The following is a 50,641-nucleotide window of genomic DNA, read 5'->3' as shown; positions in this document are numbered from 1 at the left end:
GGCACCGGAGCTGTTCATGCCAGCCTTCTCCGCTTGGCCAGCTGCGCTCGCTCGACCAGCTCCGCCGGCCAAGCTTCCCGTGGCGGAGCGGCCAACCGTACACTAACTTTACCCTTGGACCACCTCGTGGGGGCCGATCAGATGCGATCTGCAGTTGTTTGACTGATTTCTCAGCGTAGTCCGATGAATATCTGCGCAATGAACATCGTCTTCATTGAAATCAGCATGAATCTGCAGCCTTCTATGATCATCGATGGAGTTCCGTCTGTGACCTTGGGAACGTTGAACTCATCCTTGCGATCGGACTTCCAACCCGTGTCGGACGACCTCGACGGGACGCGCCTCTGGCGCCGGCGTCTGTTCGAGGCGGAGGCCGGACTCACGCGGTTCGTCGCCGAGATGCGGGCCGGCACCCAGATGGAAGAACTTCTGCAGACCAAACGGGCCATATTCGAGCAGTTGCCCGAAGACGAGGACGAGGCCGAGTGGAAGGCGGCCTTCTTTCGCGGACAGGCGCTCATGGAGCGGTTCGTCGTCCGCAGCTTCGGGCTGGAGCAACTGGCGGCGTGGGCGGCTGCTAACAGCACGATCTACGCGGCCGTCGATGCCGAGCCGAAGCATGACGCGACCGTTCCGCTCCGACGCCTCGACGAGCAGGCGACGCTCTACGGGTCGGAGAGGGCGTGGGTCGAGTACGGCAGTGGGATATCGACACTGCGGATCCGTCACTGCGCGATCTGGGACTACCGCGAGCAGGCCCGCAGCCGCGGCGTCGAGCTGACCTTGAAGGCGCCTTGCGAATACTGCGTTCCCGCCACGACGGCGATGATCACCAACAAGGGACTTCACGCGACGCACGAGCTCACCGAGGCCGCTGACGGCCCGGGCTGCATCTGGACGGCCTCGCAGCTCCGGCCGTGCTGACGCGTCGGTGACATCCCGGACATCGTCGATCTCGAACAGGAAAACCGTATGACCCTTGGTCTCGCAACCACCGATCGCTATCGCGTCCGCTACGACGAGGTCTCGCCGCTGCGCCAAGCCCTCGACATCGAGCCCGTCCTGGCGATGGTGCCGTCGTCGGCACGCGATCTGCTCGATGTCGGCTGCGGAACCGGCGATCTCCTGGAGCGTGCCGCCGCGCGGCTCAGGGGTCTCAAGCGGCTGGTTGGCATCGATCTTTCCGACGAGCGCGTCGCCATCGCCCGGACGAAACTCGCCGCGAAGCCGGTCCGGTCCGAGTTCCATGCGGCCGATCTGAGGGTCGGCACGCCGCCCGTCGGAACGTTCGACTGCATCCTCATGACGTCGGTGCTGCACTGGCTCCATCCGGTGGAAGCCGAGGTGTTCCGCGCCATCGGCCGGCATGCCAAGCCCAAAGGGGTCTTCATTCTGTCGACCTATCATCCGCTGATCACGGACAGCGGGCTGGGCGGCACGGACGACGTCGTGCATGCCGCGCTGCTCCACCTGGGCTGGTCCCGCGACGAGGCCGCAGCGTTCTTCGACCGCCCCGACGCCCTGCCGATCTCGAAGCGAACGCGATCGAAACGCGAGATCAAGGATGCGCTATCGCCGAATTTCGAAATCGACTGCGTTGTCGATCGCAATGCGGCAATGTGCGTAAACAGCGCCGATCAATACTTGAAGTACCACAGTGCGACTTTCGGCGGATACTATTCGGGGCGGCTTGATGTCGACACCCGCGAAGCTTTTTTCGATGCGTTGGGGGAGGAGGCGATGACTCGCATGGCCGAGCGCGGCCATGTCACGGAAATGCCGGTCCGCATCTGGCGGACCGTCAACGCCCAGGACAAGCGGATCGACGTCGTATGACCTCCATCCGCCTTCGCGAAACCGTGCCGCTCCTGGGCAGGCTGCTTCCGTTCTACGGGGTCCTGTTCCTGTTCGGCACGGAGACCTTCGTCATCTCGCCAATCCTCCCGCAGATCTCCGGCGATCTCGGGTCGACGGTACCTGCGACGGCCGTGGCGGCCGCATCCTACGTGATCGTCTATGCCAGCCTGGCGCCGTTCCTCGCCTACTTCTCCGACTCGGTCAGCCGCAGCGCCACCCTGATTGGCGGGCTGGCGACCTTCGTCCTCGGCAATGCGCTGGCCGCCCACAGCCAGGGTATCGAGAGCTTCGTCGCGGCGCGTGCCGCGAACGGTCTCGGGGCGGCGCTCGCCGGGCCCGCCGTCTGGGCGTCGATCGTCACCCTGGCGCCGCCCGAGGCGCGCAGCCGGCTGATCGGCCTCGGCATGGCGGTGTTCTCGCTCGGCCAGGTCGCCGGAGTGCCGGCCGGCGGCCTGCTCACGTCCGGCTTCGGCTGGCGCGCGGTGTTCGTCGTCATAGCCTTCGCGACCGCTCTCGCCGCTGTGGCGATCGGCTGGGTGTCGAGACGTGGCGCATCCGCCGAACCGCCTCCCGCGGCCTCCGGCTTCCACGTCTTTTCACTCTGGCGCGATGAGCGGGCGTCGCGGGTCCTCCTGCTGAGTGTGTCCTTCCACGCGGCGAATCTCGGCGCCTATGCCTATGCCGGCGCGATTCTGGCCTCCCGATACGGGCTGGCCGTCGATCAGATCGGCGCGGTCGGCATCGCTGTCGGCTCGGGCAGCATCGCCGGTGCGCTTCTCGCCGGACGCTTGAGCGACCGGGCGCGGCAGAGTCACGGCTCCGCTGCAGGGCGCCTGCCGCTGTGGTGTGGGCTCCTCGCCCTGTCCCTTCTCGCCACGGGCCTCGCGCCGACCCTCCCGCTGGCTCTCGTCGCGATTGGCTTGTGGTTCGTGGCCAGCGGAGCCTACGTCACCGACAGCCAGGCGATCGTCACGAGCGTGTCGGATCGATCCCGCTCGCTGGCCAGTGCCTGGAATACGACAGCGATGCATGCCGGAACCGCGATCGGAGTGTTCGTTCTCGGTCATGTCCTGAGGGCAGGGATTGCGGTCTTCGTCGCCGCGGCGTTGCTGGCGACCGGCGCCCTGATGTTCAGCCTGACCCTCCTGGCGAGCCGCCGCAGGCGGACGGCGGCAGATCCCGAGGCCCACCGGCTGTGAGGCGGCGGCAGGACATACCGCCGGGCCATCCGATCCGGGCACGGCTTGGTTCGTGCGATGCATCGAGTTGGCGCTCGGGATATCGGCACGACAAAGGGAAGCATCCTACTCTCTGCTGACCCAACAGATAATAATCGTTTCTATCTTGAGTCAATTATTTAATTAATATAAAAATATTGATCTTACACATAATGGAACACTAGCGTCTCTAGTTATTTCTTATAACAAGCTCAATATTTCTTTTAGAGCAATTTATGTTTTGCTTAATATTCATGACAAATGAAACAGCAGCGAGATTTATTGCAAGAGGCGGCCGCATTGGTACGAAGATTTGGCATCTGTCGACAAAATAGTTGGATTCCGGCCAACAATCGCAAGAGGGGCATATCATGCAGACGGTCGGCAGGGCATCGCGCATCCAGGCGCGGGCAGACGGAACTCTCGCATCGCGGCTCGCTGTGAGATGCTCGGTCTTCGCAGTCGCATCGGCGGCCTTGACGTTCGCTACGAACCCGGCGCGAGCTCAGGCATCCGACATCAAGTCGGCCTTCGCGCCGGCGGTCGCAGCGGCTCAGGCTGCGAAGACCGCGTCGGGGACCGGTGCGGACGACGAGACTGCCAAGTTCAAGTACTTCGACAGCTTGGGCGAAAAGGGTTGGATCGTGCCTCGTCCCAGCACCGCTGAATCGGTCATCGCCGATACCGGCGGCGTCCGGAGCGCGCTGGCCGAATACGGAATTGGCTTCCTCGGCCTCGGCAGCTACTCCTTCTTCGTGGACACGCTGCAGCAGTCCGGCGGACGTCAGGTCTACAACGGCCAGCAGCCGACATTCGGCTCCTCGACGACCTTTGCCGCCAGTCTCAATCTCGATCTATACGGCGTTCCGAATGCTCAGATCACGGCGGCCGGCACACGTTTGACGACCACCTGGAGGCCGTTCGGGCCGCCGGCGTTCAGTCTGCAGCGACTGAATTACTACCAGTCTTTTTTCAACGGCAAGCTCGAATTAAAGGTCGGTTACACGACAAACAACTATGAATTCTTCGGCACGTCGGTCGGCGGAAACATCATCTCCGGCACGCTCGGCCCGAACGCGAACATCCTCTATCAGGCCGGCATGGCGCGCACGCCACTGACCGCGCCCGCGATCAACGTACGCTGGAATGGGCCCGACAACATCTACGTGAAATCCGGCGTTCAGCGCAGCATCAGCCCGGACGGCTCCGAAGCGGAGCACGACGCCAACCCCAGCGGGTTTCGTTTCCGGACACCGAAGGCGAGCGCGCTCTTCATCAACGAGGTCGGCTACAAGCGCCTGGCTTCCGGCGACGAGCTGTCGCTCTGGGTCCGCGGCGGCTTTCTATACAACGACAGCCCGTACACGATCTTCGGAACGACGCGGACATCCTCGAACGCTGCTTTCGCCCTCCTGGCGGATACACAACTGCTGAAGACCGATCCGGTGTACCCTGAGCGCGGCATCTACGGCGGCGTCAGCTTCCTGAAGGGCGACCCCAACGTTGACGGAACGGATCAATACTACGAAGGCCGCCTCTACGGCGTTGGTGTGATCCCGCAGCGGCCCAAGGACTTCATCAGCCTCGTCTACACGCACAACAAGTTCAGCGATCGGGTTTTTGCCATCACGCAGGCACGGGGATTTCCTGCCGTCGATCGGATCAACAATCTCACCGTCTCCTATTCGATCCATCTCGCTAGAGGCGTATTCCTCAACAACGGACTGACCTATGGCGATCACGCCGCGACATCGCCCATCACGCGACCGGTCCTAGTCTTCGCAAGCGCACTGGCCGTCGTGTTTTGACGTTTATCTGTAATTGTCCTTAGAGTGCTGGCCTGAACGAGTGCAGGCGGCTTTTACTCGCCAGTATTGTTCGCTGACACAAGAAACCTCGAGTTCCAGCTCGGAGCACGCGTGAAACGCCTTCGTATGACCGTGAAGAGTGCGAAGCCGTCGACTGTCTCTGCTACACGAAGGCTGCTTTCTTGAACTTAGGTGTGCAGTCCCGCGGTGTGGTGGCATCAGTTTAGCTGAGGGCCGGCATACATCGGGAGGCGTTATGGGACAGGTTCTTCACGGCTGCGCCACGACCACGCACGCGGTCAGAGCAGCGCTACAGCGATCGAAAGCTTCGCTCAAAGATCTTGCGGCACAGCATGGACTGAACCCCAAGACGGTCGCGACGTGGCGCAAGCGTGCCTTCGTGCATGACGCGGCGATGGGACCGAAAACGCCGCGCTCGACCGTGCTCACGACCGAAGAGGAGGCGATCATCGTTGCCCACCGCCGGCACACCCTCTTGCCGCTCGACGACTGCCTCTACGCGCTCCAGGCCACCATCCCCCACCTGACCCGCTCGTCGCTGCATCGCTGTCTGCAGCGGCATGGGATCAGCCGGTTACCTGAGGTCGGCGGCGACAAGCCCGGCAAACAAGCCTTCAAGGCCTATCCGATCGGCTTCTTCCACATCGACATCGCAGAGATTCGCACCGGCGAAGGCAAGCTGTACCTCTGGGTGGCCATCGACAGGACAAGCGCTACCACTACGACAGCCACGATCAGCTGAGGGAACACCTCGCCGCCTTCCTGGATGCCTACAACTTCGCTCGGCGGCTCAAGACCCTACGCGGCCTCACCCCATACGAAGCGACATGCCGAGCCTGGGCAGACGATCGAAGCCGCTTCAGATACGATCCAACCCATCTCACCTCGGGACTGAACACCTAGGGTAGATCGGCATCCAGGCTACTTTGGCGGGCGCGGAAGACGTGGCCGGTCAGACCCCGCAGCACGTACGCAGGAGCTTGGACCTGTGCCCAGTTGGCCGTGTTGCGTGGAGCTGGCTAGCACGGATCTCAGGGCGTCGTGACCCTTTGTAATTACTCGACTCGTGTTGCGGTTCGCCGCAAACCGACAAGCTTGATACTAGGCCATAAAGAAACCCGCCAAGTCGTTGACCCGGCGGGCAAAAACAGTGGTGAGCGCGCTGGGACTCGAACCCAGGACCTACAGATTAAAAGTCCGTTGCTCTACCAGCTGAGCTACGCGCTCGCTTGCTCTGAAGCGCCGGGCCCGACGGGGCGGTCCGGCCTGCTGTCGTGAGAAGCGTGGCTCGCAATAGGGGGTTGGGCGGAAGGGGTCAACCGGCCAGAGTCACGCTGGCACGCTCGGCCGCGGCGCGGGCCCAGGCCTCGCGGGTCTCGCCGGAGAAATCCGCGAGGCGGCCTGCGGCAATAGCTCCTCGCATTCCGGCCATCAGGTCCTGGTAGTAGGACAGGTTGTTCCAGGTCAGCAGCATCATGCCCAGAATCTCGTCGGTGCGGACGAGATGGTGGAGGTAGGCGCGGGAATAGTCGCGCGCCGCCGGGCAGGTGGAGGTCTCGTCGAGGGGACGGGTATCCTCGGCGAACCGGGCATTGCGCAGGTTGATCCGTCCGAAGCGGGTATAGGCGAGGCCGTGGCGGCCGGCGCGAGTCGGCATCACGCAGTCGAACATGTCGATGCCGCGCGCCACCGAGCGCATCAGGTCGTCGGGCGTGCCGACACCCATGAGGTACCGTGGCTTGTCCCTGGGGAGATGCGGCTCCACCGTCTCGATCATCGCCAGCATCACCGCCTGCGGCTCGCCCACGGCCAGGCCGCCGATGGCGTAGCCCTTGAGATCGAGATCGACGAGCCCCCTCGCACTCTCGACGCGCAGGTCCGGCAGGTCGCCACCCTGGACGATGCCGAACATCGCCTTGCCCGGCTGCTCGCCGAACTGGAGCCGGCAGCGCTCGGCCCAGCGCAGGGACAACCGCATGGCGCTCTCGATGGCCGGCCGCTCGGCGGGGAGCCGCACGCATTCATCGAGCTGCATCTGAATGTCCGAGCCGAGGAGCCCCTGGATCTCGATGGAGCGCTCCGGGCTCATGTGATGGGCCGAGCCGTCCACATGCGAGCGAAAGGTCACGCCCTGCTCGTCGAGTTTCCTCAAGGCGGAGAGAGACATCACCTGGAAACCACCGGAATCGGTGAGGATCGGATGCGGCCAGTTCATGAACTGGTGGAGGCCCCCCAGACGCTCCATGCGTTCGGGGCCGGGACGCAGCATCAGATGATAGGTGTTGCCGAGCACCACGTCGGCGCCGAGGTCCCGAACCTGGCCCGGATACATCGCCTTGACGGTGGCCGCCGTCCCCACCGGCATGAAGGCCGGCGTGCGGATCGTCCCGCGCGGCATCGAGATCGCCCCGGTGCGGGCCTGGCCGTCGGTGGCGTCGACGCGGAAAGTGAAGTCCGGCGTGGACAGGGAGCGGGGATCGGACATCGCTGGCGCGCCGTTCTTAAGGTCAGGGGTGGCCGGCCGGTGAGGCCGGATCGAGGGCCTGATACCCCCTGGCCTCGGCGATGACGAGCCGCATCAGGGCGAGGCCGGGGCCGATGCGATCAAGGGGAAGGCGAGTGACGGCGCCGGTCCGCGCCGATAGCGCATCCCGGATGACGGGGTGCCAGACCGGTTCCATCCGCGTCCGGGCCCAGATCCCGGGCTGGGATTTCGAGACGATCCGTCCCGTCTCCAGGGTGCAGGCGATGCGGCACACGCCGAGCACACCCCACGCCAGAGCCAAAGCATTGGCGTCAGTCCCCGCCGGCTTGGCGGCGAGATCCGCTTCGCATCGTGCGATCCGCGCGGTCCAATAGGTGTCGAGATTCTTGATTTGGGAGGCCCGCAGGAGGTCGGGATCGTCGGCGATGCCGAGCGCTGACGGAGGCGGCCCCGATACCGTCAGCCCGTTCCGGGCGAGGCAACGCCATGTGACAGGGCCAAACTCCTGACACGGCCTGTCCGCGACGAGCACGCCGTCGAGGCTGTAGGGTACGATGGCCGGCACGGCGGGTGGCGAGCGCAAGTGCTCAGGGCACAGATAGAGACCATCGACGGAGGGGCCGCCGGCCTGCTGCGCGAGGACGGCATGGATCTGCCTCAGCCGGGCGATAGCCTCCGGCTCCGGCGGCTGTGGAAGGAGCGCGACGACGTCGATGTCGCTGACTCCGTCGTGAAAGTCGCAGAGCGCCAGCGACCCCACGAGGTAGAGCCCTATCATTGGGACTGCCGGAGCCTCGCCAAGAAGCGTCCGATAGGTGTGCAGGCGGTGCTCGACCGCCGCCGGCAGCAACGCCGTCATGCTCGCGATGTCCACTGCCATGGCAACCTCGCGGTATCCCGTCCCGCAGCCGCCGGATCGGCGCGTCACGAAAGCGACATTCCGGAGAGTGCCCCTCGACCATCGCAACGATCGTCGACCCCCGCGCCAGTACCCGGAATGCCGTCTACGCGCGTGGGCCGACCTTACCGGAACACACTCCCTTGAGGAGGGGAAACAGGTCGCGGCATGCAGGCGCCATCGCAATGGCCGCGACGCTAATCACAGATCCCGGGACCGATAATATCACTTCGAAACGAGCAACCGCAAATTTATCGCTCGACCCGACGTAGCGATGGTCGAACGAAAACAGAAGGACAATGGATCCGAACGCCGAGACGGCGAGGATGACCAATGGGCATACGAGCCACTTCGTAGTTCAAACATTGGACGACGCCCCCCGCATTCCAATCTTCATGAAACGTCGCAACTCTCGCAGCCATGGTCCCGGTTCCAGGGTCACGCCATCGGGAAGGAGGGAGACGAGAAACGCTCCGCCTGTTCGGGGGCGCGTATCGGAAACCGGAATCCACAGGCTCCACGGATGAGCGGCTGGCGCGGCCCGAGATGCGCTCATTTCGGGTCATCGCCCGCTTCGCGTCATGCGTCCCGGACAGGGGTGACGCATCCGCGATTCAATCCAGCCGACGACAGCGAGCATCATCCTATCGTAGCTCGGTCGCGAACCCGTGTGATCGTTCACAGGGGCACTGGCCCGCACCGATCTCAGCGCGTATCGGCCATCCATCGGTCGCCCGGGAAATCGAGAAATCGATTGCCTCGACATGAGGCGACCCACGCGATCGAGAGGTCTATCGATGCTCCTGGGACTCTGGCTCGATCAGCCGATATGGCTGATGATCGTCATCCTCGCCTCCCTGTTTGCCACAGTCTCGATCGCCTTGGTCGTCCTGACGAACGTCCCCTACACCCGGACCCATCTGCTCAACAATGTCGGCGGCATCGTCGCGTCGTTCTTCAGCTCGATCGGCATCCTGCTCGCACTGCTGACCGGCTTCGTGGCAAACGATGCCTGGGAGCGCCAGGGGAAGGCGTCGCGCATCGTTCAGACCGAGCGGGCCAATCTGATCGCCGCCTACGATCTCAGCGAGGCCACGGTCTCGGACATGTCGGACATTCAGAAGGCGCTGCTCGCCTATGCGGATGCGGTAATCTCCGACGAGTTCCCGAAGATGGGAACCAAGACCCCCTATTCCAGCGAGGCGGGCGCCGCGCTCAGCAGGCTCATGAAGATGGTGGCCGACCCGGTTCAGACCAGCGCATCCGGTATCGTCGCTCATACCGCCCTGATGACCACGGTCATGAATCTGCGGGAGGCTCGCGGCGAGCGGCTGGCCCTGACCGCGAGCGAGAGCGACGATTCGAAATGGATGACCTTGCTGTTTCTCTGCACCCTGACGCTCATCTCCATCGGCATCGTTCATGTCGACAAGCCGCGGGCTCAGGTGATCACGCTCGTCATCTTCTCCACGGCGATGGTCGGAACGCTGTCTGTCATCGCGCTCCACGAGCGGCCCTTCGACGGCCCCTTCGCCCTCGGTCCCGGTGCCTTTGAGCGTGCCAAGAGCATGATGACGACCCATATGGAATGAGCCTCCGATCGGCGAGGGCGGGTCGCGACGGTGCGCTGCCGCCGCCGGCCTTCACGTCGGTGGCGCGGGAAACAGCAGGCTTGAATCCCCATACGAGTAGAATCGATAACCTTCCTCGACGGCATGCGCATAGGCCGCCCGCATCGTCTCCAGGCCCGAGAACGCCGAGACCAGCATGAACAGGGTCGAGCGCGGCAGGTGGAAGTTGGTCATCAGAGCATCCACGGCGCGGATCGGGGTGCCGGGCGTGATGAAGATGTCGGTGGGGCCGGCGAAGGCGCTGAGCCGGCCGTCCCCATCCGCCACGCTCTCGAGCAGGCGCAGGGCCGTGGTCCCGACCGCGACGATGCGGCCACCGTCGGCGCGCACGGCGTTGAGGGCCTCGGCCGTCGCCTGATCGAGGTAGCCGATCTCGGCATGCATCCGGTGGTCGTCGGTGTCGTCGGCCTTGACGGGGAGGAAGGTGCCCGCGCCCACATGCAGCGTCACGCTGTGCCGTGCGATCCCGGCAGCGTCGATCCGGGCGAGGAGGTCGTCGGAAAAGTGCAGGCCCGCGGTGGGGGCGGCCACGGCTCCGGCCTCGCGGGCGTAGATCGTCTGATAATCCACCACATCCCGCGCGTCGGTGCTGCGCTTGCCCGCGATGTAGGGCGGCAGCGGCAGTTCGCCGGCGAGCGCGATGGCCTCGTCGAGGGCGGGACCGGAGAGGTCGAAGCGCAGCACGATTTCGCCCCCCGCCCCCTTCTCCGCGATGGTGGCGTCGAGGAAGCCGAGGGCGCAGGCTTCGCTTTCGCCATCCCGCCCGAAACGGACCCTGTCGCCGACGGCGAGGCGCTTGCCCGGCCGGGCGAAGGCGCGCCAGCGTTCGGGCGCTTCGCGAAGGTGGAGCATCGCCTCCATGCGCAGGCCCGGTGAGCCAACGCGATGCCGGACGCCGCGGAGACGGGCCGGGATCACGCGGGTGTCGTTGAAGACGAGGGCATCGCCCGGTCTCAGCAGATCGGCGAGATCGCGCACGGCCCGGTCCTCCAGCGCCTCGCCGGGACGGACCACCAGCAGTCGCCCGGCATCGCGGGGCTGGGGGGGCCTGAGGGCGATGCTCGCTTCGGGCAGATCGAAATCGAAGAGGTCGACGCGCATCGCGCGCCAACAGCACGGTTCCTGGCTCGGGATCAATGGCCGATGACGGCCTCCAGCCCGATGCCGGGTCGGGGGGACGTCGTCGTGCAGGCGGAAACGGCATGACGGATAGCGGCCGACGATGCGTGGCTTGCATGGCTCGCGGTTCTTTACGTGCCTACAACCTTCACATGCATCGCATTGTTACAGATCACGTTGAAAACAACCTTGACCGCACCGAAGCGAAGCGGCGTGGTATCGAAACAATCGTGTCCAAACTCGGTTCGTGTGATGACTGAAAATTCCAAGACCGGCACGACCAATACCAAGGTTCCGCGCCGTCGGGTCACACTGGATTCGCAGTTGGTGTCCTATTGGGAGCGCGAAGCCCGGCGTCTCGACGCGATGGCGGCCAATGCCCGTTGGGGGTGGATGGCCCGGACCTATCTGCGCAAGGCCGAGCGGGCACGGGCCCAGGGGGCACGCAGCGCCGCACGCGAGGCGGAGCGTCGGACGGGCGCAGTGCCCGGACCGCAGGAGGGCGAGCCCGAGACATAGCCGCGACTAAACCCTTCACCGGTGGGTTCAACCTTTGCCGTGGCCTTCTCGACGGGGATGATCGTATGGGCGGGGCCGCCTAGCGCCACGCCCTGCTCCTTCACCCGGCGGGCTCGTCACGGATCGGCACCGGAAATGGACCGCACCCAGAAAGCCGCTCTCGCGAGCGCCGGAATCGGCGCCTTCGTGATGGCGCTCAAATTCGCCGCCTATTGGCTCACCGGCAGTCTCGCGCTCTATTCCGACGCGCTGGAGAGCATCATCAACGTGGCGGCGGCGGCCTTCGCCTTCGTCGCCCTCCGGGTGGCCGCGGCACCGGCCGACGACGACCACCCCTACGGCCATCACAAGGCCGAGTACTTTTCCGCGGTGATCGAGGGCGCCCTCATCATCGTGGCCGCGATCCTCATCCTGCGCGAATCGTTCTACGGCCTGCTCGATCCCAAGCCCCTCGATGCACCGATGCTGGGGCTCGCCGTGAACGGTCTTGCCACGGCCGTCAACGGGGTTTGGGCCGTGGCGCTGCTCGGTCGCGGCAAGGCGTGGCGGTCGCCCGCCCTCGTCGCCGATGCCCGTCACGTGATGGCGGACGTGGTCACCTCGGGCGGGGTGCTGATCGGCGTCGCCCTGGTGGCGGTCACCGGAACCCTGATCCTCGACCCGCTCATCGCCGGGCTCGTCGCCATGAACATCCTGTGGTCGGGCTGGACCATGGTGCGCGATTCCGTGAGCGGCCTCCTCGACAAGGCGGCGCCCGCCGAAATGGTGACCCAGATCCGCACGTTGATCTCGGATCACGGGGAGGGGGCGCTGGAGGCGCATGACGTCCGGACACGCCATGCCGGGCAGGCGACCTTCATCGACTTCCACCTCGTGGTGCCCGGCGAAATGACCGTGAAGGACTCCCACGACATCTGCGACCGCCTGGAGAATGCCATCGAGGGCGCCATCGAGGGGGCCGTCGTGGTCATCCACGTGGAGCCGGCCGAGCACGCCAAGGGACGCGGCGTGCCCGTGGTGTAGGGGCGATCCCCCCGGAATCCGGCAACAATCCACCGCCACGCGCACCGTCGTTCGAGCGTCATCCGACCCCCCTAATGTCCGCCACGCCCGGCGCATTGACGTCCGCTCGTCGGCGGACGCGTCCGGGCGGGGATGAGACCGCATGACCGCCTATTCCGTCGCGACCGGCATGACGCAGACCGCTCGCCTCGACCTCGCGGGCGGCGACAGCCTGCAGGTGGACGGAACCCTCTCGGTCTCCGACAAGAGCCAGTCCGTGCGCTTCCAGGCCGCCCCGGACGGGGCCGAGATCCACAATGACGGCCTCATCGAGAACACCGCCAGCGGCGGCCGCGCGATCCGCTTCGAGACCGCCATCGGACCGGATCTCACCGCGACCCTCGACAATGGCGGCGACATCCTCAGCATCGACGACGCCGTGCAGGTCCAGTCCGGCTCCGTCGCCGCCGGGACGCTCACCATCACCACGGCGATCGGCTCGACCCTCGTCTCCGCCGAAGGCCAGGCCCTCGACCTCGCCTCGACCTCGGGCACGTTCCTCGCCGAGATCGACAATGCGGGATCGCTGCTGGCGCTGGTCTCCGACGGCGTGCGGATCGGCGCGACCCTCGATCTCGTCAACAGCGGCACCCTCCAGGGCGGTTCGGCTGCGGGCTACGTCCAGGGCGCCGACGGGATCCAGTTCGAGGACGGGGCGAGCGGGACGGTGCGCAACGCGGCCGGCGGCGCCATCCTCGGCGACCGCCACGGCATCAACATGGGCGAGGACAGCCTCGTCAAGGTGACGAACGAGGCCGGTGCCCGCATCCTCGGCGGCAACGGCTCCGGCATCGGCTCGGACGGCACGGCCACCGTGATCAACCACGGCACCATCACGGGCTCCTTCGCCGATGCGGACGGTTCCGACGTCAACGGCGCGACGCCCGGTGCCGAGGACGGCGGCGGCCCGGACGGAATCCATGACGGCGACGGCGACGGGATCGACATCGATCTCCGGGCAACGATCGAGAACCACGGCACCATCCGCGGCCTCGGCGCCGGCGGCACCGGCTCCGACGGCCTGCCCAACACGGCGGAAGGCATCGCGGCGGGCGGCGGCGACATCGTCAACCTCGCCGGCGCGCGGATCTACGGCGCCGGCCTCGGAATCCTCATCGACGACTCGTCGCAGGGGGACGCGCCCTTCGTGACCCACATCGACAATGCGGGGCTGATCCAGGGCGGGTCGGGCATCGCCGTCAGAATCGTCAGCGCCCTCGACGATGTCGTCACCAACAGCGGCCGCATCCTCGGCACCGGCGGCACCGCGATCCAGTTCGGCTCCGGCGACAACACGCTGGCCATCGAGACGGGGTCGGCCATCCGGGGCGTGAGCCTGGGCGGCGACGGCACCGACACCCTCGACTATGCGGAGTTCGGCGCGTCGGCGCGGGTGCTGATCGACAGCGGCCGGGCCACGGGCACCGGCGGCGTCGCCGGCTTCGAGATCGTCAAAGGCTCGGCCTTCGCCGATTCGATGCGGGGCGATGACGGGGCCAACCGGTTCCTCGGAGGCGCGGGCGACGACCGCCTGTTCGGCGGCGGCGGCGACGACACCCTCACCGGCGGCGCGGGGACGGATGTCCTGCGCGGCGATGCCGGGGCCGACACCTTCGTGTTCGCTGTCGTGCCGGCGGCCGGCACGAAGGACCGGATCGTCGATTTCAGCCACGGCGAGGACAGGCTCGCCCTCGACGCGGGCGTCTTCACGGCCCTGACCGCCGGCCGGCTGCCGGACGAGGCCTTCGCCCTCGGCGCCGCGACCACGCAAGACCACCGCATCGTCTACGACGCGGCCAAGGGCCATCTCTTCTACGACGCCGACGGCTCCGGCAGCGCCCACGATGCGGTCCTCCTGGCGACGCTCCTCGGCAAGCCGGCGCTCACCGCCTCGGACGTGCTGGTGGTCTGACACCGGACCCGGGGGCAGGTTCGAGAGACCTTCCCCCTCGGAACCGGACGCGGCCCCCGGCCCGTCGGTCTCTGCCCCAGGTGCCGGCCTGCGGCTTCGCCGGCGGCAGGGTCGACCGGGCGTGGTCGAGCGTCCGAGGAGGGACGGCATCGCCGGTGCGCCGGGCATCGGCACGGGGCTCGACACGCCCCGGCTCCCGTCCTCGATCGATGCCGGCGCTTCAGCGCCCTGGCGAAGGCTCCGGTGCGGGGCCGGGTCGACCCGAGCGACGGGAAGACCGCGCTCCCCGGCCCGGATGGCGCCGCGCGACAGCTGTCATTCCCGATCGAGCTCCGTCGACACCGGCAGCATTCAGGGGATCGACCTCGCGGGCAAGGACCGAGACTCCGCAACGGCGCCAAGTTCATTGCTGGCTTCAGAAGACCGACTGATGCGGCACCCCAGGCAGAGCCGCTAGCCCGTGTCCAACCTCTGACCCTGGGTACCTACCCCGGAACGTCCGAGAGGGGTGGCAACCGGACCCTGGCCTTTCGTCCCAGAGCGGTCATTCCTCAACTGCACTGGCTATGGCAGCATGGGTTTATGACGCCGAGCCTTCGACCAGCCACCAGCGACGACCTCACCGCCGTCAAAGAGATCGTCCAGGCCGCCTACACCCACTACGTCGCCCGTATCGGTCGCGAACCCGGACCGATGCTTAACGACTATGCGGCGCTGATCAACGAGGGGCGGATGTGTGTCGCCGAGCGCGATGGCCGCGTGCAGGGCATCGTCGTTCTAATCCCGCAGGACGACGCGATGCTACTCGACAACGTAGCCGTCGCACCGATGGCGCAGGGCTCGGGCTTGGGCCACTTCTTGTTGGCGTTCGCGGAGCGTGCGGCGCTTCAGGCAGGTTACGGAGCGATCAAACTCTACACGAACGAGGCGATGACGGAGAACATCGCCCTCTACGCACGCATCGGATACGCGGAGACACACCGGGCTGAAGAGAATGGTCTACGGCGGGTCTACATGCGCAAGCCACTGAGCGAGGCATAATCGGCTGCAGTTCCGCCTCCCACCCAACCCGGTCGTACGCCGTGTCCCGCTAAGCAGCCTGAAAGCGGACCTTCCCAGAGCCCGCTAAGGGTCGATTCCGGAAGGGCTGCTGAGGGTGGAGGCAGTGTGAGAACGTATTTGCGGCCTGGAGAGATCTGACAGCGCATCGCGCAGAGGGTCAGGGCTTTCAGCCTCGGATGGCTGCGATGAGGGGGCCGGCACCGAGGATCGCGATCACCCGCTTCATGTTGTAGGCGAGAACCTGCAGGCTCATCTCACTGGCCACGTTCCTCAACCCCCGGGTCAGGAAGTGGGTCGCTCCCATCCAGGCTTTGAAGGTGCCGAAGACGTGCTCGACCGTCTGACGGCGATCACGCATGGCGTTCGGATTCTTGTCGAACCGACGCTGCACGGCTTCCAGCACGTGCTCGTGTTCCCAACGCGTGATGCGACGATGCTCGGCGGGCGTGCAAAGGTTCTTGATCGGGCAATTCGAACAGGCCGACGCCCAGTACCGCCGTAGGGTCATCCCGTTCTCGATGCTCTCGAAGCGATAGGTCAGCGTCTGGTCCCCCGGGCAGCGATAGGTGTCGTCGCTCGCCTGGTAGACAAGGTCCTGCTTGCCGAATCGGCCTTCGGCCTTCGCACCGGACGTCATCGGCTTTGGCAGGGTGACCGCGATCCCCGCCCGGTCGCAGGCCAGGATCTCCTCACCGGAGAAGTAGCCCCGATCCGCCAGGACCTGGATGGCTTCCTCGCCCGTGGCGGCCTGAGCTTGCCCCGCGATATTGGCGAGTTGGGTGCGGTCGTCGCCGACGTTGGTCACTTCATGGGCGACGACGAGGTGATGCTTCGTGTCCACCGCTGCCTGGACGTTGTAGCCGACGAGCCCGGTGCCCTTGCCGTTCGTCGCCATGGCCCGTGCATCGGGGTCGGTCAGCGAGATCTGTCGGTCCGGAGCGGCCTCGACGAGCGTCTCCATCGCCTGCAGCGCGCGCAGCCGATCCCGGAGTGCAGAGAGCCGCTCCTTCAGGCGCGGGGTCCGAAGCTCTGCCACCTCGGCCTCCTGACGGTCGGCGGTCTCGAGGGCCGCAAGGTAGCGCACGATGCTCGTCTCGACCTGCTCGATGCGCCTGCGGACCGCGGCCGGGGTGAAGTTCCGGTCGCGCGTGTTCACGGCCTTGAACCGGCTGCCGTCAACGGCCACGACGCCTCCGGCCAGGAGACCGACCTGTCGGCAGAGCATCACGAAGTGCCGGCAGGTCGCGCGAAGCGCATCCCCGTTCTCGCGCCGGAAGTCCGCGATCGTCTTGAAGTCGGGTGCGAGGCGGCCGATCAGCCACATCAGTTCGACATTGCGGCCGGCCTCCCGTTCCAAGCGTCGGCTGGAGGGGATCTGGTTCAAGTAGCCGTACAGGTAGAGCTTCAACAGCGTCGCGGGATGATAGCCCGGTCGACCGGTGGCGGCGGGCGTCACGCCGACAAAGCCGAGGGCCGTGAGATCGAGCTCGTCGACGAACACATCGACGACGCGGGTCGGGTTATCCTGGGCGACGTAATCGTCCAGACAGGTAGGAAGCAACGTGACCTGATCACGGTCTGCCGCTTGGACAAAGCGTGCCATCTTTCATCTCCCGCCTTGGGAGAAAGACTATCATAATGAGCACGAACCCTGAACACGAAGATCGCCCATGCACACCGTTCGCATCTACGACATGGCTGACAGCATGCTCGATTTTGACCTGCGTCATATTCTGGCAGCGCTCGGAACGCAGGCCATCGAATACTCATGGATGGTGAGCGGTGTCGCTGCATACGATGCGGCTTTCGATGCGACGGGCGAACAGGCCGGACGTCTCGACGAGCTTGCGACCTCCGGCAGGCGGATCAGGGGAGATCGGCTGCGAGACCTCGCCAACGGAACCCAGCAGGTCATCTGGGGCGAGTTTCAGGCTTACGCGGATGCGAGCGCTACGGTGCCCGTGTTGATCGTGCGTGCCATCGACAGCAGCTTCTACGAGGTCGCCACCAACGACTCGTATGTCCTGCAAAACCTCAGGGCAACCTTCCGCGATGTCAGGTCAGCCTGATCGCCAAGCGCTCTTTTCACACCGCCTCGGTGGGATGCGGAACCCGGTCATCGCCGCGTCTGCGAGCGAGGAGATGCCGTCGAAAACGATTGCGGTGGAGCCGGCCGCAAGGCCCACGGTGGCGACCACCGAGACGGGTAGGATCCGCTGTTCGTCGGTCACGGCTCCCACGACGTCTGCCCCCTCACACCGTCGCGCGCAGCCGTGCAAGACTTTCGCCGAGCACGACAAGACTGACGCCGAGGAGCGCCACGTCCTTTATGAGGAATGAGCCCAGCGCATTCAGCCAGGGGAAGCCACCCGATCCCTCCTCCCAGATCGGAAGCGCGAGGAGCGTCGAGGAGGTGACTGCGAAGGTCAGGGACCCGATCGCGCCGGCGACAGTGCCTGCGCGCGCCGACCAGGGCGACGCCACGAACAGCAACGCCGTCAGGATCTCGACGGTGCCGAGCAGGTAGGAGGCGCCCGGCTCGCCGAAGGCGGAGTACAGCCAAGCGAGCCATGGCGTGCCGCCGATGACGGGCTTGAGCGCCTCGACCTCGACCGCGGTGAACTTGAGGATACCGATCATGAAGAGCGGCAGGACGACCCCTGCCAGCGCGAGAACGCGGCCGATGCCGGTGACGGCGATCGCACGGTTCTGCGCTCGGCGCGTCAGGCTCTGAAGGGACGGCGTTTGCATCGTGGCACTCCAATGTATGCGCCGTGCATATAATCACTCTCTACCTTGATGTCTATGCGCGGAGCATATATTTTCGCGACATGGTCGATCGAAGCGACAACGTGATCGGCGCGCTGGCGCTGGGTCTCTCAGATGCGATGCTGCGCGAGGCGCAGGCACAGGCTCCGGAGCTTGGGCCCGCAGCAGCGGCGTTGGCCCTCCTGGGTCATGATCCCGGCATGACGATCGAGCGGCTGCGCCGGTCCCTCGGGCTGTCGCATCCGGGCACGGTCCGCTTGGTCGACCGGCTGGTTGACGACGGGCTCGTGATCCGAACCCCCTCCGTCAAAGATCGGCGGACCGTCGCGCTCCAACTGACCGCCGCCGGCCGAGTGACGTGTCGGGCCGTGATTGCCTCCAGAGATCATGCGGTGACACAGGCGCTGACAGTTCTGACCGTCGAGGAGCGGAAGACCTTCGGGATCTTGGCAGAGAAGGTTCTGCGGGGCTTCGTCACCGATCTCGATCACGCCTACGCGGTCTGCCGGCTATGTGATTACGAGGCCTGCATCGGCTGCCCGGTCGACGCCGAACTGACCTGTCGCGACGAAGAAGGCGCGCAGGGCCGTGAGCGCAGTGTTTGATCACCCTGTTCCAGGGCGGCGCGCAATGACTCGGGAATGCCCGTCTTCCAGCCAAACCGTGTCTGTGAGGGCCGGGCAGTGTGCCGGTCAGCGGATTTTCGGAATGCCTGCGTCGGGTGGAGATGCGACGAACCGCTTCCGCCCGGACACGCATGGAAGCGGACATTGTCGTGCCGCCTGTTTCCCCTCCCAAAGCAGAACGACATCACGCCCGTTTGGGTGATTCCTCATCGGTCACTCAGTAAATCAGAGGCGACAGCCAAAGCCTCCTCACGGCCGGAGGCGACAACGATGGGGTATCCCCAAAACGCCTGGAACGCGGGACCGAACGATTTGATCGCCACGCGTTTCAGGGGTTTTTGTTCGACGACGATCATGGCCGCCACGAGATGGCGCAGACTGCCTTTATGTTTCTTCATCCACAGCGCCATACGTTTCCTCTCGTCATGCGTATGCTCGTGCTCCTTCGTCGGTGCATCCTCCGTCAGAAGGACGAACCGCGTGCCGCGTCCGAGGAGCTCCTCGAAATCCGCCAATTCGTCTTCGTGGTCGTGGCCGGGCTCTTCCGTAAACGTCATCCACACGAATGGAAAAGTGTCACACTTCATCGTCATTGCAGGCGTCCTTATTGAGACTTACCGGGCCGACCTGGATCGAATATCGCGCCATGATAGGAAAATGGACAGTGTACCCGGCACGGTAATGGCAATGATCGCCACGGCAATCAGATTATAGCCATCTCGAATACCATCGATGACGCCGGACAACGTGTTCAACGTCACGAGAAGCCCGCCGAGGATGAGCATGGACCACCGTGCCGCCGTGCGGTTCGACAGAGCGAGCAGGGGCGGAATGACCCAGCATCCATAATAGGCCGACACGAACAGCATCTGAGCCGGGCTAAAAACGATCGCAGGCAACCCGCCATCGGGCGAGACGCGTGAGTTCAGATACGTGAATAGTTGTATCGCGACGAATATCGAAGATCCGGCAGCGGTGACGAGCCAGGCAATCGACAGTTTCAAGTCGACAGGTTTCATGATTTTCACCATCTCGAGCATTTTCCATGATCTCCGGATCCCGAAAAATGCGCTCTGCTGTGGGGTTGCAGTGTCTTCACGCGAGCCGGCATCCACCTCGCTTGAACATGCTCAAGGACGAATCACGGGCAGCCGATCAGGAAGATCCAGTTGGATCTCTTCAGCATCTTGGATTTGTTGCCGCGCAAGCGGCGCGATCACCAGCGATACCCGACGCTGGCCGTGAAGCGGCGTTCTTCACCGTAGTTGCAGGAAGAGATGGAACTGCAGGACCCGACATAGCGGCGGTCGGCCATGTTGGATACGTTCAAGGCAAAGCGCCAGCCATCCCTGGCGTAGTGGATTGCCGAGTCGAACAAGACATATTCCGGAACTTTGAGGGTGTTGAAGGCATCGGCATAGGAATTCCCCACGTATCGGAGTCCGGCACCAACACCAAAACCCGCGAATGACCCCGTAGCGATCGTATAGTCGGCGAAGACAGAGGTCAGCGTGCTCGGTGTGGCGACCGGGATCTTCCCGATCTGGCTGTCCAGGCCGCGCGTGATGGCAATATCGAAGGCCGTGAAGGAGCCGACCAAGCTCAACTCTCGATTGATATTGGCAACGATCTGGGTCTCGAATCCCTTGGACCGCGTCTCGCCGATCTGGAGTTGATTGAAGGGATTTGTCGGATCGGCCGTCAGGGTATTGGATTGCGTGAGGTCGAACAGCGCAAAAGTGGCCGAGAACCTGTTGTCCGGGGGCTGATACTTGAGACCTGCCTCGTATTGGTCACCGGTCACCGGCTTGAAGGGTGTGCCTCCGAAGTTCGTCCCGACCTGAGGGTTGAAGAACGTCGAATAGCTCAGATAGGGCGCAAGCCCGTGATCGAAGTTATAGATCAGCGCGTAACGCTGTGTCGCGACATTGGCCTCTTGGCGGGTGCGGGTGGCCCTGAGTTTGTCGTCGACGTCATTCGTGGTGAAGTCGCCGCGTCCGCCGACGACGAGCTTCAGCCGATCGGTCAGATCGATCTGGTCCTGGGCATAGAGGCCGATCTGCTGGAAGGCGTCTCGGTTCACCAGATACGGGAACACGGGCGGCGCGGGGACACCGTATCTCGGCGCGAGGATATCGAAGCTGGTCGCGGGACCGCTACCGGCCTGCGTATCGTGAAGCTGGTATTGCTTATAGTCCAAACCGACCAGGAACGTATGCGCGAAGAAACCATCGTTGAATCGGGCGACCAATTGATTGTCGACGTTGAACAGGCGTGCTTGCGACGTCAAACGGTACCGGGCGCGGGGAATGATCGTCTGACGCGCATCCGAGTAGCCTTGCCCTGAGAAGAGCAGGGTATCCAGGCTCTCGACCTGAGAATATCGAAGGTTTTGACGGAACGTGAATGTGTCATTGAACGCATGCTCGAATTCATAGCCGACGTGAAACTGTGTTCGTCTGAACGTGTCGAGTTTCGGATCGGCGATATTGTACGATCGTGGGATGCGAAGCCCCAATGCCTGCGGCCGCACGGTTCCGTAGTAGGGAAGGAACGGACTCAGTCGACCCGTATCGTCATACTGGAAGCCGGCGAGAAGGGTGAACGACGTTGCCCCGTCGGGCTTGTACGTGATGGCGGGTGCGATGTACCCGCGGTTATCATCGACCCCGTCCACTTGGGTGCCGCCCTGCCGACCTAGGCCCGTGACGCGGTAGAACCAGTGGGGATCGGTCGAGGAGGGGCCTCCGAGGTCGAACGCGAGGTACTTCTGTCCGAACGATCCCCCGCCAGCTTCGACATGGCCGAACGGTACTTCGGTCGGCCGTTTGGTGATCAAATTGATGATTCCCCCGGGACCTCCCTGTCCGAAGAGAACCGCGGCGGGGCCACGCAAGACATCGATACGTTCCAGGCCGAAGTTTTCGCCTTGGAACCCAGAAAAACTGTAGCCAAGCAGTTGCAGCCCGTCTTTGTAGACACCGGTTCCCGTTGCATCGAACCCACGAATACTGAAAAAATCGCCAACCGTCGCCGGTCCGTGTGTGCTGTAGACGCCTGCGGTATAGGCGATTGCGTCCGACACCGTGTGAGGGCGTAGATCGTCCAGCTGCTTGCGGCCGATCACGGTGATCGACTGCGGCGTTTCGTTGAGAGGGGTATTTGTTTTCGTCGCCGTGGCTGCGCGCCGAGCAACGTAGCCATCGATCGGTCCGCGCGGATCGTCATGTGAACTTTGGCCGGTGACCGACAAGGTCTCCAGGGATACGGCAGCCTCTGCCGACGCGGAGGTCGTGACAGGCCGCTGCTGCGCAACCATGTTCTGCGCATGGCCGTCAGTGACCATGACCATCAGAGTCAGGCCAGACAGTAGGTACATGCTGGCACAGCGGTGGCGTCCCATCGATGATCTGCAAAGCCCGCATGATTTACGCGGCGAGATACATCCGGAAAGCAGATGGCATGTCTCCCGACTCACGAACCCGTACATGTTAAATCTTGACTCCCAGGCCTCGCAGGCTCGGATGCACATGGCATCTTTCGCTGCGGTCCATGAGCAAGTATCACAGGATCAAATCGAGGAGCCGCCAATATCCGCCGATGAAACGCCAATCGACCAGTCTTAGATTTAGAACAATGCAAGGGAAGTTTGCTGCCGGCTTCGTGTATGAGCAGCATGTCCACGAGCAGGCGCAACTCATCTTTACCGTATCTGGCACCATTCAGGTGGCGACAGACGTGGGACGATGGCTCGTGCCGCCTCAATTGGCGGTTTGGGCCCCGACGAATGCGGCGCACAGCGTGGAGGTGGTCTCGGATGCCGAAAGCTGGTCGATCTACTACGACGATCAGGCTTGCCGCCGCTGGGCGCCGCGAGGTCTTCCGGAAAGACCCTTCGTGCTCCGCATGACCCCGATCTTGAGGGAACTTCTGCGGGGCCTTTTTGAAGGTTCTCCGTCGTCGCAGAAAGCCGAGCTGATGGTTCGGCTCATACTGCATGAATTCATCGAGGTTCCAGCGCCCCCGACCTTCCTACCTCTGCCAACGAGCCACATCGGCAGGCGTTTGGCCGGTCTGGCATTGGCCGATCCCATGTGCCGCCTCAGCCTCTCACAGCTGGCGGCCCTCGCCGCGACATCGCCGCGCACGATCAGCCGTCTGTTTCCGGACGAGACCGGGCTGACCTTCAAGTCCTGGCGTCAACGCGCCCGCATCATCGCGGCAATTGACCGTCTGGCGATGGGAGACACGATGCTTTCGGCGGCAGGTTTTGTCGGCTTTACCTCGTTGTCGAGTTTCGCTCATTCGTTCCGGGCGGTGACCGGCTCATCCGTGTATGATTTCGGGACGTAAGCGGCAGCAACGGCCTCCGGGGGCGATGGTGCGATTTTTTTCGCATACGGGGTCGATTCCGGAAGGGCTGCTAAGGGTGGACGGCGGACCCAGACCCGTCGTCCCGAAGCCGTCGTCGCGCATCCCGCCCATCCCGGCCGGACGTCGGGATGGCTATCGGTCTTCGTCGCGGAAGCAGGCCGAAGGGTTAAAGGCTGAAGAGCCCCAACCCCTCCGTGACCTCCCGCTTCGTCTGCTCCGTGAGCGTGCGTCCCTTCGCCGAGCCTGTCCGCAGAATGTCCATGACGAGGTCCGGGTCGCGGGCGAGCTCGGCGCGACGCTCGCGGATCGGCGTTACCGTCGCCTGGAGGAGGCCGGTCAGCCGACGCTTGAGGACCATGTCGCCGAGACCGCCCCGCCGGTAATGCGCCTTGAGGTCGGCGACCGCTTGGAGATCGGGGTCGAACGCGTCGAGGTAGGTGAACACGACGTTCCCCTCGACGCGTCCGGGATCGGAGGCCCGTAGGTGGTCGGGATCGGTGTACATGCGCTGCACGGCGGCCTCGATCGCCGCATCGCTCGCTGAGAGTGGAACGGCGTTGCCCCGGGACTTGCTCATCTTTCCCCGGCCGTCCACGCCGGGCAGGCGTCCGATCGCCGGGATCAGCGCCGCCGCCTCGGGGAGGAGGTCGCGGCCGGCCTGCCGGTTCAGCCGCCGGACCAGTTCGTTCGTCTGCTCGATGAGGGGGGCCTGATCCTCGCCCACGGGCACGAGAGTCGCCTTGAAGGCGGTGATGTCGGCGGCCTGGGCGACGGGGTAGCACAGGAAGCCGGCGGGAATGTCCCGCCCGAACCCGCGCGCCTGGATTTCCTCCTTGATGGTCGGGTTGCGCTCGAGGCGAGCGACGGTGACGAAGTTCAGGTAGAGCAGCGTCAACTCGGCGAGGGCGGGCAGGGCGGACTGGACGCAGATCGTCGAGAGAGCCGGGTCGATCCCGACCGCGAGATAGTCGAGGGCGACCTCGAGGACGTTCCGGCGCACCCGCTCGGGATCGTGGGCGTTGTCGGTCATGGCCTGGGTGTCGGCGAGGAGCAGGTACTGCGCATGCGTCGCCTGCAGCGCGACGCGGTTGCGCAGCGAGCCGACGTAGTGGCCAAGATGCAGAGGCCCCGTGGTGCGGTCGCCGGTGAGGATGACGGGGCGGGGGGCGGTGTCCGAAGGCATGGAGAAGCTCCTGAGGTGGGAGCCGCTGCGTCTTCGTCGGGTCAGGAGAGACCTGGATCGTCACCGCGCCGCCGAACGCAGCGGCACAGGTCACGAGGGTATGACGGGCCGCGCTCAGAGAGCGCGCCACAAGCACCGAATCACGCGGGTGGGTTGGTTCGTCATGGCCGCGCTATAGCAGTACGGACAGTAAAGCCAAAGACCAGTCCACCTCCTGGAAGACGCGGAGGTTGTCCCATCGCCCGCGGCGTGGCGGAGGAGAGACGTCCGGACCAGCCCGACCGTCTCAGGTCGCCGTGTCCGCATCGGCCGGCGCCATCACCAGGACGGTCAGGACGAGGAGCACGACGATCGGCAGGGTGATGCAGGCGAACGCGAGATGAGCGATCCCGAAGGCTCCGCACAGGGCGCCCGCGGCGAAGGCCACGATGGCCGGCAGCACGCGCAGAAACCGCGCGCGCGTCTGCGCGGGGTTCCCGGCCGTTCCGAGAGCGAGATCCGTCGCGTCGATGACGGCCTGGCTCACGCTCACGGTCATCACCGTGGTCGGGGCGAGATGACCGAGCGAGAGACGGCCGATGGCGTTCTGCACGCCCATGGCCGCAACGGCGAGCATGCCGACGGCCAGAGCCGGGGCGCCGTCCGGCGCATCGAGGGGCGACACCACGGTCCCGCACAGGCCGAAGCCCGCGAGGAGGGCCGCCTCGACGGCGAGCAGCCAGGGTAGCGGATCGGCCGCCCGTCGCTCCAGGAGCAGCCCGAGGATGCGGGCCCCCGCCACCGCCCCCATGAAGACGGGCAGCGCCAGCAGTTTCGCCAGGACGCCGGTCGAGCTTGCGACCAGTTCGGCGCCGATCAGGACGAAATTTCCGGTGACGTGAGCCGTGAACAGGCCGGTCAAGGCGATGAAGGCCGCCGCATCGACGAAGCCGGCGACGAAGGCAAGGGCGGTTCCGGCGGAGGTGCCGCCACCGGCGATCTGCGGTGTCACGAGACGATCCCTGGTTTGCGGAGGAGGACGGCGATGCGGTGCACGGATCGCCAGAGCGAAAGCCGACCGTGACCGGGAGGTGTGCGAGAGACACTTAGCCCGCCGACCTCCGGGGCGGTCGGAATATCGGCTATCATGAACCGTGATGAGCAACCTCAACGTCGACCACATCCGTTCCTTCCTGGCCGTGCTCGACAACGGCAGCTTCACGGCCGCTTCGCAGGCGCTCGGCCTGCGGCAATCCACGGTCAGCGGGCATATCGCGCGGCTGGAACGGGCGCTGGACCGCTCGCTCCTCATGCGGGACACGCATCGGGTCGCCCCGACGGCGGACGGCCAGGCCCTGATCGGCTTCGCGCGGGAGATGCTGGAGGCGCACGACCGGCTTCGCGCCTTCTTCTCGCCGGGCGGCCTGCGCGGCCGTATCCGCCTCGGGGTCTCCGAAGACTACACCCTGTCGGCCCTGGCCCAGGTCCTGGCGCGCTTCGCCGAGCGCCACCCCTCCGTCGATCTGCAGCTGACGGTCGGGCTGAGCCGGGCCCTCTATCAGGGCTACGACGCGGGCGAACTGGACGTGATCTTCTGCAAGCGCCGACGGGGCGACCCCCGCGGCGAGCTGGCCTGGGCGGAGGCGCTGATCTGGGCGGGCAGACCGGGCTTCCTGCCCGATCCCGCGCTGCCGTTGCCCCTGGTCCTGTATCCGCCGCCTTCGATGACGCGCACCCTCGCCCTCGATGCCCTCGAAGCGGCGGGCCGTCCCTGGCGGATCGCCTGCACCAGCGGCAGCCTGATGGGGGTGCGCGCGGCCGTCGAAGCGGGTTTGGGCATCGCGCCGCACTCGGCCAGGGTCATGCCGCCGGGACTGGCCCCGATCCCGATCACGGCCGGGTTGCCGCCGATCGGCGACGTCGCGTTCGTGGTGCTCGGCGCGGGCCGCCAGCATGCCGCGGCGACGGCGTTGCAGGAGACGATCCTGGCCAGTTCGGCGGAGCTGCAGGCCGTCCCCGAGGTCTGATCCCGGACCTCGGCGACTCCGACCCCTGGGTCCGGGTCACCGAGACGCGGTCCGAAAAGACGCGCCTATCCGAGGGCGTCCTCCACCGCCCTGCCGCAGGCTTCGGTATCGGCGTTGCCGCCGAGATCGCGGGTGCGCAGGGTCCGCTCGGAGAGGACGCGCTCGATGCCGGTGACGATCTCCCGGGCCGCCTCGTGCTCGCCGAGATGCTCCAGCATCATCGAGCCGGACCAGATCTGGCCGATCGGGTTGGCGATGCCCTGTCCGGCGATATCGGGGGCCGACCCGTGCACGGGCTCGAACACAGAGGGGAAGAGCCGCTCCGGGTTGATGTTGCCGGAGGGCGCGATGCCGATCGTGCCCGTACAGGCCGGCCCGAGATCGGAGAGGATGTCGCCGAACAGGTTCGAGGCGACGACCACGTCGAACCGGTCGGGGTTGAGGACGAAATGCGCGGTGAGGATGTCGATATGGTACTGGTCCCAGGCCACGTCCGGGTAGGCCTTGGCCATCTCCTTCACCCGCTCGTCCCAATAGGGCATCGTGATCGAGATGCCGTTGGACTTGGTGGCCGAGGTGAGGTGCTTCTTCGGGCGGCCCTGCGCCAGTTCGAAGGCGAATTTCAGGATGCGGTCGACGCCGTGGCGCGTCATGATCGTCTCCTGCAGGGCGAATTCGCGGTCGGTGCCGGCGAACATGCGCCCGCCCGCATTGGAGTATTCGCCCTCCGTGTTCTCGCGGACCACCCAGAAATCGATGTCGCCGGGCTTGCGGTCGGCGAGCGGGCACTTCACCCCCGGCATCAGTCGCACGGGGCGCAGGTTGGCGTATTGGTCGAATTCCCGCCGGAACAGGATCAGCGAGCCCCACAGGGAGACGTGATCGGGCACCCGCTCCGGCATGCCGACGGCCCCGAAGAAGATCGCGTCATGGCCCCCGATCTGCGCCTTCCAGTCCTCCGGCATCATCTGGCCGTGCCGCTCGTAATAGTCGCAGCTGGCGAAGTCGAACCAGTCGCAGTCGAGGGTGAAGCCGTGGCGCTTGGCGGCCTTCTCGAGGACGCGCACCCCTTCCGGCACGACCTCCTTGCCGATCCCGTCGCCCGGAATGACGGCGATGCGATAGTGGCGTGATGTCATGGGATCGGCTCTCCGCGAGGGGTGGGGATCGGTCGGTGTCCGGCGGCCATGCGCCGTCCCCCCGACCCTCGAACCAAGCGGCGGGATTGTCCACGGGGAGGTCTCCCGTGGCCTGATTCCATGCGGTGGCCCATTCCCGACAGGGGTGCATCGCCGGCCTGGAGGCCGCCCGGCGCGCGGGGCCGCCTCAGGCCGGCAATCGGGCCTGGTCCGGCTGGATGCCGAGGGACAGGGGCGCCCCGTCGTCCATGGCGGCCAGGCGCGACACCGCCATGTGGTGGAACCGGGTCAGGCCCTTGTACTCCACGAGTTCGGGCGGGAGGGTCGCCAGGACGCGGTGAAGGCGCTTGCGCCACTTCTCCACCCGCTCGATGTCCTGCAGGCTGATCAGGTAGCAGCGGATCCCGAACAGGATCGCGTTGGAGCGCGGCAGCCGGAACAGGGTCTGCAGTTCCACGCGCAGGTGGAGCTTGCCCGCGATGTTCTCCGCCGTCACGGTGGTGCGGTCGGGCCCCCAATCGGGATAGTTCTCGGGCGACGTGTCGAGGCGCGGGTTGATCGTCATCGTCCAGTTCAGCCGGCGGACGGGATGCCCGTACTGGAGGCGCAGGAGGTATTGCAGCGCCCGGTCGAACACCCCGATCTCGTGCGCCAGCGGCACCGGCCCGTGCCACTCGTGGAAGCTCATGCCGATATCGAATTCCAGCGACCAATCCGCCTGCGTGGTGACCATGCCGCCATCGACGTAGAGGTTGTCGTCCCGCTGGTCCTGCAGGGTGAAGTCCCCTTGAGCCTGCCGGGTGATGTACTCGAACGGTCCGCAGGGGAGGGTGGACGCGTCGCCGAAGACGAAACGCCGGTCGAGACCCAGGGGACGGTTGATCCAGTGCCACGCGGTGCCGTCCCGCGTCAGGCTGAAATGCTCGGGGTAGTCCGTGGACAGGCTCTCCATCAGGAGTTCGAGCGTGTCCCATTCCGCCGGCATCATGTGCGGCAGCACCTGGCACCGCTTCGGATCGTGATCGAGGACGATCGCCCGCTCCCGGCATTCGGCGACGTAATGCTCGTCCACGTCGAACGCGTGATCGAAGGCCGGCGACCCGCCCGCCTTCCCATGCGGCTCGATATTCACCGAGTACATGTATTTGTCTTCGCCGAACGGAAACGGAAAGCGGAGGATGGCCGCGTCGCTGTTCCGGTAGGAGAAGTCGTCCCGGAAGGTTTCGTCGGTCTTGAACTGAATACCCATCTCAGCGTCCCTTCCCCAAGCGGCGCCGATCCCGACCGATGGCCGGCATCGGCGCGTTCGACGGATTCCCGCCGCCGCGCGGTCGTCCGACCTTTAAAAATCGAGCACCAGGGTCCCGGATCTCGCCCGGGAGACGCAGGTCGCGATGAGGCGGCCCTCCGCCTTCTCCGCCTCGGACAGGACGTGATCCCGGTGATCGGGGATGCCCTCCACGAGGGGCAGGAGGCAGACGCCGCAGGCGCCCCCCCGGCACAGGCACGGGGCCTCGATGCCTTCGCCCTCCAGCGCCTCGAGCAGGGTCTGCGAGGCCCCGACCGCGATCGACCGGCCGGACCGCGCCAGGGTGACCATGAACGGCACGCCGCCCTTGTCCCCGCCGAAACTCTCGCGGTGGATCGCGTGCGGCGTCCAGCCGAGGCCGCGGGCCGTCTCCTCGACCGCGTCCATCAGGCCCTGCGGCCCGCAGGTATAGACATGCGTTCCCAGAGGCTGGTCGGCCAGGAGGGCGGCGAGATCCGGCCGCTCCCCACGGCCGACGCCATGGACGTGAACGCCCGCCGCATCGGCACCGATCAGGGCGCGGAAGGTCTCGACCTCGTCGGGGGCGCAGAACTGATGCAGCTCGTAGGCGGCGCCGCGCAACGCCAGGACCGGCCGGTAGGACAGGAACGGCGTCAGCCCGATGCCGCCGGCGATCAGGATGTGCTTGCGGGCGAGCGACGCGATCGGGAACAGGCTGGCCGGCGCGCTCAACGCGACGGCGTCGCCGGTCTTCAGCCTGTCGTGCAGGAAGTGGGAGCCGCCGCGTGAGTCCGGAACACGGCGGACGATGATCGCGTAGTGATCGCGCTGATCGGGCGGCGTCACCAGGGAATAGGCGTTCTGCCAGACACGGTCCGGCCCCTGCAGCGTCACGAGGACATGGGCACCCGGGGGCGATGTGGGAAACGCCCCGCCGTTCTCGGGAACGAAGCGGAACCGCTTCAGCGTCGGGTTCAGGAGGTCGATCTCGGCGACGCGCGCCGACAGCTTGCCGTCGAGGATCATGAATAGGCCTGCTCCGCCGGAGGGACTTCGCCCGCGACCTCGGCATCGATCTTGACCCCCATGAAGGCCGACAGGCGCCGGGAGAAATGATCCCGCACGAACAGGTTCGCGCCGCAGCCGTCGCATCGGACGATGGTGGTCGTGACGCCGTGATTGAACGTCCGGCAATGGACGCAGGCCACGCGCCGCGCCTGCGTGCCGGACTGGCACTGGAAGATCTCCTGCCTGGTCATCCCGGCGCGCTGCGCCGTATTGAAGACGTCCCACAGGAAGCCCTCCGTCCCGCTCACGTAGAGCCGCAGACCCATGCGCTCCTGCGCGAGGCGATGGTCGAGGCGGTCGATGAGGTGTCGCGGCGAACGGAACCCTCGCTCCCGGACCGTCCCGGAGGGTGGGATCCGGCCCTCCTGGTCGGGGGCCGCGACGAACCAAACCTCCACCTCCCTGTCGGGTGGGGCCTCGAAGCGGTAGGCGGGCGAATCCGACACCAGCAGGTGGCGCAAACCGGACAGATCCATCGCCAGCGATTGATAGACCGGTCGGCTCTTGATGGACTGATCTGACATCGACCTCGTCTCGACAATGGGCTCAACGGCGGCCGGCCCTCAGAGCCGACGATGGCCCGATCCCTGCCGGCGGCGGCCTGAGCGGACCGCACCGAACCCCGGAGGCGACCTTGCAAGCGACCTTGGTAAAGCCCCCGAAGACCGACCTGTCTTGCTTGCGCGGCAGGCTGGTTCTCTAAGAGAATTTCATTTTCTCCAAGAGAACCGTAAAGTCAATCACCGTTTTCGACCGCAGCCCGAGCCAAGAGGTCGGAGGCGGATTCGAACAATGACGGGCGACCTTTTCATCCCCCGTCGCCCTCCCGGGCCGCGCATCCCGTGCGGGATGTGCAGGGCGGCGGGACGCGCGAGCGAGCGGGCGGCGGCGGTGACCCGCTCGAATCAAGAAGGATCGGCCCGATCGCGCGTCATGCGCACAATCGACAAGCACTCATGCCTATTTACTGGTCATCGTTGCTCGAAAATCAAATCTCCTGAAAAATTTCGATGCAATTCCACTGTTCGCTCACGGGAGAGCCACGATAGCGCTTGACAGCGGCTCAACCGAAGAGAAATGATTGTTCCTGTAGAGAACTTGAGGAGCTCGACCGGTCGCCTCCCGCTCACGTGGCGCGCTGGACCCACATGACCGGCGCCCCGCGTCATGCCCCGACACCATGGGTTTTACGGACATCCTTCGCGTGACGATCTCCGCCAAAATGGGAGATTTCCATGCTGTCGACGACGTCTCGACAATGACGCCCCACGCTTAGAGCGCTTTCCGCCGAAGTGGATCCCAGTCCGGCGAAACAGAGCGTGGCACAACGAGGGTCTAGAGCCGTGTCCCGGACCAATGGGGTCGGGCGCAGCTCCGGGGCCTCTCACGAAACTCCCGGTGGGCACCGTCTCCCGTTCCCGGCACGACGGTGCGGCGGGCGTTTCGTGAGAGACACTTGGAACGCCCGTCAGACACTCTTCTGCGGCGCCCCCAAACCTGCGGGAAGGGCGCCCCGACACAGACGACGCTCCGGGTGCTTCTCGACCCTGCCGATACCGCGCGGACACAGATCCCCCGGGATCACAGCCTCGACGAGGGCACGGGCCCGAACCCTCGACACGACGAATGGAGAGCTGAATCATGAGCACCGGACTGGCATCCTCGGCAAAGCCCGTGGCGGGCTTCACGTCCCCCGCCACCGGGACGGCCGACGACGGCAAGCTGCATCGCAGCATCAACTGGACGGGCGCGTTCTGGGTCGCGAGCGGTGTTCCCGCCCTCGTCCTGTTCTCCGTGGGCGGCATTGCCGGCAATACCGGTAAACTCGCCTTCCTGATCTGGACGCTCTCCATGATCATGGGCTTCATCCAGTCCTTCACCTATGCGGAGATCGCCGGCCTGTTTCCGAACAAGTCGGGCGGCGCGTCGGTCTACGGGGCCGCGGCCTGGGTCCGCTACACCAAGCTGGTGGCGCCCCTCTCGGTCTGGTGCAACTGGTTCGCCTGGTCGCCGGTCCTGTCCCTCGGCTGTTCCATCGCGGCCTCCTACATCATCAACGCGGTGGCGCCGCAGCCCACGGCCACGTCGCCGGCCGTGGTGCAATGGCTCGCCACCAACGGGGCCAGCCTGCAGATGGCCGATGCCGACAAGGTGACGGCGGCCATCGCCGCCGTCGCGCCCGGCATCCGCACCTGGACGCTGTTCTCGACCACCCTCGGCCCGGTCTCGCTCTCCCTGAACCTGGCCTTCTTCATCGGCGCCGCCCTGATGCTCGGGGTCTTCGCCGTGCAGCACCGCGGTATTCTCGGAACGGCCAACGTCCAGAAGTATATCGGCCTCCTCGTCATCATCCCGATGTTCATCGTCGGCGTGGTGCCGCTGCTGATCCACGGCGTGAACTGGGAGAACTTCTCGCCCCTGGTCCCCCTGGCGGCGCCGGCCGCTCCCGCGCCGGGCGCCTGGAACATCACGGGCTGGACGCTGGTCCTCGGCAGCATGTTCATCGCGGCCTGGTCGACCTACGGGTTCGAGACGGCGATCTGCTACACCAGCGAGTTCCGTGACCCCGCCAAGGATACGTTCAAGGCGATCTTCTATTCGGGCGTGCTCTGCCTCCTGCTGTTCACCCTCGTGCCCTTCACCTTCCAGAGCATGCTCGGCGTCGAGGGGATGCTGGAGGCCTCCATCGTGGACGGGTCCGGCGTCGCGGCGGCCCTGGCTCACATGGTCGGCGGCGGTCCCATCGTCGAGAACTTCCTCGTCATGCTGATGATCCTGGCCCTCGTGCTCTGCATCATGACGGCCATGGCGGGATCCTCGCGCACCCTCTACCAGGGCTCGGCCGACGGCTGGCTGCCGCGCTATCTCAGCCACGTCAACGAGCACGGCGCGCCGACGCGGGCGATGTGGACCGATCTCGTCTTCAACCTCGCGATCCTGGCGATCGCCTGTGCCGATGCCACGAGCTTCTTCTTCATCCTGGCCGTGTCGAATTGCGGCTACATCATCTTCAACTTCCTCAACCTCAACTCGGCCTGGATCCACCGGATCGACTCGGCGCATATCCCGCGCCCCTACCGGGCACCGACCTTCGTCCTGGTGCTCGGCGGCGTCTTCGCCTTCGTCAACGTGATCTTCATGGGGGCGGGCGCGAAGGTCTGGAACCCGATCGCCCTCTGGGCCGGCCTGGTGACGGCCGCCCTGATCATCCCGGTCTTCTGCTACCGCCACTATGTCCAGGACGGCGGCAAGTTCCCGGCCGAGATGTACGAGGACCTGCATGTCGGCCCCGAGGGGATGGTGAGCCGCCGCCGGGCGGGAATCCTGCCCTACCTCACCCTGGCCGCCGGCGTCGTGGTGCTCCTCCTCTCGAACTGGTTCTTCCAGCTCTGATCGAACCGGGCTGCCGGGGCCGTTCGCCCCGGCAGCCCGCCCGCGGGACGAGACAGGGTCCCGCCCAATCAAAAAACGGAACGCTAGGGATCGCCGCCATGAGCTACACAGACCTCCCCCGCCAGTCGGCCCTCAACGAGCGCCATCTGGCCCTGGGCTCGACCCTCGACGCCGAGTGGAACGGGATGCCCATCCCCCAATCCTACCGCACCGACCGCTACGAGGAGACGACCATCGTCCGCTCGCGGGCGGGCCTGTTCGACGTCACCGGCCTTCGCATCGTCAACGTCTCCGGCCCGGACGCGGAGGCGATGCTGAACGCGATGCTCACCAGCGACGTCGGCAAGATCGCGCAGGGCCGATCGGCCATCAGCAACATCGTCGACGAGAACGGCTCCCTGATCGACGACGTGCTGGTCTACCGCGACGGGCCGCAGGCCTTCCGCGTCTCGCATGGCGGCGGCAGCCTCGAGGACGTCCTTCCCGCATTCACCGAAGGCCGCGCCGTGGAGGCGGCCCGCGACGACGACGTCCACATCCTGTCGCTGCAGGGACCGCTGGCCCTCGCGATCCTCACGCCGCACACGCCGTTCGACCTGCCGACGCTCGCCTATTTCGAGCATGTCCGCACGACGCTGTTCGGCCGCGACGTGTCCCTGGCGCGGGGCGGCTACTCGGCCGAGCGCGGCTACGAGGTGTTCTGCGCCGCCAAGGACGCCGTCGCCCTCTGGGACGCGATCATGCAGGCCGGCGAGCCCTTCGGCATCGTGGCCGCCTCCTGGGACTGCCTGGACATCGTGCGCGTGGAGGGCGGCCTGCTGTTCTTCCCGTTCGACATGCCGAAGTCCGACACCACGCCGTGGGAGATGGGCCTCGCCTGGACCGTCGACCTCGACAAGCCGGACTTCCGCGGCAAGGCCGCCCTGCTGGCGCGGAGGGGCACCGAGCGCTTCAGCCAGGTCGGCCTCGAGATCCTGCACCATGAGGCGGTGACGCCGGGTGCCAAGATCTTCAAGGACGGCCGCGAGATCGGGACCGTCAACAGCACCACCTACAGCCGGCACCTGATGAAGTCCCTCGGCCTCGCCCACCTGCCGCCGGAGCTCTCCGCCCTCGGCACGGAGGTCGAGGTCCGGACCGAGACCGGCCCGCTGGTCGCCAACGTGGTGCGGACGCCGTTCTACGACCCGATGCGCCTGCGCACCCATCCGGCCGACGAACGCACCGCCTGAGCGGAGCGGCGGATTCCCGCCGCCGTGCGGTTGCGTGGGCAGGCGGCGTCCCTCTCCCCCTTGCGGGAAGAGGTCAGGAGTGGGGGTGGTTCCGCCAGCCTCCACAGCAGCAGGAGGGTCGCCCAACCACCCCCACCTCCACCTCCTCCCCACAAGCTCGACGGATCTTGGGCAAGCCCGAGATCCGCTGGGGAGGAGGGCAGGGCGGCGCATCCCGCAAGATGTGTGGACAGCGTCGGCCCTCAGGCCGAGGGGAAGAACGGGCTGAACTTCTTGATGAGATCGCGCTCGGAGGTGACCTCCGCCTTCCGGTAGATGCGGATCTTGCAGTTCTTGATGGTCCCCTTGCTGATCCCCAGCGTCTGCGCGATCTGGCCCGTGGCCTGGCCCTTCATCGTGAGGGTCAGGATGTCCCGCTCCCGCGGGGTCAGCGCCACCAGCACCTCCGCCGCCGCCCGATAGCCCACCGTCTCGTCCGGCATGGCGGGTTTCGGGCCGAGCATGAAGATCCGGCCGCCCGGCGCCAGGGCGAAGTCGCGGTCGAAGACCTCCGATGTGATCACGTGATCCCGCGCATGGACCGTCCGGATGGCGTCCGACGGCGCCAGGGTCTCGAGCATCGGCAGGATCGAGGGATCCGACTGGACCGCCCGCGTCCAGGAGTCGTTGGCGAACACCTCCACGTCGTGGCGGTCGCGGATCAGGGTCGGGCGGTTGACCAACCCGTCCGCCTGCGTCCCGTTGGTGTAGCGCAGATTGCTGAACAGATGGCCGAGATGGCTCCTGTGGCATCCCTCGATGGCGGGAAAGACCAGCTTGGCCCGCCGGATATCCTCCTGCGAGAAGACGCCGCGCTCCCGTTCGAGGAACAATCCGAAGCAGCAATGCCCGACCGTCGAGAAGAACATCCCGAGCTCGTCGGAGATGTTCGCGGCCGGCCTGAAGATCTTGCTGTAGAGGATCGATTCCGGGCTGGTGTTCCCGATCTCCGACAGGGTGAGGATGCCCGGCTTGCCGCCGTTCTTCCAGTAGAGGGAGAACGGATCGATGCGCAGGCACTTCTTGTTGTAGAACTCGACGATCTCGCTCGGAACCCCGGTCGTGTAGAGCACGTCGGGCGGGGCCACCCGCGAGTACCGGATGATCCATCCCGAATCGCTTTCCACGCAGAGGGCGAACAGGGACAGCAGGGTCCGGTGGAAGCGCTCGGTCCCGATGGAGGCGGCGACGTCGCCGAAGCGATCGTACCATTCGGCGGTGGCCAGCGGATCGGGTCCGCTCCGGATCGGTTCGTCGTTCATCCTGAAACGGTGCCATTCCCCATGGAGCGCACGTTAAGGCGACAGGAGCCCCGCCCCAAGCTCCTTTGACGCCGGAACAAGCACGATCTCCGGCCCCGCGGGCGACTGAATTCACCCATCCGGTCTTTCCGGCAGAGCGTGTCCCTCTCCCCCTCGTGGGGAAGAGGGCAGGGCCGCGAACGACGTGAAGGCCGTAGCCCGGCACGCGGGAAGGACGATGCCTGGCACGGTTCTCGCTCTATAGTATCCCCCCTTGCGTTTGCAGTGCACAACCGAACGACGACAGTAGTGCCAACAGTCACTATTGCACCGCCCTTTCTCCCACGCGTATGAATTTTCTCGACAGGAATGTTTCGACGAGGTTTCACCCTCGCCGGATCGATCATCGAGGGAGACTGGTCTTTGGCGGACGTCCGGCAACGATCGCGCCCGTCCCGATCGGGATGCCCACCGCGGCCGGGGCCGAGGCTCCTCTCCTCACACGTGATCGAGGCGCCGGGCGAGCCGGAGGCCCGGTCCGCCCGGCTCACGAGACACAGAACGGGGATCTGATCATGAAGAAGCGTGTTGCGATCATCGGCGCGGGTCCAAGCGGCCTCGCCCAGTTGCGCGCCTTCGAGGCGGCGCGGCGCGCGGGCGAGGAGATTCCCGAGCTCGTCTGTTTCGAGAAGCAGTCCGATTGGGGCGGCCAATGGAACTACTCGTGGCGGACCGGCCTCGACGAGAACGGCGAGCCGGTCCACAGCAGCATGTATCGCTACCTCTGGTCGAACGGGCCGAAGGAGTGCCTCGAATTCGCGGATTACTCCTTCGAGGAGCATTTCGGCCGGCCGATCCCGTCCTATCCGCCCCGCGCCGTGCTGCACGACTACATCGCCGGGCGGGTCGCGCGCAGCGACGTGCGCAAGTACATCCGTTTCTGCACCCCCGTCCGCTGGGTGAGCTATTCGGAGGAGACCGGCCGGTTCACCGTGACGGCGAAGGACCTGATCAAGGACGAGCATCAGGTCGAGGAGTTCGACTACGTCGTGGTGGCGAACGGCCATTTCTCGGTCCCCAACGTCCCGAGCTTCGAGGGGCTGGAATTCTTCCCCGGCCGCGTGATGCATGCGCACGATTTCCGCGTCGCCGACGAGTTCGCCGGCAAGCGCCTGCTGATGATCGGCGCGAGCTACTCGGCGGAGGATATCGGCACGCAGTGCATCAAGTACGGCGCCACATCGATCACCTTCAGCTACCGCACCAAGCCGATGGGCTTCGCCTGGCCGGCGGGTTTCGAGGAGAGGCCGCTTCTGGAGCGGCTCGTCGGCAATACGGCCTATTTCAAGGACGGCAGCGACGCCGAGGTCGACGCGATCATCTTCTGTACGGGCTACAAGCACACCTACCCGTTCCTGCCGGACGAGCTGCGGCTGAAATCGCATAATTGCCTCTACCCGGCGGGGATCTACAAGGGCATCTTCTGGCAGTCCAACCCGAAGCTGATCTATCTCGGGATGCAGGACCAATATTATACCTTCAACATGTTCGATGCCCAGGCGTGGTATGCCCGCGACTACATGATGGGCAAACTCGCGCTGCCGGGCCCGGACGAGCAGGCCGCCGACATCGCCAAGTGGCTGGCCCATCAGGACACGCTCACCAACCCGTTCGAGGCGATCGACTTCCAGACGGAGTACGTCCGCGAACTCCTGGCGGCAACCGACTATCCGCCCCTCGACGTCGACAAGGTCGCCGACCTGTTCAAGGAGTGGGAGCACCACAAGATGGAGGGCATCCTCACCTATCGCGACCGGTCCTACCGCTCGACCATCACCGGAACGGTCTCGCCCCCGCACCACACCACCTGGATGAAGGCCATGGACGATTCGCTCCAGGCCTTCATGGGCCTGCCCCAGGCCGCGGAGTGAACGCGTCGCCCGCTTGAGACTCATGCCGTTCCCCGGCCGCCATCGGCGGCGAGCGGCCTCCGATGGCGATGACGGCCCCGTGCGGGCCGCGTCGGCCCGCATCCGTTGCGACCCGTTCACCCTGGATAGTCGAATGAACCAGATCTGGATGCAGCCCGAGGGCGCGTGGGGAGCGGTATCGCCGCGCACGCTCTCGTTCTCGGCGAGGGGAGGCGCCTGTGCCGTCTTCAAGGTCGAGGCCGGGGATCGCCTGCGCATCGTCGACCCGGAGGGGCGCCAGCCCGCCTGGCTCCATGCCGCCCCCGGCGCGTTCGGACCGGCGGCACAGGGCGCCCCGTCCCTCGTGGATACCCTGCGGGAACGAGGAGACGGGGCCGGCGGCCGCGCGGTGGAGGCCGCCCTCGCGGCGGGCGGCCTCGCGCCGTCCGATCTCGAAGCGCAGGCGCTGTTTCATGGCGATTCCCAGCCGGGCTCGACGTTCGAGGCGGCGGCGGCGGCGGCCTCCGTCTGCGTTCTCGTCGTTCCCGGCGGCCCGATGGCGCCGGACGCGCAGGATCCCCCGACGGATCTGCGGGTGGAGATCGAGCCCGCCACATCCCTGGAGGGGAGGGCGCCGCCGCCCCTGGCCCCGCCGCTCCTCGACCTGCGCGTGAAGGCCGCCACCGCCGAGGCCTTCACCGTCAAGGCCGGCCAGTACATCCAGATCATCGATGTGGACGGGCGCCAATGCGCGGATTTCCTCGCCTTCGATGCCGTCGCCCTCCAGGCGGGTGACGAATACGGCCTCGACGCCACCACCACGCATACCCTGATGGGATCGACGGCGCCCAAGCCCGGCCTGCTGTCGAAGTATTTCGACGCGCGCATGGTCCCCCTGGTGGAGATCGTCCAGGATACGGTCGGGCGCCACGACACGTTCATGCTCGCCTGCTCGGCCAAGTATTACGAGGATATGGGATATCCCGGCCATTCGAACTGCACCGACAACTTCAACGCGGTGTTGCGCCCGCACGGGGTCCGGCCCAAGAAAGGCTGGCCGGCGATCAACTTCTTCTACAACACCGTGGCGGGGTCGGACGACCGGATCACCATGGACGAGCCCTGGTCACGCCCGGGCGATTACGTCCTGCTGCGGGCGCTGACCGACCTCGTCTGCGCCACCTCGTCCTGCGCCGACGACATCGATCCCGCCAACGGCTGGTGCCCCACGGACATCCACGTCCGGGTCTACGATGCCGACAGCGCCTTCTCCAAGGGTATGAGCCACCGCATGACCCCCGATGCCGAACCGCGCCTCACCCGTCAGTCGGGCTTTCATCCGCGCACCGCGGCCCTGACCCGGAAGATGGAGGAGTATCGCGGGTTCTGGGTGCCGACCTGCTTCAACGCCGCCGGACCGCTGGAGGAATACTGGGCCTGCCGCGAGCGGGCCACGATCATGGACCTCTCGGTGCTGCGCAAGTTCGAGGTGATCGGACCCGATGCCGAGGATCTGATGCAGCTCGCGGTGACGCGCAACGTGCGCAAGCTCGCCGTCAACCAGATCGTCTACACCGCCCTGTGCAACCCGCATGGCGGGATGATCGACGACGGCACGCTCTTCCGCCTCGGCCAGAACAACTTCCGCTGGATCTGCGGCGACGAGTATTCCGGCATCTGGCTGCGCAAGCTCGCCGCGGACCACAGGCTGAAGGTCTGGGTGAAGAGCTCCACCGACCAGCTCCACAACGTCTCCGTCCAGGGGCCGAGATCGCGGGCGATCCTGTCGAGCCTCGTGGTCAGCCCGCCCCAGGAGCCCACCATCGACGAGCTGAAATGGTTCCGGTTCACGGTCGGGCGTATCGACGGCGTGCCGGTCCTGGTGTCGCGGACCGGCTATACCGGCGAACTCGGCTACGAGGTCTGGTGCCACCCGAGTCAGGCGACCGCGATCTGGGACTCGATCACGACGGCCGGCGAGCCGCATGGCCTCACGCCGATGGGGCTCGCCGCCCTCGACATGCTGCGGATCGAGGCCGGCCTCGTCTTCGCCGGATACGATTTCTGCGACCAGACCGACCCGTTCGAGGCGGGCATCGGCTTCACCGTGCCCAAGGACAAGCCCGACGCCTATATCGGATCGGAGGCCGTGGCGCGGCGGCGGGACAACCCGCACAAGCGGATGGTCGGCCTCGACGTCACGGGCAACGAGCCCGTCGGGCACGGCGATCCCGTCTATGACGGCCGGACCCGGGTCGGGATCGTCACCAGTGCCACGAAGTCGCCGATCCTCGGCAAGACCATCGCCCTGGCGCGCCTCGACGTCTCGGCGGCGGCCATCGGCCGGTCGGTGGAGATCGGCAAGCTCGACGGCCATCAGAAACGGCTTTCCGCGACGATCGTGGCGTTTCCCCATTTCGATCCCAAGAAGACGCGCGTCCGGGCCGAATCGCCCGCCAAGGGTGATCAGGGACTGGGCGACCAGGGACAGGGCGATCAGGGACGGGGCGGCGCCGCACCCTCGCCGGAGACCGTCGCAACGGCCGGAATCCCCGCCTGAGCGGGGAGCGCGGCGGGGCCGTCCGGAGAGGCCGCGGAGCGGTCAGATCTCGGAAGGCCCCACGGGCCCGGACGTGCCGATCTCGGGGTCGCGTGGCCTACTGGTACCCTTTGGGGAAGGGGTCCGGCTTGATCAGGTCCGGGCTCGTATAGACGACCTCGAACTGGCCATCGGCCTTGGCCTTGCCGACGCGGGTCTTGGACCAGAGGTGGTGGTTGGGATCGACGCGCACGTAGCCCTCCGGCGCGGCCTTGAATTCCAGGCCGGGCGAGGCCGCCACCACCTTGTCCACGTCGAAGGAACCGGCCTTCTCGCAGGCCATCTTCCACAGGAACGGGCCGAGATAGGCGGCCTGGGTCACGTCGCCGATGACGGTCTTCTCGCCCCACATCTTGTGGAAGGCGGCGACGAAGGCCTTGTTGTTGTCGTTCTCGATGGACTGGAAGTATTTCATGCAGGAATAGGCGCCCGCGATGTTGTCGCCGCCAATGCCTTCGACCTCGTCCTCCGTGACGGACAGGGTGAGCAGGATCTGTTTCGACAGGTCGATGCCTGAGGCCTTGAGCTGCTTGTAGAACGCCACGTTCGATCCGCCGACGACGGTGACGAAGATCACCTTCGGCTTGGTGAGCTTGATCTTGTTGATCACCGAGTTGAACTGGGTGTGGCCGAAGGGAAAATACTCCTCGCCGACGACCTTGCCCTTGAGCACGCTCTCGACATGCTTGCGGGCGATCTTGTTCGAGGTGCGCGGCCAGATGTAGTCCGAGCCGATGAAGAAGAACGTGTCGCCGCCCTTCTCCTTGTTAACCCAATCGAGGCTGGCGAGGATCTGCTGCGTCGCCTCCTGCCCGGTATAGATGACGTTCTTGGACTGCTCCAATCCCTCGTAGAAGGTCGGGTAGTACAGGAGCCCGTTATACTGCTCGATCACCGGCAGCGCCGCCTTGCGCGAAGCCGAGGTGAAGCAGCCGAAGATCGCCGCGCAATGGTCGTTCACGAGGAGCTTCTTGGCCTTCTCGGCGAAGGTCGGCCAGTCGGAGGCGCCGTCCTCCTGGATGACCTTGATCTTGCGGCCGAGGATGCCGCCGGCGGCGTTGATCTCTTCGAAGGCGAGCTTCTCGGCCTGCGTGGCCCCGGTCTCGGAGATCGCCATGGTGCCGGTGACGGAGTGGAGGATGCCGACGGTCACCTCGCTATCGGTGACGGCGAGCCCCGTGGTGTTCACGGCGGCGGTGGCGGTCTCGGCGGCGAGGACGGGCGAGAGTCTCGCGGTGGCGATGAAGGGGGCGGCCGCCAGCCCGAGCAGCAACCGGCGACGAAGCTGAAGAAAAGCGGTGCCTTCGTCCTTCGACGCCATCGGTTCTCTCTCCACTCGTCGTTGCAGAGGGCAAGCCCCTGTCGATCCACGGTCATTGCCCGGAGCGGGATCACTCCAGCCTGACCGCGATCTACTATTGAGAAGAAAATACGTTTCTTAAAGAGCAAATTGGCTGCACGCTGCCTCATTCCTGGGCAGGCGCAATGCCCACCATCACTTGCGGCGGCGCGCGGGGGCGACACCGAAGAGCGCATGAAAGGCGACCGCGAAGACCGCATCCATCCCCGCCGACAGGGCGCCGCCGCTGGGCGCGAGGAGCCGCACGGCCAGTCCGGCGGCGTTGGGCAGCGGGCTCGCTCCGCCCAGGCACCCCGCCGCCTCGGCGGCGCCCTGCAGCGCAGCGATGTCGGGATGGCCATCGCCCCCCCCGAGGATCGCCATCGACCCATAGGCCGCATAGGCGCCCAGGGGGGAGGCGGGGCCTGTCAGGCTGGCGCCGTCGAGGGTCGAGCGCTCGTCGACGAGGATGCGTCCATCCTCGGTCTCGACCTGCAGCGACAGGGCGATCCGGGCGAACGGACAGCCTCTGCCGGTCGGATCGTGGTGGGCGAAGCCTTCGCTGACGATGGCGCGCGCATCACGGCCGACGACGATGCGGGTGTCGAGATCCAGCGCCGCGCCGGGAAACAGGATCATCGGATCGGGATGCAGCGCCAGGCTCGCGTCGCCGGCGATGGCGAGGCGCGTGTCCTGGCGCGCGGCGTAGGCGCCGGTGTCATGGACGACGGTGGCCGATTGCGTGGTGACATGGGCCCGGCTTCCGGCCTTCGCGGTGATGTCGAGGCCCAGGCGGTCCGCGCGATAGAGGCCGCCGGAGGCCGATTGGAGATACAGCGTCGCGATGTCGGGATGGTCCGGATACATCCGGAACGGCCGGGTGATGTGGAACGGATAGGGCACGACCTGCCGCGACAGCACCGTGGTGCCGCCGCCGCGCACGAAGACGAGGCGGGCTTGGCGATGCCGCGAGCGGCCCGCTCCCTCCGGCGTCGTGCCCCGGACCTCCTCCTCCAGGGTCCTCAAGGCGCGAAGAGCACGGCGCGGCAGATCGCATCCGCCACGGCCTCGATCCCGTCGCCCGAGCGGGCATTGGTGGCGATCATCGCCTTGCCGCCGCGCACGGCGGTGGCCTCGGCGAGCATGGCGGGGAGGTCGATCCCCACATGGGGGGCGAGATCGGTCTTGTTCACAACGAGAAGGTCGCAGCGCAGCACGCCGGGGCCGCGCTTCCTCGGGATGTCGTCGCCCCCCGCCACGTCGATGACGAATATCCACCAATCCACCAGATCGAGGGAGAAGGTGGAGGCGAGGTTGTCGCCGCCGGATTCGAAGATCAGGAGGTCGAGGTTCGGAAACGCCGCCTCGAGGGCGTCGCCGGCGGCGATGTTGAGGGTCGGGTCCTCGCGGATCACGGTGTGCGGGCAGGCGCCGGCCTCCACCGCCGAGACCCGGGCCGGGTCGATCAGGCCGGACCGGCGCAGGCGCTCCGCGTCCTCCTTGGTGACGAGGTCGTTGGTGACGACGGCGAGATCGACGCCGCGCCCCGCCAGGACCGGGATCAGGCGCTCGATCAGCGCCGTCTTCCCCGAGCCGACGGGTCCGCCGATGCCGATCCGCGCGGCGCCGGCGCGGGACGGGGAGGGGGTGAGGCTCATCGCGGTGCCGGGCATCAGCGCAGCATGTAGCGTTGGGCGAGGGGAAGGACCCTGGCCGGTTCGCAGGTGGCGACGGCCCCGTCGACGAAGACGTCGAAGGTCTGTGGGTCGACGCGGATATCGGGGCAGGCGTCGTTCCAGAGCATGTCGGCCTTGCTGAGCGTCCGGGTGCCGTGGGCCGGCAGCAGCGCCTTGCGCAGGCCGAGTTCGTCGCCCAGGCCCCGCTCGATCGCCAGCGGATGGACGAAACAGGCCGAGAGCCCCTGCTTGGCGAGGCCGAACGCGCCCCATTGCGGGCGCAGCAGCATCGGTTCGCAGGTCATCAGCGAGGCGGCGGAATCGCCCATGGCGCCCCAGGCGATGAAGCCGCCCTTGATCACGAGTTCGGGCTTGATGCCGAAGAAGGCGGGACGCCAGAGGACGATATCCGCCATCTTGCCCTCTTCGAGGGAGCCGATATGCGCGGCGATGCCGAAGGTGCGCGCCGCGTTGATGGTGTATTTGGCGATGTAGCGCTTGATCCGGGCATTGTCGCCGAAGCCGGCCCGGTCCTCGGGCAGGCTGCCGCGCTGGTCCTTCATCTTGGAGGCGAGCTGCCAGGTCCGGCAGATCACCTCGTGGATGCGGCCCATGCCCTGGCTGTCGGAGCCGAGCATCGAGATCGCGCCGATATCGTGCAGCACGTCCTCGGCGGCGATGGTCTGGGCGCGGATGCGGCTCTCGGCGAAGGCCACGTCCTCCGGCAGGGCCGGGTTGAGGTGGTGGCACACCATCGTCATGTCGAGGTGCTCGTCGAACGTGTTCACCGTGTAGGGGTTGGTGGGGTTCGTCGACGAGGGCAGGCAATGGGGCAGGCCGGCGACGCGGATGATGTCCGGCGCGTGCCCGCCCCCGGCCCCTTCCGTGTGATACATGTGGATCACGCGGCCGCCGATGGCGGCCAGCGTGTCCTCCACGAAGCCGGATTCGTTGAGCGTGTCGGTGTGGAGCTGGACCTGGAAGTCGTGCTCGTCGGCAAAGCCGAGGCAGGCATCGATGGCCGAGGGCATCGCTCCCCAATCCTCGTGGATCTTCAGGCCCAGCACGCCGGTCTCCAGCTGCTCCTTGAGGGCTGCCGGCCTGTGGGTGTTGCCGCGGCCGAGGAACCCGAAATTCACCGGCCACTGCTCGGCCGCCTGGAGCATCTTACCCGTGTTGAACGGGCCTCCGGAATCGATGCCGACGGTGATCGGCCCGAGCGACCCGCCCAGCAGGGTGGTGATGCCCGAGGCGATGGCGTGATCGGGCAGGCCGGCGGAATCGAAATGGACATGGACGTCGATGGCGCCCGGCGTCGCGATCAGCCCCTCGCAATCGCGCACCGTGGTGCCGGCGGAGACGATGAGCCGGGGATCGACCCCATCCATGATCGCCGGATTGCCGGCCTTGCCGATGCCGACGATCCTGCCGTGGCGGATGCCGAGATCGCCCTTCACGATGCCGAGCACCGGATCGATGACGAGGACGTTGCAGAGCAGGAAATCGAGGGCGCCCTCGGCCGAGGTGACGCCCGGCGCCATGCCGATGCCGTCGCGCAAGGTCTTGCCGCCGCCATGCAGGCATTCGTCGCCGTAGACGGCGTAATCCTTCTCCACGACGGCGACGAGGGAGGTGTCGGCGAGGCGCACGCCGTCCCCCGTGGTGGGGCCGTAGAGGGCGGCGTAGTCGCGGCGGGGGATCGTCACCATGATGGTCTCCTCATGCGCCCTTGAAGCCGCCGGCCCTGGCCCGCGCCAGGGCGGCGGCGCGGTCCGCCGGCGTATCGACCGTCCCCTGGGTCAGGTCGTTCAGACCGGTGAGCCGGCGCTCGCCGCCGAACCCGACCAGGGTCACGGTCTTGCGCTGGCCCGGCTCGAACCGCACCGCGGTGCCGGCCGGGATGTCGAGGCGCAGGCCCAGCGCCGCCTCGCGGTCGAAATCGAGGGCGCGGTTGACCTCGAAGAAGTGGTAATGCGACCCGATCTGCACCGGCCGGTCGCCGGTATTGACCACCTCGATGGTGGTGCGCGGACGGCCCGCGGCGAGCTCGATCTCCCCCTCGGCGGGCAGGATCGCGCCGGGCTCCAGCGTATCGGCCGGCGCCCCCTCGGCGGGCCGGATCGGCTCGTGCACGGTGACGAGCTTGGTCCCGTCGGGGAACACGCCCTCGACCTGCAGGATCGGCAGCATGGCGGCGATGCCGGGCATCACGTCCCCGGTGGTGAGGATGGTCGAGCCCCACCCGATCAGGTCGGCGACGCTGCGCCCGTCGCGGGCCCCCTCCAGGATCTCGTCGGAGATGATGGCGACGGCCTCCGGGTAATTGAGCTTGAGGCCGCGTGCCCGACGCTTTCGCGCCAGCTCCGCCGCCGTGAAGATGGTCAGCCGTTCGAGTTCGGTCGGTGTCAGCAGCATTGGTGGTCCCTACGGCCTCGTCCGTTCCCGGAACCGGGCCTCATCGTCCGCCGGTCTGTTTCAATTCGCGAACAGGCGCAGATCGGCGCGGGCGTGACGCATGGTGGCGATCTCGATGAGCGGTGTGAAGGCGACGAGCCTGATGTCCGCGGTGTCCGTTTCGTCCTCGCCCCACGTCTCGCCCCCCTCTTCGGCCCCTTGCCCAGCCTCTTGCTGGGCTTCTTGCCCGCCCCCTTGCACAGGCCGGGCCGCGATCTCCGCCAGCACCGGCATCAGGGCGGAAAGGATGCGCTGCGCCTCGATGGCGCCGACCCGCCCGAGCCTCACGGCGGCGGTGACGAGGGCCGCCGCGCATTGGTAGCCCGCGATCTCGGTGACGGTGGTCTCGTCGAGGCCGAGGGATCGCCACAGCGCGCCCTGCATCACCGCCAGATGCCCGAGGAGCGGGCCGTCGCGTACCGCCCTGCGCAGGTCTTCGGCACCCGGCGTCCCGATGCGGGTATGGGCGGCCAGCAGGGCGCCGCCGTTGCGGCGGCTGCCCGTGCGCATCGGCTCCGCCAGGCAGGCCGCCTCCACGGCGGCGTCGATGCGGGCGAGGCGGGCGAGATCCCCTTCTGCGCGATGGGCCAGGACCAGGGCGACCCGGTCGCTGCCGGCCCAGCGGTGGCGCAGGATGACCTCGACCGCATGGCCGAGCTCCGGCCCGCCGAGGCCGTCCGGGAGCGCCGCGAGCCCCTCGATCCCGTTGGAGAAGGCGAAGCTCCCGCTGGGGAAGGCCGAATCCGCCTGCTGGAGGGCGACGAGCCGCTGCAGCATCAGGCGGCCTCGTTGCGCCCGTCGACGCCGTGGGCCACGCGCCCGGACGCGGCGAGATCGCCGAGGCGCGCCAGATAATCCTCCGGCGGGCCTTCGAGGGCCACGAGCAGGTCGTCCCCATCGAAGCGCACGCGCCAATGCAGGTTGCCCGCGTGGTAGCCGAGTTCGAGGGCGGCGGCCTTGTCCCCGGGCGCCAGCCGCAGCCATCGCTCCGCACCGACCCGCACCACCAGGGCACGGTCCCTCTCGAGGACCAGGACGGCGCCGTCGAACAGGGTTTCCTCGCGGGGCAGGGCGATGGCGATGTCCTCGCCGCCCACGGTGGTCGCCCTGAGACGCCGGCGGGCGGTGTCGGCGCTGTCGATGGCCAGGATATCGACGGCATGGTGGTGATCGAGATGATGCAGGCGGTGTGCGATCTCGGGATCGAGCCGGCTGCCCACGATACGGTCGATGACGCGCATTCGGTCTCCACTCTCCCCGCGAGGTCCAGGAGAGGAAACTAACCGGGTTCGCATCGGCACGCCAATGCTTCCCCGCGCCCGGGCCCTCGAAGCCTCCCGACGCGAAGGGGAGCCCTTCGTGGCACGGGTGACGGCGGCGGTGCCCCAGACGTTCCTGGCGATGGTGGAGTCCGGCCTCAGCGATAGGCGCCGCTCGCCTCGTCGAACGCGTAGGTCCTCGCATCCCGGCCCGTCGCAGGCCGCAGCTTTCCATCCTCGCCGAGGACCGTACCGGTGAGGGTGACCCGGACGGGCGGCCATGCGAGGGGCCTGAACGACTCCTCCGGCAGGATCTCGAGGCGGCCCTCGCTCTTGCCCATCCGGCAGGGCTCCCCGCCATCGGTATCGCAGGCGGCGGTCTCGTCGGACCCGGCCGGAACCTCCCCCGCCACGCTCCAGCGCACGGGCACCCTGCTGAAATGCAGCAGGAGGAACGAGAAGCTGCGCGCGCCCGCCGCCCCATGGGATGTCAGGCGCAGGCCCATCACGAGGCGAACCCGGTTCACCGGCCTCGTCACCGCCCCGAAGGCCTCGTCCACCTCCGGAGCGTCGCCGTTGCGGTTGCCGGTGCCGATCCGCCCGATCTCGGTCTGCACGCCCTTGAGGCGCCAGCGCGCGTCCTCGAACGCGAAGGTCGCGGCCGCGACGGTCCGCCGGTCGGGCGCGTCCGCGTCCTCCCCCGGCGCCGGCATCGTCGCGAACCCCGTGAACCAGGTCCCGGCGGCGGCGGGGATCATCGCCCCGTGCCAGAACTCCACCGGTCGGCCGTCCTTCATCCGGCAGGTTCCGCTCTCCGAGCGCGCCGGACTCCCGCAGATCGCCGCCAGCACCGTCTCCCTGGGCGGCCCGACGAGGTCCGGATCGGCCGCCGCGGGAGAGCCCGCCAGAGCCAGCATCGCCACCACGCCCAGATGGGCCGAACGCCCGCACGATCCACCCAATCGCCTCATGCGGCAGGGCCATGCCACGGGCGCCGCCGGTCCGACACCAGGACAGGTGTACGATGACCGGGACCGGGAGGGGCCGGTCACCCGCAGACCCCGGCATTGGCCGCCTTCGCCGCCGCCGCCGAACGGGAGGTGACGTCGAGGGCCCGCAGGAGCGCCGAGACATGGACCCGGACCGTGAACGGGGAGATGTCCAGTTCCCGGGCGATCTCCTTGTTGGTGTGCCCCAGGGCGACGAGGCGCAGGACGGCCCTCTGGCGCTGCGTCAGGGCCGGCAGGGGGGAGCGCGGCGCGGACAGGCCCGCGGCGAGGCCTCCCCGGATCACGCGTTCGCCATCGCGGATCGCCGAGATCGCCTGGGCGATCTCCTTCGCGGGCAGGGATTTGCGGATGAACCCGTCGGCGCCCTCGGCCATGACCGCGCGGATCACGGCCTCGTCCTCGATCATCGAGACGACGATGATCGAGGCCCCCGGCAACGCCTCGCGCACCGCACCGACGGCGCGATGGGGATCGAGGCCGGGAAACAGGGGGTCGAGGAAGACGATCTCCGGCGGCAGCCCGGCGCGCGACAGCGCCAGAACCTGTTCCAGCGTGGCGGCCTCCTGCACGAGCGCATCCGGGTTGAGCCGTTCGGCGATGTGCACCATCCCCGCGCGGAACAGGGGGTGGTCATCGGCCACGATGATCGTCGCTTTCACCGTTCCACTCACTCCACTCCCGATCACGATGTCGGAATCAGCCCCCGTGCGAACGGACCGGCCGCCGAGGGCTGCGCCCGACCAAGGCGGGTCGGGACACGTCTCCAGGCCCTTGTTGTACCGCGCTTTTTTTCGCCGAACCGGCATCCGCTTCGGCCGAGAGCGCTCTAGTGCCAGGCAAGGGGCACCGGGGGTCAAGGCGCAAGCCATAGGTCATATGTACTAGTAGACCGATTTTCGGCGGGTGCCTAGAAGCTCGACCGATAAACGACCGCACATTTGCCAAGAAATTTTTAGAATAATTCTAATTCTTGCGATGAGCTCTTATTCAGAGAAAGACAAGACCCAGTCAAACGCAGACCATAGATTGATCCAGTCAAGATGAGGGACCGGACTCATGTCGAAGACTGAGCACCAGACGCAGGCTCAGGTGAAGGGCGCCGAGAGCAAGGCCGCCCCGTCCGGGCCGCGTCCGTCGAAGCCGGCCCTTCCCCCGAGCATCATCGCCCTCGCGGGCGGCGTCGTGGCGGCGGGCGCCGTCGCGGGGTTCCTGCTCCTGGGCGGCGGCGGGGAGACGGCCGGGACGGTGGAGCGACCGGCCCTGAACCTCGTCAAGACGAGCGCGATCGACAAGGCCGCCGAGACGCTGGTCCCCGAGGAGAAGGACAAGATCGTCGCGCAGGCCAAGGCCTGCACGGCGCCCCTGGGCAACATGCGCCTGTCGAAGATGACGGCGAATGCCGGCGGCGTGGTGCGCATCCGGTCGGGCAACTACCTCTCGCCGGCCTTCAACGTCGCCGAGGGGCCGATCAACATCGCGGTCCCGTTCCCCGCCCCCTACGAGGTCGGCAAGGGCGAGATCGTCGTCGAAGGGGCGGCCAAGGACGTCTTCTTCGAGCTGACGCCGGGCCTGAAGGTCGACACGACGGGGGGCGTCCAGCGGATTCCCGTCATCTGGAACACCCGCAAGCCCTGCGGAGGCTGACGCATGTCGAAATCCGCCATCATCCCGTTCGTCGTCTCCGGACTTCTCGTGGCGATCCTGACGCCGCTGCTGATGAGCACCGACTACGGGCCGGTGGCATGGTGGAACGCCGCCGGAAGCGAGCTGCGCTGGCAGGCCGCCATCGGCTCGGCCGCCGCCCTCTTCGCCGCCCTCGGCCTCGCGGTGACGGCCACGGCGGCGCGGCGGGCCGAGGCGGGTCTCGGGCAGCCGGCCGGGGGCCAGAGTCTCCCGCGCCTGCTTTTCGCCCCGCGCCGCATCGTCGAGGTGCGGTCCCCCGAAGAGGTGATCGCCACGCTGGAGGGCATGGTCGGCCTCGCTCCGGTGAAGCGCGAGGTCAACGCCCTCATCGCCCGGCTCGAACTGGAGCAGCGCCGCCGCGCGGAAGGCCTCCCGGTCTCGGCGATCAGCCAGCACATGATCTTCACCGGCCCTCCCGGCGTCGGCAAGACCGAGGTGGCGCGGGCGATCGGCGAGATCTTCCGGGCCCTCAACGTCCTGCGCAGGGGACACCTCGTGGAGGTCGACCGCGCCGGGCTGGTGGCGGGCTATGTCGGGCAGACCGCCGCCAAGACCCTGGAGAAGTGCCAGGAGGCCCTCGACGGGGTGCTCTTCATCGACGAGGCCTACACCCTCGCGGGCGGGTCCGGCGGCGGCGATTTCGGCAAGGAGGCGATCGACACCCTGCTGAAGTTCATGGAGGACAACCGCGACCGGATCATCGTCATCGTCGCCGGCTACACCAACGACATGCGCCGGTTCATCGACACCAATCCGGGCCTCGCCGGCCGCTTCACCAAG

At 66.6% G+C, this 50,641-nt stretch carries 43 protein-coding genes, 1 tRNA gene and 1 pseudogene; 20 read left to right on the top strand and 25 right to left on the bottom strand.

Annotated elements, in window-relative coordinates; genetic code table 11:
- Positions 1 to 198: 198 nt before the first annotated feature.
- The 5 genes and pseudogenes from MKK51_RS05330 to MKK51_RS05310 all read left to right on the top strand — a co-directional run bounded on the left by MKK51_RS05330 (position 199) and on the right by MKK51_RS05310 (position 5,806).
- Positions 199 to 924 (top strand): hypothetical protein, encoded by a 726-nt coding sequence (locus tag MKK51_RS05330; RefSeq protein ID WP_243975469.1) that lies wholly within the window; start codon positions 199 to 201, stop codon positions 922 to 924.
- Between the two features lie 144 nt (positions 925 to 1,068).
- Complete coding sequence (locus tag MKK51_RS05325) at positions 1,069 to 1,836, top strand: class I SAM-dependent methyltransferase (protein ID WP_243975468.1); 768 nt, start codon at positions 1,069 to 1,071, stop codon at positions 1,834 to 1,836.
- Positions 1,833 to 3,056, top strand: a complete 1,224-nt coding sequence (locus tag MKK51_RS05320) for an MFS transporter (protein ID WP_243975467.1) — start codon at positions 1,833 to 1,835, stop codon at positions 3,054 to 3,056. The genes MKK51_RS05325 and MKK51_RS05320 overlap by 4 nt, the downstream gene beginning before the upstream one ends.
- A gap of 389 nt (positions 3,057 to 3,445) precedes the next feature.
- Positions 3,446 to 4,882, top strand: a complete 1,437-nt coding sequence (locus tag MKK51_RS05315) for a carbohydrate porin (protein ID WP_243975466.1) — start codon at positions 3,446 to 3,448, stop codon at positions 4,880 to 4,882.
- A gap of 256 nt (positions 4,883 to 5,138) precedes the next feature.
- Positions 5,139 to 5,806 (top strand): annotated as a pseudogene (locus MKK51_RS05310) (hypothetical protein).
- Positions 5,807 to 6,054: 248 nt separating this feature from the next.
- Here MKK51_RS05310 and MKK51_RS05305 read toward each other — a convergent pair.
- The 3 genes from MKK51_RS05305 to MKK51_RS05295 all read right to left on the bottom strand — a co-directional run bounded on the left by MKK51_RS05305 (position 6,055) and on the right by MKK51_RS05295 (position 8,268).
- Positions 6,055 to 6,130, bottom strand: a tRNA-Lys gene (locus tag MKK51_RS05305).
- 88 nt (positions 6,131 to 6,218) lie between these two features.
- Complete coding sequence (gene tgt / locus MKK51_RS05300; RefSeq protein WP_243975465.1) at positions 6,219 to 7,388, bottom strand: tRNA guanosine(34) transglycosylase Tgt; 1,170 nt, start codon at positions 7,386 to 7,388, stop codon at positions 6,219 to 6,221.
- A 22-nt stretch (positions 7,389 to 7,410) separates the two neighbouring features.
- Entirely contained in the window at positions 7,411 to 8,268 is an 858-nt protein-coding gene (locus MKK51_RS05295; protein ID WP_243975464.1) for an aminoglycoside adenylyltransferase domain-containing protein, read from the bottom strand.
- Positions 8,269 to 9,083: 815 nt separating this feature from the next.
- Here MKK51_RS05295 and MKK51_RS05290 point away from each other — a divergent pair.
- Positions 9,084 to 9,878, top strand: coding sequence for a DUF4239 domain-containing protein (locus tag MKK51_RS05290; protein WP_243975463.1), 795 nt, complete (start codon positions 9,084 to 9,086; stop codon positions 9,876 to 9,878).
- Positions 9,879 to 9,929: 51 nt separating this feature from the next.
- Here the strand turns inward: MKK51_RS05290 and queA are convergent, their stop codons facing one another.
- Positions 9,930 to 11,018, bottom strand: a complete 1,089-nt coding sequence (queA, locus tag MKK51_RS05285) for a tRNA preQ1(34) S-adenosylmethionine ribosyltransferase-isomerase QueA (RefSeq protein ID WP_243975462.1) — start codon at positions 11,016 to 11,018, stop codon at positions 9,930 to 9,932.
- A gap of 270 nt (positions 11,019 to 11,288) precedes the next feature.
- Here queA and MKK51_RS05280 point away from each other — a divergent pair, with 270 nt between their 5' ends.
- From MKK51_RS05280 to MKK51_RS05265, 4 genes are all read left to right on the top strand, one after another.
- A complete protein-coding gene (locus tag MKK51_RS05280; protein ID WP_243975461.1) occupies positions 11,289 to 11,555 on the top strand; it encodes a hypothetical protein in 267 nt (88 codons plus the stop codon).
- 135 nt (positions 11,556 to 11,690) lie between these two features.
- A complete protein-coding gene (locus MKK51_RS05275; protein WP_243975460.1) occupies positions 11,691 to 12,578 on the top strand; it encodes a cation diffusion facilitator family transporter in 888 nt (295 codons plus the stop codon).
- Between the two features lie 142 nt (positions 12,579 to 12,720).
- Positions 12,721 to 14,529: a hypothetical protein gene (locus MKK51_RS05270; RefSeq protein ID WP_243975457.1), complete on the top strand. Its 1,809-nt coding sequence runs from the start codon at positions 12,721 to 12,723 to the stop codon at positions 14,527 to 14,529.
- Positions 14,530 to 15,111: 582 nt separating this feature from the next.
- On the top strand, positions 15,112 to 15,570 hold the full coding sequence (locus MKK51_RS05265; RefSeq protein ID WP_243975455.1) for a GNAT family N-acetyltransferase: 459 nt from the start codon (positions 15,112 to 15,114) through the stop codon (positions 15,568 to 15,570).
- A gap of 187 nt (positions 15,571 to 15,757) precedes the next feature.
- On the opposite strand, the gene MKK51_RS05260 is transcribed toward MKK51_RS05265, so the two are convergent.
- Positions 15,758 to 17,194: an IS1182 family transposase gene (locus MKK51_RS05260; RefSeq protein ID WP_243975453.1), complete on the bottom strand. Its 1,437-nt coding sequence runs from the start codon at positions 17,192 to 17,194 to the stop codon at positions 15,758 to 15,760.
- Between the two features lie 67 nt (positions 17,195 to 17,261).
- Between MKK51_RS05260 and MKK51_RS05255 the strand changes: the two genes are divergently transcribed.
- The gene (locus MKK51_RS05255) at positions 17,262 to 17,660 is read left to right on the top strand and encodes a hypothetical protein (RefSeq protein ID WP_243975452.1); all 399 of its coding nucleotides are present in this window, start codon (positions 17,262 to 17,264) and stop codon (positions 17,658 to 17,660) included.
- A 184-nt stretch (positions 17,661 to 17,844) separates the two neighbouring features.
- Here the strand turns inward: MKK51_RS05255 and MKK51_RS05250 are convergent, their stop codons facing one another.
- Complete coding sequence (locus tag MKK51_RS05250) at positions 17,845 to 18,342, bottom strand: DUF417 family protein (RefSeq protein ID WP_243975449.1); 498 nt, start codon at positions 18,340 to 18,342, stop codon at positions 17,845 to 17,847.
- A 23-nt stretch (positions 18,343 to 18,365) separates the two neighbouring features.
- Between MKK51_RS05250 and MKK51_RS05245 the strand changes: the two genes are divergently transcribed.
- Entirely contained in the window at positions 18,366 to 18,965 is a 600-nt protein-coding gene (locus MKK51_RS05245) for a MarR family winged helix-turn-helix transcriptional regulator (RefSeq protein WP_243975448.1), read from the top strand.
- Positions 18,966 to 19,192: 227 nt separating this feature from the next.
- On the opposite strand, the gene MKK51_RS05240 is transcribed toward MKK51_RS05245, so the two are convergent.
- The 3 genes from MKK51_RS05240 to MKK51_RS05230 all read right to left on the bottom strand — a co-directional run bounded on the left by MKK51_RS05240 (position 19,193) and on the right by MKK51_RS05230 (position 22,338).
- A complete protein-coding gene (locus MKK51_RS05240; protein WP_243975446.1) occupies positions 19,193 to 19,579 on the bottom strand; it encodes a hypothetical protein in 387 nt (128 codons plus the stop codon).
- A gap of 21 nt (positions 19,580 to 19,600) precedes the next feature.
- Positions 19,601 to 20,026 (bottom strand): hypothetical protein, encoded by a 426-nt coding sequence (locus MKK51_RS05235; protein WP_243975444.1) that lies wholly within the window; start codon positions 20,024 to 20,026, stop codon positions 19,601 to 19,603.
- A gap of 176 nt (positions 20,027 to 20,202) precedes the next feature.
- The gene (locus tag MKK51_RS05230; RefSeq protein ID WP_243975442.1) at positions 20,203 to 22,338 is read right to left on the bottom strand and encodes a TonB-dependent siderophore receptor; all 2,136 of its coding nucleotides are present in this window, start codon (positions 22,336 to 22,338) and stop codon (positions 20,203 to 20,205) included.
- Between the two features lie 200 nt (positions 22,339 to 22,538).
- On the opposite strand from MKK51_RS05230, the gene MKK51_RS05225 reads away from it, so the two are divergent.
- Complete coding sequence (locus tag MKK51_RS05225) at positions 22,539 to 23,339, top strand: AraC family transcriptional regulator (RefSeq protein WP_243975440.1); 801 nt, start codon at positions 22,539 to 22,541, stop codon at positions 23,337 to 23,339.
- Positions 23,340 to 23,526: 187 nt separating this feature from the next.
- Here MKK51_RS05225 and trpS read toward each other — a convergent pair whose 3' ends face one another.
- Together trpS and MKK51_RS05215 are read right to left on the bottom strand one after the other, a co-directional pair.
- Complete coding sequence (trpS, locus tag MKK51_RS05220) at positions 23,527 to 24,543, bottom strand: tryptophan--tRNA ligase (protein ID WP_243975439.1); 1,017 nt, start codon at positions 24,541 to 24,543, stop codon at positions 23,527 to 23,529.
- Positions 24,544 to 24,829: 286 nt separating this feature from the next.
- On the bottom strand, positions 24,830 to 25,534 hold the full coding sequence (locus MKK51_RS05215) for a YoaK family protein (protein ID WP_243975438.1): 705 nt from the start codon (positions 25,532 to 25,534) through the stop codon (positions 24,830 to 24,832).
- 145 nt (positions 25,535 to 25,679) lie between these two features.
- Here MKK51_RS05215 and MKK51_RS05210 point away from each other — a divergent pair, with 145 nt between their 5' ends.
- Positions 25,680 to 26,549, top strand: a complete 870-nt coding sequence (locus tag MKK51_RS05210; protein WP_243975437.1) for a LysR family transcriptional regulator — start codon at positions 25,680 to 25,682, stop codon at positions 26,547 to 26,549.
- Between the two features lie 65 nt (positions 26,550 to 26,614).
- Here MKK51_RS05210 and MKK51_RS05205 read toward each other — a convergent pair whose 3' ends face one another.
- The 4 genes from MKK51_RS05205 to MKK51_RS05190 all read right to left on the bottom strand — a co-directional run bounded on the left by MKK51_RS05205 (position 26,615) and on the right by MKK51_RS05190 (position 30,550).
- The gene (locus tag MKK51_RS05205; protein ID WP_243975436.1) at positions 26,615 to 27,688 is read right to left on the bottom strand and encodes a tartrate dehydrogenase; all 1,074 of its coding nucleotides are present in this window, start codon (positions 27,686 to 27,688) and stop codon (positions 26,615 to 26,617) included.
- Between the two features lie 187 nt (positions 27,689 to 27,875).
- On the bottom strand, positions 27,876 to 28,937 hold the full coding sequence (locus MKK51_RS05200; protein ID WP_243975435.1) for a heme-dependent oxidative N-demethylase family protein: 1,062 nt from the start codon (positions 28,935 to 28,937) through the stop codon (positions 27,876 to 27,878).
- Between the two features lie 93 nt (positions 28,938 to 29,030).
- The gene (locus tag MKK51_RS05195; protein WP_243975434.1) at positions 29,031 to 29,984 is read right to left on the bottom strand and encodes a PDR/VanB family oxidoreductase; all 954 of its coding nucleotides are present in this window, start codon (positions 29,982 to 29,984) and stop codon (positions 29,031 to 29,033) included.
- Entirely contained in the window at positions 29,981 to 30,550 is a 570-nt protein-coding gene (locus tag MKK51_RS05190) for a zinc ribbon-containing protein (protein ID WP_243975433.1), read from the bottom strand. The genes MKK51_RS05195 and MKK51_RS05190 overlap by 4 nt, the downstream gene beginning before the upstream one ends.
- A gap of 1,117 nt (positions 30,551 to 31,667) precedes the next feature.
- Between MKK51_RS05190 and MKK51_RS05185 the strand changes: the two genes are divergently transcribed.
- Both MKK51_RS05185 and MKK51_RS05180 read left to right on the top strand, forming a co-directional pair.
- On the top strand, positions 31,668 to 33,419 hold the full coding sequence (locus tag MKK51_RS05185) for an APC family permease (protein ID WP_243975432.1): 1,752 nt from the start codon (positions 31,668 to 31,670) through the stop codon (positions 33,417 to 33,419).
- A gap of 98 nt (positions 33,420 to 33,517) precedes the next feature.
- Positions 33,518 to 34,651: an aminomethyltransferase family protein gene (locus MKK51_RS05180; protein ID WP_243975431.1), complete on the top strand. Its 1,134-nt coding sequence runs from the start codon at positions 33,518 to 33,520 to the stop codon at positions 34,649 to 34,651.
- Positions 34,652 to 34,893: 242 nt separating this feature from the next.
- On the opposite strand, the gene MKK51_RS05175 is transcribed toward MKK51_RS05180, so the two are convergent.
- Positions 34,894 to 35,952, bottom strand: a complete 1,059-nt coding sequence (locus MKK51_RS05175; protein ID WP_243975428.1) for a helix-turn-helix transcriptional regulator — start codon at positions 35,950 to 35,952, stop codon at positions 34,894 to 34,896.
- A 554-nt stretch (positions 35,953 to 36,506) separates the two neighbouring features.
- Between MKK51_RS05175 and MKK51_RS05170 the strand changes: the two genes are divergently transcribed.
- Positions 36,507 to 37,862: an NAD(P)-binding domain-containing protein gene (locus MKK51_RS05170; RefSeq protein WP_243975426.1), complete on the top strand. Its 1,356-nt coding sequence runs from the start codon at positions 36,507 to 36,509 to the stop codon at positions 37,860 to 37,862.
- 133 nt (positions 37,863 to 37,995) lie between these two features.
- The gene (locus MKK51_RS05165) at positions 37,996 to 40,401 is read left to right on the top strand and encodes a DUF1989 domain-containing protein (RefSeq protein ID WP_243975424.1); all 2,406 of its coding nucleotides are present in this window, start codon (positions 37,996 to 37,998) and stop codon (positions 40,399 to 40,401) included.
- Positions 40,402 to 40,498: 97 nt separating this feature from the next.
- Here the strand turns inward: MKK51_RS05165 and urtA are convergent, their stop codons facing one another.
- From urtA to MKK51_RS05120, 9 genes are all read right to left on the bottom strand, one after another.
- Positions 40,499 to 41,761 (bottom strand): urea ABC transporter substrate-binding protein, encoded by a 1,263-nt coding sequence (urtA, locus tag MKK51_RS05160; RefSeq protein ID WP_243975420.1) that lies wholly within the window; start codon positions 41,759 to 41,761, stop codon positions 40,499 to 40,501.
- A gap of 174 nt (positions 41,762 to 41,935) precedes the next feature.
- Positions 41,936 to 42,805: an urease accessory protein UreD gene (locus tag MKK51_RS05155; protein ID WP_243975419.1), complete on the bottom strand. Its 870-nt coding sequence runs from the start codon at positions 42,803 to 42,805 to the stop codon at positions 41,936 to 41,938.
- Positions 42,802 to 43,437 carry an urease accessory protein UreG gene (ureG, locus tag MKK51_RS05150; protein WP_243975472.1) on the bottom strand — a complete coding sequence of 212 codons (636 nt, stop codon included), beginning with the start codon at positions 43,435 to 43,437 and terminating at the stop codon, positions 42,802 to 42,804. The genes MKK51_RS05155 and ureG overlap by 4 nt, the downstream gene beginning before the upstream one ends.
- A 14-nt stretch (positions 43,438 to 43,451) precedes the next feature.
- Positions 43,452 to 45,164 (bottom strand): urease subunit alpha, encoded by a 1,713-nt coding sequence (gene ureC / locus MKK51_RS05145; RefSeq protein ID WP_243975417.1) that lies wholly within the window; start codon positions 45,162 to 45,164, stop codon positions 43,452 to 43,454.
- 10 nt (positions 45,165 to 45,174) lie between these two features.
- Positions 45,175 to 45,870: an urease subunit beta gene (locus MKK51_RS05140; RefSeq protein WP_243975415.1), complete on the bottom strand. Its 696-nt coding sequence runs from the start codon at positions 45,868 to 45,870 to the stop codon at positions 45,175 to 45,177.
- A 60-nt stretch (positions 45,871 to 45,930) separates the two neighbouring features.
- On the bottom strand, positions 45,931 to 46,686 hold the full coding sequence (locus MKK51_RS05135) for an urease accessory protein UreF (protein ID WP_243975413.1): 756 nt from the start codon (positions 46,684 to 46,686) through the stop codon (positions 45,931 to 45,933).
- A complete protein-coding gene (ureE, locus tag MKK51_RS05130; protein ID WP_243975410.1) occupies positions 46,686 to 47,150 on the bottom strand; it encodes an urease accessory protein UreE in 465 nt (154 codons plus the stop codon). The genes MKK51_RS05135 and ureE overlap by 1 nt, the downstream gene beginning before the upstream one ends.
- A gap of 176 nt (positions 47,151 to 47,326) precedes the next feature.
- A complete protein-coding gene (locus tag MKK51_RS05125) occupies positions 47,327 to 48,139 on the bottom strand; it encodes a hypothetical protein (protein ID WP_243975408.1) in 813 nt (270 codons plus the stop codon).
- A 77-nt stretch (positions 48,140 to 48,216) separates the two neighbouring features.
- Positions 48,217 to 48,837, bottom strand: coding sequence for a response regulator transcription factor (locus MKK51_RS05120; protein WP_313898794.1), 621 nt, complete (start codon positions 48,835 to 48,837; stop codon positions 48,217 to 48,219).
- 397 nt (positions 48,838 to 49,234) lie between these two features.
- On the opposite strand from MKK51_RS05120, the gene MKK51_RS05115 reads away from it, so the two are divergent.
- Positions 49,235 to 49,822: a hypothetical protein gene (locus tag MKK51_RS05115; protein WP_243975407.1), complete on the top strand. Its 588-nt coding sequence runs from the start codon at positions 49,235 to 49,237 to the stop codon at positions 49,820 to 49,822.
- A gap of 3 nt (positions 49,823 to 49,825) precedes the next feature.
- Positions 49,826 to 50,641, top strand: an 816-nt coding sequence (locus tag MKK51_RS05110; protein ID WP_243975405.1) for an AAA family ATPase, incomplete at its 3' end; no start/stop codon positions are given.

This window comes from Methylobacterium sp. E-045, assembly GCF_022829685.1.
GTDB lineage: Bacteria > Pseudomonadota > Alphaproteobacteria > Rhizobiales > Beijerinckiaceae > Methylobacterium.
The sequence above is the reverse complement of the archived record's forward strand: the minus strand, read 5'-3'. Positions and strand labels throughout refer to the sequence as shown.

Coding starts and splice junctions, on each gene's coding strand:
- MKK51_RS05330 (WP_243975469.1), top strand. CDS start 199: ATGAACATCGTCTTCATTGAAATCAGCATGAATCTGCAGCCTTCTATG.
- MKK51_RS05325 (WP_243975468.1), top strand. CDS start 1,069: ATGGTGCCGTCGTCGGCACGCGATCTGCTCGATGTCGGCTGCGGAACC.
- MKK51_RS05320 (WP_243975467.1), top strand. CDS start 1,833: ATGACCTCCATCCGCCTTCGCGAAACCGTGCCGCTCCTGGGCAGGCTG.
- MKK51_RS05315 (WP_243975466.1), top strand. CDS start 3,446: ATGCAGACGGTCGGCAGGGCATCGCGCATCCAGGCGCGGGCAGACGGA.
- tgt (WP_243975465.1), bottom strand. CDS start 7,388: ATGTCCGATCCCCGCTCCCTGTCCACGCCGGACTTCACTTTCCGCGTC.
- MKK51_RS05295 (WP_243975464.1), bottom strand. CDS start 8,268: ATGGCAGTGGACATCGCGAGCATGACGGCGTTGCTGCCGGCGGCGGTC.
- MKK51_RS05290 (WP_243975463.1), top strand. CDS start 9,084: ATGCTCCTGGGACTCTGGCTCGATCAGCCGATATGGCTGATGATCGTC.
- queA (WP_243975462.1), bottom strand. CDS start 11,018: ATGCGCGTCGACCTCTTCGATTTCGATCTGCCCGAAGCGAGCATCGCC.
- MKK51_RS05280 (WP_243975461.1), top strand. CDS start 11,289: ATGACTGAAAATTCCAAGACCGGCACGACCAATACCAAGGTTCCGCGC.
- MKK51_RS05275 (WP_243975460.1), top strand. CDS start 11,691: ATGGACCGCACCCAGAAAGCCGCTCTCGCGAGCGCCGGAATCGGCGCC.
- MKK51_RS05270 (WP_243975457.1), top strand. CDS start 12,721: ATGACCGCCTATTCCGTCGCGACCGGCATGACGCAGACCGCTCGCCTC.
- MKK51_RS05265 (WP_243975455.1), top strand. CDS start 15,112: ATGACGCCGAGCCTTCGACCAGCCACCAGCGACGACCTCACCGCCGTC.
- MKK51_RS05260 (WP_243975453.1), bottom strand. CDS start 17,194: ATGGCACGCTTTGTCCAAGCGGCAGACCGTGATCAGGTCACGTTGCTT.
- MKK51_RS05255 (WP_243975452.1), top strand. CDS start 17,262: ATGCACACCGTTCGCATCTACGACATGGCTGACAGCATGCTCGATTTT.
- MKK51_RS05250 (WP_243975449.1), bottom strand. CDS start 18,342: ATGCAAACGCCGTCCCTTCAGAGCCTGACGCGCCGAGCGCAGAACCGT.
- MKK51_RS05240 (WP_243975446.1), bottom strand. CDS start 19,579: ATGACGATGAAGTGTGACACTTTTCCATTCGTGTGGATGACGTTTACG.
- MKK51_RS05235 (WP_243975444.1), bottom strand. CDS start 20,026: ATGCTCGAGATGGTGAAAATCATGAAACCTGTCGACTTGAAACTGTCG.
- MKK51_RS05230 (WP_243975442.1), bottom strand. CDS start 22,338: ATGGTCATGGTCACTGACGGCCATGCGCAGAACATGGTTGCGCAGCAG.
- MKK51_RS05225 (WP_243975440.1), top strand. CDS start 22,539: ATGAGCAAGTATCACAGGATCAAATCGAGGAGCCGCCAATATCCGCCG.
- trpS (WP_243975439.1), bottom strand. CDS start 24,543: ATGCCTTCGGACACCGCCCCCCGCCCCGTCATCCTCACCGGCGACCGC.
- MKK51_RS05210 (WP_243975437.1), top strand. CDS start 25,680: ATGAGCAACCTCAACGTCGACCACATCCGTTCCTTCCTGGCCGTGCTC.
- MKK51_RS05205 (WP_243975436.1), bottom strand. CDS start 27,688: ATGACATCACGCCACTATCGCATCGCCGTCATTCCGGGCGACGGGATC.
- MKK51_RS05200 (WP_243975435.1), bottom strand. CDS start 28,937: ATGGGTATTCAGTTCAAGACCGACGAAACCTTCCGGGACGACTTCTCC.
- MKK51_RS05195 (WP_243975434.1), bottom strand. CDS start 29,984: ATGATCCTCGACGGCAAGCTGTCGGCGCGCGTCGCCGAGATCGACCTC.
- MKK51_RS05190 (WP_243975433.1), bottom strand. CDS start 30,550: ATGTCAGATCAGTCCATCAAGAGCCGACCGGTCTATCAATCGCTGGCG.
- MKK51_RS05185 (WP_243975432.1), top strand. CDS start 31,668: ATGAGCACCGGACTGGCATCCTCGGCAAAGCCCGTGGCGGGCTTCACG.
- MKK51_RS05180 (WP_243975431.1), top strand. CDS start 33,518: ATGAGCTACACAGACCTCCCCCGCCAGTCGGCCCTCAACGAGCGCCAT.
- MKK51_RS05175 (WP_243975428.1), bottom strand. CDS start 35,952: ATGAACGACGAACCGATCCGGAGCGGACCCGATCCGCTGGCCACCGCC.
- MKK51_RS05170 (WP_243975426.1), top strand. CDS start 36,507: ATGAAGAAGCGTGTTGCGATCATCGGCGCGGGTCCAAGCGGCCTCGCC.
- MKK51_RS05165 (WP_243975424.1), top strand. CDS start 37,996: ATGAACCAGATCTGGATGCAGCCCGAGGGCGCGTGGGGAGCGGTATCG.
- urtA (WP_243975420.1), bottom strand. CDS start 41,761: ATGGCGTCGAAGGACGAAGGCACCGCTTTTCTTCAGCTTCGTCGCCGG.
- ureG (WP_243975472.1), bottom strand. CDS start 43,437: ATGAGCCTCACCCCCTCCCCGTCCCGCGCCGGCGCCGCGCGGATCGGC.
- ureC (WP_243975417.1), bottom strand. CDS start 45,164: ATGGTGACGATCCCCCGCCGCGACTACGCCGCCCTCTACGGCCCCACC.
- MKK51_RS05140 (WP_243975415.1), bottom strand. CDS start 45,870: ATGCTGCTGACACCGACCGAACTCGAACGGCTGACCATCTTCACGGCG.
- MKK51_RS05135 (WP_243975413.1), bottom strand. CDS start 46,686: ATGCTGCAGCGGCTCGTCGCCCTCCAGCAGGCGGATTCGGCCTTCCCC.
- ureE (WP_243975410.1), bottom strand. CDS start 47,150: ATGCGCGTCATCGACCGTATCGTGGGCAGCCGGCTCGATCCCGAGATC.
- MKK51_RS05125 (WP_243975408.1), bottom strand. CDS start 48,139: ATGAGGCGATTGGGTGGATCGTGCGGGCGTTCGGCCCATCTGGGCGTG.
- MKK51_RS05115 (WP_243975407.1), top strand. CDS start 49,235: ATGTCGAAGACTGAGCACCAGACGCAGGCTCAGGTGAAGGGCGCCGAG.